Origin of the sequence: Nocardia amamiensis NBRC 102102 (genome assembly GCF_001612745.1) — a bacterium.
GTDB classification, from domain to species: domain Bacteria; phylum Actinomycetota; class Actinomycetes; order Mycobacteriales; family Mycobacteriaceae; genus Nocardia; species Nocardia amamiensis.
Map to the genome: position 1 here is coordinate 1 of NZ_BDBA01000099.1, position 50,008 is coordinate 50,008.

A 50,008-nucleotide genomic window follows, 5' to 3' on the forward strand; every position below is an offset into this window, starting at 1 on the left:
CGACGGCGCCGGCCGCCGAAGACATCGCTCCCAAGCTCGACCTGCCCGCGCTGATCTTGGCGGGCGCGACCGACATCACCTCGGTCAGCTCCAACGCCATCCCGCTGGCCATGGCATGGGACGGCCCCGCGATCCTGCGCGTCATCGACAAGGCCTCGCACAACGGCATCATCGAGGGCCGCCGCGTCCTCGCCGCGGTGGGTGCGGGCAAGCACGAACCCAAGGCGGCCCGCATCACCCGCGCTCTGCTGACCGGTTACCTGCTCGCGACGCTGGCGGGCGACAAGACCTACCGTCCCTTCGCCGAGCCCGAGGAAGCCATTCCGCATACCACGGTGATCGACCCCCGAGCGCCCCATGAAGAGGAGTCGCCGAAGCTGAAGGTGGGCCAGCTGGCGGCACTCCTGCGGCGCTGATCACCGCGGCTCAGATCAGCCAGCTCTTGCGCTGGTAGAACTTCGCCTCTTCGTCCTCCTCGTCGACCGGCGCCACTGTCTGGTTCGCTCTTCGGGCGGCCATCGATCGCGCGATGGCCTCTCGCTGCTCACGTGCCTCGGACTCCAGCCGTTCTTTCTCCTCGGCCTCGGCACGAGCTCGGTCCAGTTCGGCGGCATGCTCCGCCCGGAACTGGTCCATGTCGGCCGCCAGGTTGTCGGCGAATTCCCGGCCCCGCGCCGCGGTTTGCTCGTTGACCTCCTGGATCTCGTCGATCAGGATCGCCATCCGGCGCTGGTTCTCCTCGGCGAGTCGCCTCGCTTCCTCGGCGTAGTTCACCATGCGGCACCTCCTCGCTCATCCTGCGCCGTCGCGCCCACGGTGGCCGGGATCACAGCGGTCCGGCCTCGGCCAGTTCCGCCCCACTGTCGAACGGGGCCGCCGGTTGCGGTTCGCCCTGCTCCGGTTTCGCTTCGGCCTGCTCCGGTATCGGCTTCGGCCAACGCTCGCCGTCTTCTTCGCGGCGCGTGGTCGGCGGAGTTCCGGACGGCACGCCCGGCTGGCCGGTGCTCGGTTCAGGGGCGGGTGTCGCGTCGACCGGCTTGTCCTTGCCCTGCGTTCCAGGAGCCGGGATGTCGGCGGGCGGCGCGGGCTCTTTCGGCTCGTTCATCGAGATAACCGGTATCCCATGCTCGTTCAGCTCGAGCTCGAACTCTTGTTGCTTGCCCGCCTCATCGGACAAGACGAGTTTCAATTCGCCGTCCGAGCCCATCTCGAACGTCACATGTTTTCCGGCGATATCGAACTCGGCCTTCGGCTCGCCGTCTTTGGCGGGGTTCTTCGGATCGATGGTGTCTTTGAGCTTTTCGATCGCGTCATCGATTCCGCTCTTGATGGTTCCGCTCAGCGCGGAGATGCCTTGCTGAACCGTTTGGGCAAGACCGCTCGCTAGTGGCGACAGTCCCCCAGCCACCTGGCTGATCGCGGCCAAGCCGTCCAGTCCCGGCAGCTTGGGGGCAAGAGGGGCCGGAGTAGTCGGCATTGTCGGCGTTGCCGGTGTGGTGCTCGCGGGGACCGTGCTCGCGGGCACCGTGCTCGGTGCGGTGCTCGCCGGGACCGTGGAGGGCGACGGCGTGCCGGGGGTGCCCGGAGGCCCGGAAGGAGTGGGCTGGTTCTCGTTGCCGGGCTGGTTCTGGTTGCCGGGCGTGTCCTGGGACGGCTTCGTCGGCCCCTCCGGGCGCGGATAGGCACGGTCCGACACCGCCGCCAACGCATTGGCCAGGTTCTGGTACTGCTGCTTGAAGTGATCGTCGGTCTGATGGCAGGCGTCGATGTAGCGCGTCAGTTTGGCATCGAAGTCCCGTCTGAAGGGGTCGCGCAGCCAATCGTTGACTGTGTTGCGAACCTTTTCGCCGAGCGGACTGTCCAGCTGGAGATTGCCGAATTGCCCGGAAAGATCGAGTGCGGGGAAGATCCGGTAGAGGTCGCCTGCCTGCTTCCCGCTGATCCACTCGCGCGCATTGTGTACGTCGACAATGACTTTCACATCTTCCGGGGTCTTGCCGTCGATCTTCACGGCCCTGCTGCCTTTTCCCGAATCCTCCAGCAGCCCGAGTACCACGTCGGCTTTCGAGCCGACCGACTGGCGCAGTGAATTCGCCATCGGCTCGATCACCTTCCACGCATCCCTCGCGTGCTGCCGATCCTCATCGGCGAGGACGGACTGTTTGGTGAGCATGTCGAGCGCGGCGGTGGCCGCCGTTCCCTGCCACAGTCCGGGCAGGCGGCCGGTGTAGCCGCGTTGCGCCTCCCACTGGGTATCCACCTCTGCCAGGGCGGCTTTCAACGCTTCCCCCGCCTGCTCCACCTTCTCCACCCGCGTGCCGCGTTGCTCGTCGTACATCGCGAGCAGCTTGCCGAGATCCCCCCGGCCGCCGTTGTCGCCGAACGCCGCCTCGTACAGCGGCATGAACTCGATCCAGTACTGCAGCCCGTAACTGCCTTCGTCCAGGATGGCGTCGATCGCCTTACCCTGCCAGGAAACGGTCATGATTCCGGCTCCTCGAATGTCTGGTGTTCAGTGGAACACATGTCGTCATCCGGCAGCATCATGTCTTGGGTGTCTCCGCCGCGCGCTGCTGGTCGGTATCCGAGTACGCCACGACCGCCGCTCCCAGCGCGTCAGCGGTCGCGGTGGTGGCATCGCTCCAGTTCTTCAGCCACGCGCTGATCCGTTGCAACCCCTGATGCACCGCGATGCCCTGCGGCGCGTAGTTCCGGCCCGCATCGCCGCCCTCACCGAACATATTCTTGTCGACCCGTCCGGCCTGATCGCGGACCGAACCCGCCGATCGCCGATAGTCGTCCCCCAGTGCACCGAGTTCCCCCGTCCGAACCCCGACCATCTCCGACCCGCCCACGGTCCCCTCCGTCCTCGTAGTCTCAATTCGCCAGGCGCCGACTCTCCTTCGCGCCGACTGCTGCCATACTTCCTTCGACGCGACACACCGACATTCGGTTCCGCCGAATTCCGGTCGACTCGACGCCGAAAACCTAGTCTCCGCGCTCCCACCGCCACAACCAGTCCGGATCCGTACACGAGGCACGGACAGATGCCCGTCGCGGCTCCTGACCCGGCGCACAGCGGCCGGATCAGCGTGCCGAATCTCGTCGAACGATCAACCCGCCAACGCGATACGCACAGCTTCCCCTGGACTTTCGGCGACCTTCGACCCGACGACGGTATTGCCGTCGGCATCCGATAGCCGCCACCCGCCGAGAGAGACGACCGGAACCCCACCGCGCCGATTGGCCAGCGCCAGTTCCGACAACGTCCCCCATGAACCCCCGACAACGATCACCGCGTCGGCCGACCAGATCAGGATGGCGTTCCGGGCTTCACCCATGTTCGTGTACAGCACAGCGGAGAGGCCATCGCAAATCGCATCGTGGTCGGCATCGGGTCGCACACCGATGACCAAACCGCCTGCCTTGGCGGCGCCATCGGCGACCGCTGCCATGACGCCGGTTCCACCACCGCACAGCACGGTGGCGCCTGCCTCGGCCAGCAGCCGTCCCACCTCTCGCGCGTTCGTTTCCTCGGTATCACTGCAATGCCGAGGACCACAGACTGCGACCTGTACGGGCGGCACGGCGGCTACTCCTTACTGTGGATCTGCGCGATGTAGGTGGTGAACAGGCTAATTCGATCTTCGAGTTCGCGACCGGCTTGCGTACGCCGGTCAACGCTGAAGCGGCTCGGCGACGCTGTCTACGATCAGAATCACGCTGATCCTAGGAATTGACATCGTGTTTGGCGAATCTGTGGCAGTATCGCGTTGATCCGGACCAGGCTTGTTCGAGGTGCAGGGGTGGACAGACCGCAGCCGCTAGGACGGAAGATCGCCAGTCTCCGCAAAGCGCGAGGCTGGACGCAGGATGGTCTCGCGCTGCACCTACATCGGTCGGCATCCTGGGTCACCAAAGTCGAACGCGGTGTCCTCCACATCGACTCGATGTCGACGCTTCGCGAAATCGCCAAGGTGTTCAATGTCGCGGTGTCCGAGTTGTCCGAGGAAGTGGCTGAGGTCGCGAACCCAGTTGCTATGGATGGGAACTCCGAGCTCGTCCGGTTGCTCGACCGTCCTGCCCGCATGTTCACCCCCTGTGAACAGGCACGGTCGCAGCTGGAACTCACCAAGGCGGTGCTGTCACTGCGGCGCACGTACAACCAGTCCAGTTCGAAGTTCCTGTCGGCCGCTACAGAGCTACCACGCCTGATAATCGATGCCACGGCCTTGGCCGAGAATTGCAGATCGGCTCACGCTCGGTCGCGTGCGTATGCCACGCTGGCTAATTTGTATCGCTTGGGTGCATTGGAGTTCAGGCACCGCTACGACCACCTTCATGCTCGGCTGGCGTTGGACCGCGCCGCAGCAGCCGCCGAATATTCGGACAATCCGATCCTGATCGGTTCTGTCGCTGCGACGTTGACTACTGAATTGATGATCGGCGGCCACCCCGAAGAGGCGACTGCACTCGCTGAAGAGACTGCGAATCTGGTATCGAAAGGACCACTATCAATCGACGCGGAACACGTGATCGGCGTCTTGCGGCTCTACGGCGCACAGTCAGCGGCACGCTCGGGCTCCCGCATGAGCGCGATGCGCCTCCTGTCAGCGGCCGAGACTGTCGCGAGAACCGACACCGAACGCTATTTCCTTATCTTCGGGCCTGCCAACATAGCAGTCCAACGAGCAGGTATCAGCGTCGATCTGGAACGCCCGGCGGATGCACTCGAAGCGTGCTCCAGCCTGGACCCGGGGCTTCTGCGCAGCACCAACCGCGTTTGCTACTTCCAGCTTCACAAGGCTCGGGCTTATGGCATGGTTGGCGCGTTGGACGGTGCGGTCGTAGCGTTGACGGCCGCGTGGCAGGCAGCGCCGCACATTGTGGTGAACGACCCGCTGGGGCGCCGACAGGTTTCCGAACTGCTCGACAAGAAACGGACGTTTGACGCTCCACTGCGACGGATCGCCCACCAGATGAACTTGCTATGACGTGAGTTTGCGTGCGCGCAACGAGAAGAACAGAGGCAACTCGACCCCGCCCGGCAGAACGAATTCGCGGTCGGACATCTTCTCCAGGCACGGCCACGGCCGATCAAGCCAGGGAAACTCATGGAAGAATTCCAAACACATCCCAGCCTTGCCGATCGCCGTGATCAATTCGCCCGTGCTGTGCGTCCAGAGGTACTTGTCGGTCGATTCAACCTCGGCATCGGGGTCGGCGTAGGTACCGCGCACGTCATAGCGAATCGGCTCGCGACGGGGCCAGTACGGGCGATTCACGCGAATATCTGCCGAGGAGTCATCAAGTGCTTTGGCAATCGGGTGGATGTCGGTCAGGTAGAAAAACCCGCCTGGACGTAGGTAGTGGCTGACGATCTCGGCCCAACGGTCGAGGTCGGGCAACCATCCGAGGATCCCGCGGGAAGCGTAGACGACGTCCCAGGAACCGTGCAGATTCTCCGGCAGTCGCATGACATCCGAACATACGAACTCGGCGTCTGCGCCGACGTCCGCTGCCAGTGATCGCGCAATCTGCACGGCAACCGGAGAGAAGTCGACACCGGTCACCTTCGCACCCCGACGGGCCCAAGCGATGGAGTCGGTACCGATCTGGCACTGCAAATGCAGCATTGTCCGTCCGGTGACGTTGCCGACTTCGTCGATTTCGTAGGACCGTAGCTTTTCCGCCCCTGCCCGCACCGCGTCGACGTCGTACCAATCGCCGTCAGCGTGGATCGCTGCCCATTCGTCCCACAACGCTCGGTTCGCGTCGATTGCCGCTGAATTCGAGGTCATGTCGGCAGGATACCCAAGCGCCCGCCGCCGGGTAGGCGGCTGACAACATCCCTGCCAGTTGTCCGGCCCAGATCGAGTGACGCTCATTCAGCACCCGGCGCCGGGTTGATGCCGCGATAGCCCTGCGGCACACCGACCGCCGCGAGCGGCAGCCGGTGGCGCAAGCTCCTCGGCGTCGGGTGCTCATCATGCGACGAGCAGGGAGATGAGGGGATGGACGACACACGAATTCTGCCGATGGTGCAGGCCGATACGCCGACGACACGGTGCCGTTTCTACCGGCAGAGCTGCGGGCTACCAGCTATCGTTCAGCCCGAACTGGGCGGGCGAATCGTCGTGCTGGCAGGCAGCGTCGGCGCGATCACCATGCCTGCGCGGCTGGGTGGTGCGGTGAAGAGCCACATGCAGAGCCAGGGCGTGCGGCTCGGTCCGATCGTCTCGCATCCGCGTTCGAAACGGTGGACCTACATCGTCGTGCCGGATGTGCCCGACGAGGTGCGCTTGTTCGCCGAGTTGTTCCGGCTCGATGCGTACGTCACGCGCACTGGCGCGCAGATCGCGTTGCCGTCACCGGTCGGCCGCAGTGCCGGATTCCGAGTCTGGGTGATGCCGCCACGCAACGAGTTCCGCCCGTCGGGGATCGCGGTGGTCGAATCGATTCGCGAGTGCGCCGGACCCCCGGCTCCTGGGAAGGCGGCAATCCATGCCTGAGTCCGCATATGGTGCGTCGATTCGGTTGTCGGCCTGTCTGGGTGCGGTTTACCAGGGGACCGACACGCTCGTCTTCGTGGGGTGCCCACGCTGCGTTGGGGTGGCTCCGGTGGCCGACGGCGTGCTGGGCGAGCACACCGGGCTGGCGGGCAACGACTGCCCCAATACCGTGGTCCACGTGATCGACGACCTGTTCGATCCCCGCGAGCGGACGGGTGAGAAATCGTGAGCGTCAACCCATCCCCACGACCGGAAGAACCCGACATACACCTGAGCATCTTCCTGCACGGCCTTCGTATGGACTTCGCCGCGTGCCTGACCGCCGCATCCTTGTTCGCGCGGGACTGGCATGTCCACCACGGGCCCGACACAGTAACCGTGATTCCCGGCGACACCACAGGACTCCGGCGCCTGCCGTGCGAACGCCTCTATCTGCCCTGACCTGCGATTTGAAGGTCAAGAGACCCTCTACCAGGCAGTGGAGAACTATCAACGAAAGCCACCCGAGCGATCAACGCCGACACCGCGACGGGCTAGGACGATCCAGCCGGCGGCGAGGATAGTGAGTTCGGGCTAGCCGATCTTGCCCTTGTCCGTGCGGACCCATTCGGACGTGCCGTCGGGGTGGCGATGGAATTCCCATGCGGAGTAGTCGCCGTCTTTCTCCACGATCGTGACGTGGTCGGCGAAGCCGTCGTGGTCGTAGTCGGTCCAGACCTGCATCGCCTCGTCACCGGTCGTCGTGACGGTGTCGAGGGTGCCGTCGCCGTCGATGTCCTGAGTGGGGTGGTGCAGTTCGACCGCGCCCAATCCGTTCAGTGACGAGGACGCGTCGATCCCGGGTATGTCCAGACCCGGGAATTCCGAGGTGATCATTGCAACTCCTCAGCGCGAATCGTGCGATGGTGCGGCGCCGCACCAGCGGCATTGCTCCATCCTGACACCCGCGCGGGCTCGACGCATCCCCGAGGCTCACCGAATCAACGCAGCACGGATGCCCCGTCGCTCGATACCCGGGGAAGAAGCGTGTCTCGCGTCACGGAATGGCCAGGAAGCCGAAACAGACAGGCGCGGGCTAGGTTCCGAGGTCGAAGCGGATGCCGGAGCGCAGCAGTGTCGTGGCGGACAGTCCGAACATGTGGTGAAAGGTTTCGCTGAAGTGGGACGGGGTGGCGAAACCGGCGTCGGTGGCCGAGCGGGTGAGGTCGCGGCCGGTCGCGGCGTCCCGGAGCGCGTGGACGACGCGGGTCCACCGTTGATAGCCGCGGAATGTGGTGCCGGACCGCTGGGCGAACAGGCGGAGGAAATGGGTGGTGGACAGGCCCAGGTTCGCGGCGATCGTGTCGGCCCGGAACGTCTGATTCGGATTCCGGCGGATCGCGGCGGCGGCCCACTCGATCCGCGGATCGGCGACCGGTGCCCGACCAGCGATGGCTTGGGCGAAGATCCGATCCGGATCCACGTCATCGCCACGGCACAGCTCGACGAGCTCTTGTTCCCGCCGGTGGGCGAGACCGTAGGGCCCGGCGGTCGCCGTCATCTCTCCCGCGATTCCGGTGGCGGGCGTACCCGCGGGATCGACGAATAGCAGCAGAATCCACCTCTCGGGGGCGACGACGCGGTGCGACGCGCGGGCCGGAGCGAACGAACTGAGCGCGCGTATCTGCCCGTGTGCGGCGGTCTCCAGGACGAACGGCCCGTCCAGGCCGACGCTGAGCACCGCGACCGAGACGGAATGCAGGTCGACGCCGAGCTCCGGCCCGATGTAGCCGACATGGCCCGGCCGCAGCCACACCATCGGCGACATTGCCGGACCGCACATTTCCGAAAGCGCACCCACGGTCACAGCTGTCAGGGTATCGCTACGCCGCCGGGAACACGGCGGACGACGAAGACCATCACGAACAACCCGGAGGCACGTCATGCGAGGCAAAGTTCCACCACGAGTCCGAATTCTCACCGCACTCACACCTGAGCCGGACTGGGCTTCGATCACCGCCGAACAGGTCATCGAATTGCGTGAAGCGCAGAACCGCAAGCGCCGGTCCGCGCTCGGCAGACTGGTCACCGGCAGGCCCGATCGTGGTGCACGAATCACCGCACACGTACTCGAGCTACCGGGGCGTCGGCTGAACGTTCGCGTGTACCAGCCCGAGCGGGCTGATTCGGCGCTGCCGCTGATCGTCGCGTTCCACGGCGGCGGATTCATCCTCGGCGCACCGGACCAGGACGACTGGCTCCTCAGCCACCTGGCGGCCAAGTGTCCGGCGGTGGTCGCCTCGGTCGACTATCGGTTGGCACCCGAGCACCCGATGCCTGCACCCGTCGAAGACGCCTTCGATGCCGTACGCCGCCTTGTCGAGCTGGCCCCGGTGTGGGCAGCCGATCCCGCTCGCATCGGCCTGCTCGGTGCCAGCGCGGGAGCTACACTCGCGGCTCTCATTGCGATCAAGGCGGACGAACTCGGACTGCCGGTGCGCACCCAGGTACTGATCAATCCGCAGCTCGACTGGACCGATCGTGTCTTCGAGTACCCCTCGTTCACCGAAAACGCGGACAGCCCGACCGCGACACCGGCCAATTGCCGTGCGGTGCAGCGCATTGTGCTTCCGGAATCGTTCGACCCTCGTACGATCTCACCATTGCACAGCGACAACCTCGCGGGGCTCGCCCCGGCCCTGATCCAAGCCGTGGGTACGGACCCGCTGGAAGACCAGGCTCCGGCCTATGCCGACCGCCTGCGGCAGGCGGGAGTCGAAGTGACGCTGACTCACTACCAGGAAGCGGTGCACGCCTTCCTGAGCATGCCGGGACTGGTCCCCGCGGCCCATCCCGCACGCGCTGAGATCCTCGCTCACCTGCGCGGCCACCTGTTGGCGACGGAATCGACGAAGACGGGAGCTCGATGACCCCCCAGCGGAATCATTTCTTCGGCATCAGGAGCCACAGCACCAGGTAGATGATGAACTGCGGCCCCGGCAGCAGGCACGAAACCACGAACAGCAACCGGACGACGTTGGCGTTCCAGCCGAGGTACTCGGCGATGCCACCGCAGACGCCCGCGATCCACTTGTCCTGGGTCGAGCGGGCGAAGCGACGGGTAGGGACGGTCATTGGTCTTCCCTCTCTGGCGATGATCGCTACGACCTCCACTGTGCCCGCCTGCACATCCCCTGGCATCGGTACAGCGGCCGATACCGACCCTGATTTCTCCCGGGGCCGACCTCAGGGTGCAACCCCGAGCACGGCAGACTCGTGCAGGTGAGCACCACTCTGCATGCCCGAGACCTGTCGGCCGGTCACGGCGCGCGCACACTGTTCGCCGACCTCGACCTGACCCTCGCGCCGAGTGACGTGATCGGCCTGGTCGGGGTGAACGGCGCGGGCAAGTCGACGCTGCTGCGGATGCTCGCCGATCAGCGCACGCCGACGGGCAGCATCACGCTCAGTCCGCCGGACGCGACAGTGGGCTATCTGGCCCAAGAGGCGCAGCGGGTGCCCGGGGAGACCGTGCTCGAGTTCCTCGGCCGCCGAACGGGAGTCACGGCGGCGCAACAGGCAATGGACGCGGCGGCCGAGCACCTCGCCGAAGGCGGCCAGGACGAGTACTCCCCTGCGCTGGAACGCTGGCTCGCTCTCGGCGGCGCCGACCTGGACCAGCGTGCCCATGAGGTGGCCGCCGACCTCGGCCTCGCCGACAGCCTCCCGAACGGCCTGGACACTCCGATGACCGGCTTGTCCGGCGGCCAGGCCGCGCGCGCCGGACTGGCCTCGGTCCTGTTGTCCCGCTTCGACATCCTGCTGCTGGACGAGCCGACCAACGATCTGGACCTGGACGGCCTGGCACGCTTGGAGCAGTTCGTCGCAGGCGTCCGGGTCCCGCTGATGGTGATCAGCCATGACCGGGAGTTCTTGGCGCGCACTGTGAATCGCATCGTGGAGCTGGACCTCGCCCAGCAGCAGGTCGGGCTGTACGACGGCGGCTACGAGTCGTACTTGATGGAGCGGGAGATCGCTCGGCAGCACGCACGCGAGGCTTACGAGGAGTACGCCGACACCAAGGCGGGCCTGGAAGCACGCGCGCAGATGCAGCGCAATTGGCTCGAACACGGCGTCCGCACCGCGCGCCGGAAGGCGCGCGACCCCAGGAAGCTGGACTCGGACAAGGCGGGTCGCAAGATGCGTGCCGAATCCACCGAGAAGCAAGCGGCGAAGGCCAGGCAGACCCAGCGCCGCATCGAGCGACTCGACGTGGTGGAGGAGCCGCGCAAGGAGTGGGAGTTGCGGATGAGCATCGCCGCGGCACCGCGCAGTGGCTCGGTGGTCGCCACACTGTCCGCAGCGACCGTCACCCGTGGTGATTTCACGCTCGGCCCGATCAGTACCCAGATCGAATGGGCCGACCGCATCGTGCTCACCGGGGCCAACGGCTCCGGAAAGTCCACCCTCCTGGGCATGCTGCTGGGCAGGATCCAGCCGGACTGCGGAACCGCGAACCTGGGCTCCGGCGTCGCGATCGGCGAGGTCGACCAGGCGCGCGGACTGTTCCGCGGAACCGCGGCGCTGTCCGATACCTTCGGCGCCGAACTGCCGGACTGGCCGGAAGCGGAGGCGCGCACGCTCCTGGCCAAGTTCGGCCTGCGCGGTCCGCACGTGCTTCGTCCCTGCGACACGCTCTCCCCGGGCGAGCGCACCCGCGCCGCCCTCGCGCTGTTGCAGGCCCGCGGCGTCAACCTGCTCGTACTGGACGAGCCGACCAACCACTTGGACCTGCCCGCCATCGAACAGCTCGAGCAGGCCGTCGAATCCTTCACCGGCACATTGCTGCTCGTCACGCACGACCGCCGCATGCTCGACACCGTCCGCGCGACACGGCGCTGGCACATGGCCGCGGGCGTCCTCACCGAGACGCTCTGAGCGCGAGATCTCCGGCCGGAACCCGATGGGACGGCCGTTCAATCACTCCGCGCGATGGTTTCGCTCTGTTCGCGCAGGAACTGAACCGTTGGTTCCGTTCGGGCCAGTTCCGCGGCGCGGGAGTAGGCTTCCGCGGCCTCCGCATTCCGGCCGAGCCTGTGGAGCATGGACCCGCGTGCCGCATGCCATGGGTGGTAGCCGGCCAGGTCGCGGGCGAGTTCGTCGAGGAGCCGCAAGCCATAGTCGGCTCCGCGGGTTTCGGCCATGGCGACGGCTCGGTTGAGCGCGACGACGGGTGTCGGCATGGCGGTCATCAGTCTGTCGTAGAACCGGGTGATCGAGGGCCAGTTCGTTTCGTCGTAACTGCGTGCCGCACAGTGCAGCGCTTGGATCGCGGCTTGGAGTTGGAACGGCCCGGGGTGCCCCCGTCGCATGCAGGCGAGTACGAGCGCCTGCCCTTCGGCGATGAGGGAGTGGTCCCACAACGCCCGATCCTGGTCCTTCAGGAGCACCAGGCCACGCTCGTCTTCGCGTGCCGGCACGCGAGCGTCGTTCAGCAGCATCAGTGCCAGCAGGCCGATTGCCTCCGGCTCGTCGGGTATCAGGTCGGTCAGCAGCCTGGCGAGTCGAATGGCCTCTGCGCGTAGGTCGCTGCGCCGGATGTCGTCCGCGCCGGCGTTGTAGACCAGATACAACACCGAGAGCACCGCCTGCAGCCTGTTCGGGAGTTCGGCATCGTCCGGCACCCGATAGGGAATGTGCGCCGCTTTGATCTTGTACTTCGCCCGCAGTAAGCGCTTCGCCATGGTCTCTTCACTCACCAGGAACGCCGCGGCCACTTCAGACGGTGTCAGTCCCGCGATCAGCCGAAGGGTGAGGGCCACTCGGTGCTCGATTCCAATGGCAGGGTGGCAACACGTGAAGATGAGCCTCAGTTGGTCGTCACGCACGGGGTGGGAATGCTCAGGAGCCGACAAGGCTCGGAGCCGGTCGGACGCGATCTCCTCGGTGAGCTCGCGTCCGCGCCTGCTCCGGCGGACGACGTCGATCGCACGATTCCGCGCGGTGGTGACGATCCAACCTGCGGGGTTGTCCGGGACACCGTCCCTCGGCCACCGTTGAACGGCCGTCACGAAGGCGTCCTGCACGGCATCCTCGGCCAGCGTGATGTCGCCGAACAACCGGGTGAGCGTTGCTATGGCCTGCCCGTGCGCCGCACGAAATGCCCGCTCGACCTCGTCCATCCACCGGCCCCGTCAGTGACCGGCCGGTACCCGGCCGGTCGCTCGGAACGGCCGCACCTCGATGTCGTGGTTGGTGGCCTCGACGACCTTCTCCGCCCACGCCAGGGCCGCATCGAGATCTTCGGCGTTGATGATGTAGAAACCGCCGATGTGCTCCTTCGCCTCCACGAAGGGACCATCGGTGGTCACCTTGTCGAGGCCGGTTCCGCCCCTGACCACCGTGGCCGCGTCGGGACCGTGCAACGCGCCCCCGAACGCGAAGGCGCCGGCCCGATCCATCTCCTCCTCCAGGGCGATCAACCGCCCCATGAAGGCTTCCATCTCCTCCGGTGTGGCAGGCGCCCCCACGGCCTTTCCCTCGACCTCGTACATCGATAGCAAGTACTGGTTCATCTGATCTCCTGTACGCGGGACCATCCCGCTCCGACCTAATGACGAACGGCAAGGACAACAACAGGACAACTCGGGGAAGAATCTCTCGCCATTCTTGTCCCCGCCGCCGTTTAGCATGCGCGTATGAACCGGATCGACCGCTTCTACGCCCTCGTCGAGGAACTGCGCGCCGCAGGACCGAGGGGGCGTACGGCGCGGCAATTGGCCCGGCACTTCGAGGTCAGCGTCCGGACCATCGAGCGCGATCTCAGTGCCCTCGGGCAAGCCGGGGTGCCGCTCGCGACCAAGCAGGGGCGCTCCGGCGGCTACACGCTGGACCGGTCCATGAGCCTGCCGCCCTTGAACTTCACTCCGCGGGAGGCCGCAGCCGTCGCGGTGGCGCTCAGCCGGAGCGAGCACGTGCTCTTCAAGAAGGACGCTCGCAGCGCCCTCCAGAAGATCATGTCGGCAATGCCGGAGCAGGCGCTCGCCGAGGCACGGTCCACTGCCGAGAAGGTGCGACTGCTGGTACAGCCTGCTCCAGACCCCGACGCCGAGGTCGCCGAGACCATTTGGCGTGCCGTCCGCGACAATCACGTGCTGCGGATCCACTACATCGACGTGGGCGGAGTCGAGACCGAGCGAATGGTCGAGCCACAGCACGTCGTCGTCGGGCCCAACGGCTCCTACCTCGCCGCCTGGTGCCACCTACGAAGAGACGACCGGGTATTCCGCATGGACCGCATCATCCGTGCCGAGCGGGAACCGGCCCCGCCGCGCCATCAGCGCGTCACTCCCGAGCTGCACGTGGACGGGCACGAGATGAAGCTACCTGCGAGGGAACTGGGTCCCTGAGATCTTCTGCCAAACACCGACATAGGGCTGTCGCGAACCCGCGAGACAGTGAGTTCGGCCCGCCGCGCTGGCGGGTGATCCGAGCAGAAGGAGAGAACAGTGACCAACCCCGCTCCAGGAACGGTGGCCTGGTTCGAGATAGCCACCAGCGACGCCGGCAGCGCCGAGAAGTTCTATGGCAGCCTGTTCGACTGGTCCTTCGAGGCCGATGGCCCCTCGGCCGCCGCAGGGATCGACTACCACAACATCAAGGCCTCCGGCGCCGAAACGCCGATGGGGGGCATCATCGGTACCGGAGGGCAGCTTCCGAACCACGCCGTGTTCTACATCTTGGTGGCAGACGTCGACGCCACCTGCGCCGATGCCGAGCAACTCGGGGGATCGGTTGTCAGAAAGAACCTCGATTCAGGGCCGGGTGTGCCTGCGTTCGCCTATCTGCGTGACCCGGTAGGCAACATGTTCGCCGTGTTCACACCGCCAGCGGGCTGATGGCGAGGCATCACGTGGGAGCGTCGCCGTCGGACCGGTCCGGCGGTGACGCCCGCGACCTCTACGACGAACTCACCGATGACCTGCTCTACGACCCGGCCATCGGCCGGGCCACCATGATGGGTTACCCATGTGTGCGGCTGGCGGGCAGGTTCCTGGCATCCATCGACGACAAGTCCGGCTCCCTTGTGGTCAAGCTTCCTCGCGAGCGCGTCGCCGAGCTGGTCGACAGCGGCACCGGAGAGCCGTTCGCGCCGGCCGGGAAGGTCTTCCGCGAGTGGGTCGCGATCCCAACTGTCGATCGCGAACTCTGGCGAACACTGCTCGACGAAGCCGCCGCCTTCGCGCGGAGGTCGCTGACGGAGAAGCGATGAACTCTCGAGCGGGAGGGGACTCGCCAGCGGGAACCATCGAGGGCCCGCAAACGCAGGCGCTGCCGAAACTACACAGCGGCAACCCGTTTGGCGAGATCGTCCGCCAATTGCCGTGCCTGCGCCAAGTCGGTGGCCTCCACCATGACCCGCACCAATTCCTCGGTGCCGCTGGGACGCAATAGGACTCGGCCGGAGTCGCCGAGCATCCGCTCCGCCTCCTGCACCGCCGCCCGCACCTCGGGCGCCCGCGCGACCAGGGATTTGTCGCCCACCGGCACATTCACCAAGACCTGTGGCACGGTGTGCAGCACGCTCGCCAGATCCGCCAGGGTGCGCCCGGTCCGCGCCATCCTGGCCATCAACCGCAATCCGGTCAGGATGCCGTCGCCGGTGGTGCCGTAGCGCGGGAAGACCACGTGTCCCGACTGCTCGCCGCCCAGCGTGAATCCGCCGCGCCGCAACTCCTCCAGCACATAGCGGTCGCCGACTGCGGTGGTGCGCACGGTGATTCCGGCGGCCCGCATGGCGATGTGCAGGCCGAGGTTGCTCATCACCGTGGCGACCAGGGTGTCGTGGGCCAGTCCGCCCGCCTCGTGCATGGCCAGGGCCAGAATCGCCAGAATCGCGTCGCCGTCCACGATGGTGCCACTGGCATCGACGGCCAGGCAGCGGTCGGCGTCGCCGTCGTGCGCGAGGCCGAGATCGGCGCCATGCTCCAGCACCGCGGCCCGGACCTGGTCGAGATGGGTGGAGCCGCAGCCGTCGTTGATGTTCAGCCCGTCGGGCTCGGCGTTGATGGCGATGACGGTCGCGCCTGCCTCGCGATAGGCAGCGGGTCCCACCTCCGCGGCGGCGCCGTGTGCGCAGTCGACCACGACGGTCAGTCCGGACAAAGCCTGTCCGGTCGCTTCCACCAGGTGTTCCACGTAGCGCTCATGGGTGCCCGCGAGGCTGTATTGGTCCGGGATGACCAGCCCGTGATCGCGTGCGCCCGCCGCGTTGCGCACTCGGCCGATCCCCGCGCCGGTCGGGCGGAACGGCGTGTCCGCGGCGATGAGCGCCTCGATCCGGTCCTCGATCGCGTCATCGAGTTTGTGCCCGCCCGCGGCGAAGATCTTGATGCCGTTGTCCGGCATGGGGTTGTGCGAGGCGGAGATCATCACGCCGAGACACGCGTCGTACAAACCGGTGAGGTAGGCGACGGCGGGCGTCGGCAACACGCCCACCGACAGCACGTCCACTCCCGCCGCGGTCAGACCGGCGGTTACGGCGGCCTCCAGCATCTCGCCGCTGGCCCGTGGGTCGCGTCCGACCACCGCGAGCGCGCGATTCTTGCCGCGACTCAGGATCTGCGCGGCCGCACCGGAAACCCGCAGCGCGAACTCCGGACTCAGCGACTCGTTGGCAAGCCCGCGGACTCCGTCGGTGCCGAACAAACGTCCCATACCTCGCCTTACGTCGGTCGATCTGCGGTGTGAGCGACGCCGGAAGTGCAGTCCGAGTCACCACAAAGGCCCCGCGCTCACCACTTGTTTCACCCTGCGGTGAGCGCGGCGGCCCTGGAGGCCGCAACCATGTCGACCACCGAAAGCCGCGAACACCGCAAGTTCATACAGCACGAGAGCAGGCGACCAGCTGTTCGCTGGGAGCCTGCTCTCGTACAGCTGCCGCGTCGACCGTACCGTATGGACGCAGCGAAAGCGGGACCCTTGACGGGTTGCGCGAGCTTCGCCTCCAAAACGCATCCGACGTCGCCGGGACGCCGGATGCGATGGTCGACGCTGCCGAAATCAGCGCTTCGAGTACTGCGGCGCCTTGCGCGCCTTCTTCAGGCCGTACTTCTTGCGCTCGGTGGCGCGCGGGTCACGGGTCAGGAAGCCGGCCCGCTTCAGGGCGGGACGATCCTCCGGGGTGACCTCGATCAGCGCGCGGGCGATGGCCAGCCGCAGGGCGCCTGCCTGGCCCGACGGGCCGCCGCCGACCAGGCGGGCGTGCACGTCGAACGACTCGGTGCGCTCGACGGTCACCAGCGGCGACTTGACCAGCTGCTGGTGCACCTTGTTCGGGAAGTAATCCTCGATGGTGCGGCCGTTGAGCACGAAGTTGCCGCTACCGGGCAGCAGGCGGACGCGGACCACGGCCTCCTTGCGGCGGCCGACGGTCTGCACCGGGCGGTCGATGACGACCGGCGAGTACGCCGGCGAGCTCTCGCTCTCCTCGTAGCCCGCGCCGTCCTCGACGGCTTCGGCGTCGAACTCCTCGGCGTAGTCCTCGTTGATTTCCTCGGGAGCGGTCACTGGGCCACCTGCTTGATCTCGAACGGAATGGGCTGCTGGGCGGCGTGCGGATGCGTCGGGCCCGCGTAGACCTTCAGCTTGCCCGCGATCGCGTTGCCGAGCTTGTTCTTCGGGATCATGCCCTTCACGGCCTTCTCGACGAGCCGATCGGGCCGAGTCTCCAACACCTGACCGACGGTCCGCGACTTGAGGCCGCCCGGGTGCCCGGAGTGGTGGTGGATCAGCTTGTCCTGCCGCTTGTTGCCACTGATGGCAACCTTGTCGGCGTTGATGATGATGACGAAATCGCCACCATCGACGTGCGGAGCGTAGGTCGGCTTCGTCTTGCCACGCAGCAGATTTGCTGCCTGAACGGCGAGACGGCCGAGCACTACGTCAGTGGCGTCGATGACGTACCACTTCCGGGTCACGTCACCCGCCTTCGGGCTGTACGTAGGCACAGTGCTTCCCTGTCTGTCGTCGGTGTTGCCAGCCGAGCATGTGGTCGAGGTGTTCCCGGCGGCCGGTGGAGACCCGGGACCCGGCGGACGACCGGACGATTCACCAGGAGGTCGACCGGGCGTTCCACACGCCAACGAGCCACGATACCAGCGGGGTAGCGCCGGAAAGAAATCGCGTCAGATCTCGATCGGCGGGCCGAGGTCGATGGCACCGGGCGGCCCCGGGACCAGGTAACGCAGGGTATCGATGCCCGGCCGCCCGCAGTCCGGGTCGCCGGCCTGGTCTTCGGAGAGGCGGCCCTTGGCGGTGGCGATGCCCGGCTTCGGCTGGTTGATCGCGTAGGGCGTCAGCGGGCACGCGATCGGCTCCGCCTCGCCCCGAGCCGCCGCCTCGTCGAGGGTGATCGCACCCGCCTCGAAGCCTGCCGAGCGCGCGGTCAGCTCGGCCTGATCCGTACCGGCCGGAAGCGCGACCACGGCCAGCGCCACCGCGCCGGCAACGGTATTGGCCCCGAACAGATTGCCCTTCATCTTGTTCCAGACCTTGCCCTTGCGGCGCCGATCGTGGGCGTCATCGGACTCCGCGCCGGATTCCTGCCACGAACCGTGGCCCGGTTGCTCCTGCGCGCCGTGGTACGGCTGCTGTTCGGATGCTCCTTGATACGGCGGCCGCGCCCCGAGCGGTGGCACCGGGCCACCGGGCGGCGGACCGGCGAACTCGCCCTGCGAACGTTCTGGCGCGCTGCCGCGCTGATCGTCCGGCGCGCTCGGTGGCCGAGTGAACCGGCTGCCGAGCTCGGCGAGGTTCGGCGGGAGACCGCGCGGCACCTCGTCGCGACCCATCCTGGTCGTCGTCTCGTCGTGCTGGGTGGGGTATCCCGGGCCGTATTGGACGCCGGGCACCGGCCGGGGCGGCGCAGGCTCCGAACCGCGCTGGCCAGGGTCCGGCTGCTGCTGCGGAGTCTCCGGTCGCGGCGCGTATTCGGCCTGCTGGCGAGGGTCCACCGGACGCTGCGGGACGGGCGCCGGTTCGGTGACAGGCCTGCCCGGCGGCTCCGGTTCGGCCGCCTCGGTGTCGCTCACCAGCAGATGTACCGCGCCGAGCACGAGCGCGTGCATGGGATGGTCGGCCACGTGCAAGCGGTGCCCGAGATGGTTCTGGAAGGCCAGGCGTAACGCGTCGTTGAAGCGCACGTTGCCCGATAGCAGGACCGTCGAGGTATCCGCGCCGATCGAGCGGGCGGCGGCCATCACCTCGATCACGACGTTGTCCGCGGACCGGGCATCGCGCATGGCTTCGGCGTCGACCGGGACCTCGACCGACTCGGTGGGCTGTTCGTCGTCGCCGTGCACCGCGACCACCAGCATGCTCCGGCCGTCGGAGTACACGCCGGTCGCGCCGATGCCATTCGGCCTGGACCGGTCCGGTGGATGTACCAGCCCGAGCGCGCGGATGTAACCCGACAGCGCCACGCTTTCGGGCAGCGGCTCGACGATGACGTCGAGCTGCTCCACCATCGACGCGTAGATCTCCACCTTCTCGTCCGGCCAGCCGTCCGGGAAGGGCAGTGCCACCAGGTCCGGCTTGCCGCGCAGGTGCTTGCCGATCTCGGCGAGCGGGTTGTACATCCGCGCGCGGAACACCAGCTCGGCGGGCCACGTCGCGCCCGCCACCACGATCTGCGGATGCCCCAGGATGTCGCGCACGTCGGCGATCGCCATCCCGAGATCGGGCCGGTTGCGTTCCACACCGGCGGTGTGCAGCCGGCCCGACGCATCCGCAAGCAGATACGCCGGCGGCGTCCACACACCCTCCACCTGCACCGGGCGGATCGGAATGCCACCGCCGCCCGCCGCCACGGACACCACATCCCAGCCGAGATGCACTGCCCCTACTCGCACCGTCACAGGCATCAGTCTGCCCGGTTCGTGGCCGAGATGCTCGCCGTTGCGGCTCGGCCCCGGTCGTCGCCGTTTTCCCGCGCTGCGCCGCGCGCTCGCCGTGTGGGACGCCTCACGCCGCCGACTTCTTCAGTCGCAACCGGCGCCACGTGACGATCGCGAGCACCAAGGTGATCAACAACAGCACGCCGATGTTCAGCGCCCAGATCTCCGGTTTGTGCTGCCAGAGTGTGTCGGGCTGTGCGTTGAGGAACAACTCGCGGATGTTCACCGTCGACGCGCCAGCGGCATAGCCCCAGCGGGCCGGGAACAACCAGGACACCTGCTCGAGCACCACCCGCCCGGTGACCGGGATCAGACCGCCCGCCATCACGAACTGGCACATGACGGCCACCACCAGCAGCGGCATCACCTGTTCGTTCGACCTGGCCAGCGACGAGAGCAGCAGACCGACGACCACGCAGCAGACCGCGGTCAGCGCGATGTCGATGTACAGCTCCGCGCTGCCGGATGCCAGCACCGCGCCCTCGCCGGGACGCTTCTTGCCCGCCAGCACGATGCCGACCAGCACGGCCGACTGCAGCAGCGCGGTGAAGCTGAACACGGCGATCTTCGCCATCAGGTACGCCGAGGGCAGCAGTCCCACCGCGCGTTCGCGATGGAAGATGGTCCGCTCGCCGACCAGGTCACGCACCGTGAGCGTGGAGCCCATGAAGCAGGCGCCGAGAATCAGCACCACCAGTAGCTGCTGGGTCTCGCCGCCGCCTTCGGGCACGAACGTGCCGTCGGGTAGCGCCTTCAAGGCGCCGCGCCGGAAACCGTTCTTGCCGGGCACCACCAGGGACAGCCCGCCGAGGATGAACGGCAGGATCACCAGGAAGGTCAGGTAGCCGCGATCAGCCAGAATGAGCCGGATCTGCCTGCGCGCCAGGGTCGAGAACTGCTTGCCACGGCTGGACTGCGGCGGACTGCCCGCGGGTCCGTACGGCTGCGGCGGCGGCGGAGGCGGCGGCGCGAACGCCTGCCGGGAGCGATAGGCCGCGAACGCCTGATCCGGATTGGCCGCGACGTTGGCGAAGATCTCCGCCCAGTCGCTGGTGCCCAGCGCCGCGCCGACACCGGCGGGGTTGCCGCAGTAGGCGGTCTTGCCGCCGGGCGCGAGCAGCAGCACCTGATCGCACATGTCCAGGTGCGCCACCGAGTGGGTCACCACGATCACCACGCGACCGGCGTCGGCGAGCTCGCGCAGCATCACCATGACCTGCCGGTCCAGCGCCGGGTCCAGGCCCGAGGTCGGCTCGTCCAGGATCAGCAGCGACGGGCCGGTGAGCAATTCCAGCGCCACCGAGGCACGCTTGCGCTGACCACCGGAGAGCCGGTCGACCCTGGTATCGGCGTGCTCGGTGAGCGAAAGCTCTTGCAGCACCCCGTCGATCACCTTCTGCCGGTCTTCCTTGCTGTTGTCGCGCGGCAGCCGCAGCTCGGCCGCGAAACCGAGCGCCTGGCGCACGGTGAGCTGGCGGTGCAGCACGTCGTCCTGCGGCACCATGCCGATGCGGGAGCGCAGCGCCTCGTATTCGGCGTGCAGGTTGCGGCCCTCGAAGGTGACCACGCCGCCAGAGGGCCGGGTGGTGCCCGCGATCAGCCGCGACAGCGTCGATTTGCCCGCGCCGGAAGGGCCGATCAGCGCGGTGAGGGTCCCGCGGCTGGCCGACATGTTCACGTCGACGAGCAGTTGCTTGTTGCCCTCGACGGTGAATCCGACACCGTGCACCGCGAGGCCCTGTTCGGCGACCGGCTTCTGCCGGTGCACCAGCGCACCCTGCTGGACGACGAAGTCGACGTTGCCGATGGTGATGATGTCCCGCTCGCGCAGCACCGCCCGCTGCTGCCGGTGCCCGTTGACGAAGGTGCCGTTCGCCGAACCGAGGTCCTCGATGGTCAGTCCCTCGGCGGAGGCGACGAGGCGGGCGTGCTGGCGGGAGGCCAGCGGATCGTTGACGACGATCTGGTTGTCGGTGGTGCGGCCGATGGTCAGGCCGGTCGCGGGGATCCGGTCCGGGCGGGCGATCGGCGCCGTGGTGGCCCTGGCCCGGACCGGCGGCATGTTCGACACGTCGGCCCTGGTCGTCATGTTGACGTTCACCGCGGGCGCAGGCGCGTCCTGTGGCGGCGGATAGTGCGGGCGCTGGAACTGTTGCGCGAGCGGCCGAACCTGCGGCGGCGGCCCCGGCTGCGGCGCCAGTTGCGGCTGCTGCGCTGATTGCGGCTGCGGCGGTCGCATCGAAGGCCGTTGCGGAGGTTGCGGGTTCGCGGGCAGCAGGTGTAGCAGCGGACCGCTGATCGCGTCACCGAGTCGCACCTGGGTGGGTCGATCGATCGACACCGGCTGGGTCACCCTGCGCGCGTCGACGAACACGCCGTTGGTGCTCCTGTTGTCGGTCAACACCCAGGCACTGCCCTGCCAGGCGAGCGTTGCGTGCACGCGGGAGACGAGCGGGCTGTCGACGAACAGCGTCACTTCCGGCGCGCGGCCCATGGTGATCTGCTGGCTCGAATCGAATACTCGTTCGTTTCCATCATGGCGCACGGTGATGGTCTGCGCCCCCGGTGAAGACATGCAGCGGATACTATTCCATCACCCGGACATCGGCGGTGCCCCCGACGCGCCTCTACCCCGATCCGGCGACCGATGTGAACGCGATTCCGGCCGACTAGGGGGAGCCATGCCGACAGCCAAAGCGACCGCGCTCGTTACCGCGCTGCTCAGCGTTCTGGTGCTGGTCGGAGGCTGTACGCGATTCGTGGACGGCCACGCCGTCTCCATCTACGACGATCCGTTCAAGGTCGCCGGCCTGCCCACCACGAGCGGGCCGAGCGGACCGCGCTCCGGTGTCCCGGACAGCGCGCTCACCGCGACCAACGGCGACCGCGGCCCGGTGGACACCCTGGCGCTCAACGCCGTCGACGACATCCAGACCTACTGGCGGGCCGAGTTCGGCAAGGAATTCCAAGGCGAGTTCAAGCCGGTCGAGAAGCTGGTTTCCTGGAGCGCGAAGTCCGGGCGCTCGGAGGCGATCGAGTTCTGCAAGGAGAACACCTACCGTCTGGTGAACGCCGCCTACTGCCGGTTGGACAATTCCATCGGCTGGGATCGCTCCGTCCTGCTTCCCACCATGGAGGACACCTTCGGCAAGATGGCCGTCGTGATGGTGCTCGCGCACGAGTACGGGCACGCGGTGCAGACCATGGCCAAGATCGTCGGGCCGAAGGACCCGGTGATCGTCAAAGAGCAGCAGGCCGATTGCTTCGCGGGCGCGTTCATGCGCCACGTCGCCGAAGGCAAGGCGAAGCACTTCACCATCAACACCTCCGACGGCCTCAATTCGGTGCTCGCCGCCACCGTGGCCATCCGCGACTCCAACCCCGACGACCCGGAGAGCGTGCACGGGTCCGCCTTCGAGCGGGTCACCGCGGTCCAGATCGGGTTCACCGACGGGCCGCGCGCCTGCAAGGGCATCGATATCGACGAAATCAACCAGCGCCGTGGCAACCTGCCGACGAGCTTCGAGGGCCAGGGGGGCGAGTACGAGATCACCAAGGAAACGCTGGTCGAGCTGACCAAGGCGCTGGCCGCGATACTTCCGATTCCCGACGAACCCACCTATGCCTACAACGGCGCGAAGATCGACTGCCGGGGCGGCGTGCCGACCGAACCCGTGTCGTACTGCGCGGCGAAGAACACCATCGCCACCGACATCCCCCGACTGGCACAGCGCGGCACCGTGAACACCGATCCGGATGACCCGCTGCCGGTGAAGGTGACCGGCGACTACAACGGCTACGTGGTGTTCATCTCCCGGTACACACTGGCGGTACAGCACAACAACGATCAGCAATTGGTCGGGCCCAAAGCCGGGCTGCGCGCGGCGTGCCTGGCCGGCGTGGTGACCGGGAAGCTGGCGGAATCCGGACGCCCGGTGAGCCAGGGCGACATCAAGCTCGCCGCAGGCGATTTGGACGAGGCCGTGTCCGGCTTGCTCACCGACGGGCTGGCCGCCAGTGACGCGGAGGGCAGAACCGTGCCGAGTGGATTCGCCCGGGTCGACGCTTTCCGCGCCGGCGTCCTCGGCGGAGAGAACACCTGCACGGCCCGCTACTCCTAGCGTGCGATCAGCGGCCGAAGGGTGGCGGCGCAACGAGTTCGAAGCGCAGTACGCGGTTGCCGAGCATGATCTCGGCGCCGGGGACGAGCACCATGGACTGGTTCGGCGCAAGGCGCATCCAGTCCCGGTAGCCGGGCAGGCGGGTGCGGGTGCCGTTGGTCGAGCCCCGATCCACCACGGTGACATCCCAATTCACCAGGCGGATCTCGGCGTGCGCGCGTGACATGCCGCCGGAGGCGTCCTCGACGCGCAGCGGCACGAGGCCGCGCTCGGCCGCGGCGGAATGCTCCGGGTCGCGGCCGAGCACCGCGTCCGCGGCCAGCATGTAGGTCATGCCGTCGTCGAGGATCAGCATGCCCAGCGGCGGGCGCACCACCTCGATCAGCGGCTGCGTCTGATCGACCGGCATCCCGCACACGGTGCAGAACGCGGCGCGCGGATCGGTGGGATGCGCACGCGCGCATTTGAATCCCATCACCTTGACGGTGAGCGCGGTGGCCCGCGCGGTCGACTCCAGACGACGCTGTAACTCCGGGTCCGGACGCGGTGCGGGGTTGGTGCCGCCCAATTGCGTCGGCGCCTGGTGCGGGTCGATCGGCACCTGCTCGGACTCACCGGTGTGCATCGCGATGGACGGCGCGGACCGGTCCACCGAATGCAGTGGTTCGGGGTGCTGCCGTTCGGATTCGGCGGGCGGCTCGTGTTCGATGCGCGCGGTCGGCAGCGGTGGCGCCTCCGGGCGGCGCTGCATGCTCTCCGGGCGGGATGCCCAGCCACTCGCCGGGACCCGGCCGCGGGCTCGGTCGGACCAGACGATCGCGCCACCCGCCTGCGCGACACCCTCGACCAGCCAGCCGATGCCCGGGTCCGGCCCCAGATCCGGGACGCGGCCCTTCGCATCGTCGACGAACAAGGCCACCGCCCGCGCGGGCACGCTCGCGACCCGGTCCACGGTGAACGCGGCGTCGCTGCCGCGATACTGCTCGACCGAACCGTCATCGGCCAACACGGCGGTGATCGCGCCGTGCAGGAAGATCGCCACGCCGCCGTTCTCGGCGGTGGACAGGATGCCGAAGTCGATCGGTTCGCCGGGGCTGATCTGTTCGGCATGTTTCATGAGCCAGCGCGTGGCCTGCCGCGCCACCATGGCGCCCGGCCCGTCCGGCTCCCGATCGGTGGCCTCACGCACCAGTTCGGCCAGTGATTCGAGTGCGACGACGGCAGGCGAATCGTGGACCGGCCTGCCCGGCCTACGGTGCGCGACGACGATCACCGCGCCGGCAACCCTGGCCACGGCATGGCTGCCTGCGACGACCTCGACCTGCCGATCCATCACCGGAATCGGCCTCCACCGGGGATGCAGTGCAGGGTCGTCGCCACACCGACAAGGGTATTGCAATACGGACACCATCGGTCCCCCTCCCCGGCGTCCGTCGGGTAACTTCAGTGACAGCAAACGGGAGGAACGAGGGGCCCTGAGATGGTTCGGACGCAACGCATCGCGCTCACCGCGTCATGTCTCGCATTGGCAGGATTGCTGACCGGCTGCGCAGGCGTGCAGGGGACGCCAACCGCAGGGGAGATCGACGTGCGGATGCTGGAAGTCGGCACCTATCCCGTCGACCGGCACGAGTACAACCAGGACTCGGGCGGCAAGGGCGCGCTGCTGGAGGGCATGCGGATGTCCGACGCGGTGGTCCCGACCGTGCGCATCGATCCGTCCCTGAAGGTCGGGCGCGGCAGCACCGTCGTCGCGGACGCCGAGCAGGCGCTCGACTTCGTGGCCAAGGTGTCCAAGCCGGTCTTCGACACGCGCAAGCTGGTCGTCGGGTACGCCGTCAGCGGCGCCGACCGGCCCGATCCGGCGGGGCAGTCCAACCCGGGCGCCGACGCCACGGCGGTCACCAACGTCGTGTTCCGCTTCCCCGACGAGGCCGCCGCGAAGCTCGCCGCCCGCGAACTCGAGGACGTCGACATCGCCGTGTCACCGGACAACCGCAAACTGCCGTCCAGCAAATTTCCCGACGCATACATCCACTGGCGTCCAGGCGTTCCCACCGTCGGCACCTTCATGGCCCACAAGGAATTCGTCATCTCCTTGTTCATCCAGCGGCCGACGGCCGACGGCGACGACCTGACGAAGTGGGTCGACAAGACCCTCGCCGCCCAGGTCCCGCAGCTGGACAAGTTCACCGCGACCCCGGTCGCCCGGCTCGACACCCTGAAAGTCGACCCCGACGACCTGCTCGCTCGTGTCGCCGTCGCCGACCGCGCCAACCGCGTCCCCGACCCGGCGACCTTCGCCGTGTACGGCGGCTACCACACCGTGCACCGCGCCGACGACGAGGCGACGCACCTGCGCCTGATCGAGGAGGCGGGCGTGGACCGCACCGCTGTCGCCGACGACAGCTACGTCGCCCGCACCCATGACGCGGACGCTGCCCAGAAGCTGGTCACCGGCCTGCTGGAAAGCGAAGGCGGGCACTACGACACCCTCGGCGCGCCCAGGGACATCCCCGGCGCCAAGTGTCTTCAGCTCAACAGCAAGGGCGACACGGAAAAGGAGTACAAGTACCGCTGTTACGTCGCCTACAAACGTTACGTCGGGGTTGTCACCAGTGATAAGGAACCGGACGTCCGACAGAAGGTAGCCGCGGAGTACGCGCTGCTGGCGAACAGTTTCTGACACACGGTGGCGCCGGTCGGCACCCTCGCGATCGGCGCATCGCGAGGCGGGGTGACGTAGCATTCGGCCGCAACCACCGCAGTCAGGGGAGGGAAGTAAGTGCAGTACGGCGCGATATCGCGACCTACCCGGACCGCCTGTGCCCTGATCATGGCCGCTGTCGTGGCCACGGGTACCGGCGCGTGCGGCGACTCGGAGGCCGGTTCCGAGCCGTCGGCGCGTCCGGTCGACCTGGCCCAGCTGGACGTGGGCGGCTACGCAACCAAGCCGCGTGAGCTGGGGACGGTGAAGAATCCCGATCAGGCGCGCATGGTCGAGGCGGAACGGCTGGCGAACTTCGTTCCCGCGCCGTCGGACATCGACCCGGCGTTCGTCCACGCGAACCCGTCCATATCAAAGATCTTCATCGATCCCAAGAACGCGCTCGGGCGGATCATGGATGTCTCCCGGTTCGCCGAGGCCGCACCGGATTTCGTCGCGGGGTTCCTCAGCAACGCGGCCAGCGCGCCGGACAACCGCGGCACGGACCTGGTGAACGCCGTCCTCATCTTCCCCGACGAACAGAAGGCGGCCGCGGCGGCGGCGGCGCTCGAGCGGGTCGACTTCGAGGCCAACGGGCGGAATACACCGATGCAGATCCCGAAGTACCCTGCGGCGCACGCGCATTGGCAGCCGCAGGAGCAATCGATCGGATCCTGGTTCGCCACCGGGAAATTCGTCGTCTACACCTGGGTCTACGACTACCTGAAGATCTACCTGGAAAAGGTCGACCTCTCCGCGCTGCTCACCTTGGTCGAGAAGAGTCTCGACACCATGGTCGCGTCGATCAGCCGGTTCACCCCCACACCGGTCGACCAGCTGATGACGTTGCCGATCGACATGGACCGCATGCTCGATCGCACACTTCCACGGCCACGGGAAGACTCCTGGATCGACCCGCCCGGCGCGTACACCGGCCAGGGCGCCTTGCACTTCACCACCGATTCGGCCGAGGACCGCAGGCGGATCGAAGCGGCGGGAGTGGATCGGTTCGCGACCGACGGCACCGATTTGTTCCGAGCGCGCGACGCGGCCGCGGCCGAGCGATTGCGGGAGGAGCGTGGCGGTCTCAGCAAGAAGTTCCGCGGGTCCGAATCACCGAAAGGCCTTCCCGCCGCCCAGTGCAAGGAGTACATCGGCAACAAAGCCATCGCCATCCGGTTCTACTGCTCGGTGTCCTACGACCGCTACGCGGCCTTCGCCTGGTCCCATCAGCTGCTCGACGCGCAGCAGCGAATCTCCGCCCAGTACGCGTTGTTGGTGAATGCCGCATGAGATCCCACCGCACCGTCCCAGCCGTGCTCGTCTGCGTTGTCTTCGCCGCGATTCTCGCCGCCTGTGGTTCGACGATGCCGGGCACCGCACGGCCCGGTGAAATCGACATTCGCAAGCTGGACACCGGCAATTACCCCACCGAGCCCCCGAACGCGCACGACGACGACTATCTGCCCCAGTTCATTTATATGAACAAAGTGGCCGCGATGCGGCTGGCCGATCACGTCGTCACCGCCTACGACATCGATCCCCGGCTCAAATACGGCTGGTCGTCGTCGAGCGTCAGCAGCGGGGTGCTGCCCGATGAACTCGGGCGCCCGGAGGATATGAAGCCGATCGCGCAACGGAACCGCATGATGTTCGGGTTCCAGACCAACGGCTCCGATCAGAACATCAGCATGTTCGCGTCGGGATGGCCGACCAAACCCCGGGCCAACTCGACAACCGTGAGCACGGTCGTCATGCAATTCCCCGATCCGGATCGTGCCCGGCAAGCCGCTGTCGAGTTCCACGACGCCGATTTCGGCGCGTACCGCGACCGGAACGAGCCGGTCACGCTGCCCAAATACGCACAAGCACGGGCACATTGGCGTCCCGGATCGCCCTTCCTGCGCGCGGTGCTCGCCCACGGGCCTTACCTGGTGGCGTTCCTTGTGTCGGCCAACGCTCCCGACCGGGACGCCTTGATCGCGCTGACGGAGAAAGGGTACGACACCCAGCTCCCGCTGCTGGACCAGCTGGCGCCGCTGACCGAGGAACAGATGCTGGGGCTGCCCTGGGATCCGGACCATCTGCTGAGCCGCACACTGAACCCGAACAAGGTGCAGACCCCGAGTTTCGATGCGACGCAAGCCCTGTTCGGTCTGCGCGGGATCATGCATTACGCCGAGGACCGGAACTACGCGAAAGAACGTTTCACGGCGATGGGCGCCGAGAAATTCGCAATGTCCGATGGCGCACTGGTGATTCGCACATCGAACCCGGAGGCCGCGCGCCGAGTCGCCGCGGAACGCATGACGCCGACGTTTACCGCCGGGGTGGCCGAGCCACCTCCGCATCTGCCCGACTCGGCATGTGTGGAGAACAAGTCCGGGCTATTCGACGACAAACGATTCACCTGCATCGTGGCGTACAAAGAATATGTCGGATTCGTCGCCGGAAATCAGCTGCTCGACGCCCAGCAGCGCGCGGCCGCACAATATTCCATCTTCGCGAACAGCCGATAATGCTGCACTTTCCGCACGATCGGAATCAAGTATGCTGCTGCGTGGCGAACGCAGTGGCCCGCGTCGAGTCAGGAGATCGTGAAAGATGGCGATGAGCCCCGGGACCATCGTCGGCGGGTACCGCATCCTGCGTGTGCTCGGTGCGGGCGGCATGGGCACCGTGTATCTGGCCAAACATCCCAGCCTGCCGAGGACCGACGCGCTGAAGGTGCTCGGCGGCGAACTCAGCCGCGACTACGAGTTTCGTACCCGCTTCGAACGGGAGGCCAATCTCGCCGCCGGGCTCGACCACCCGAATATCGTCTCGGTGTACAACCGCGGTGAAGAACACGGCCAGTTGTGGATCGCCATGCAATACGTGGACGGCACCGACGCCGCCGCCGAACTCGCCCGCGACCCGCATGCGATGAATCCGCTTCGCGCGCTGCGCATCACGACCGAGGTCGGAAAGGGTCTCGATTACGCGCACCGCAAGGGCCTGCTGCACCGCGACGTCAAACCGGCCAATTTCCTGCTCTCCTCCCCCGCGGACGGCGAAGAAGAACGCGTCCTGCTCACCGATTTCGGGGTCGCCAAATCCAACGACGACACCACCGAACTCACCCAGACCGGCAGCTTCGTCGCCACCATCGCCTACGCCCCGCCCGAGCAGCTCACCGGCAGCCCACTCGACCACCGCGCCGACGTCTACAGCCTCGCGTGCTCGTTCTTCAAACTGCTCACCGGCCGCAACCCCTACCCGGGGACGCAACCCGCGCTGGTGATGATGGGTCACCTGCACGAGCCGCCGCCGTTGGCCACCACGGTCAACCCGGGCCTGCCCCCGGCCGTCGACCATGTTTTCGCGCGCGCCATGGCCAAGAACCCGGCCGAACGCTTCAACAGCTGCCGTGAATTCACCGACGCGGCCGCGAGCGCCCTCACCCCCGGCTACAACCCGACCGCCACCAATACCTCTCCGACCTACCCGATTCAGGTTTTCGACCCACGGCCCGCGACCGAATCACGCGCCGCCGCCCCGCGGGGCCAGGCCGCGGCAGCCGCGCCATCGCCCAGCCGCAAGCCCCTGCTCATGGCGGCCATCGGCGTCGTCATCGTGGCCCTCGCCGCGGGAATCGGCATCTGGGCGCTGAATCAGGGCGAGTCCACCCCTGCGGTCACCGCACCGAGCAGCACGGCCGCGCCGAGCTCGCTGTCGCCCATGGAACAGGCGCGCGCGAACAACCCGGTGTTCCGGGGCAAGACCATCACGATGGTGGACGTCCCGCGCGGCACCCAGGTCTCGATCTTCCTGGGCGGCACCCCGCAGACCAAGTTCCTGGAAGATCTCGGATTCGTCTACAACTTCAACTACCCGAAGCAGGGCGACGAAGCCTCGCCTCGTGAGCTGACATCTACCGCGAAGCTGGAGGTCGCGCCGGACGGCTACGTGCTGGCCGTGCGCAGCGACGAGAAAGCGGGCGGTGGTGGTCTGCTCGGCCTTCCCTATCAGGTCGCCGGCACCCGCGCCACGGTGATCCCGCTGGACGATCCCGCTGCCGTCGCCGCGGTCCGGAATTGGAATCAGTCCTCCGAACAGACATTGCTCGACCGGCTGCTTCCGGTGCTGCGCAACCGAGTGAAGTAGGCGGAAGCCTCTTCTCTTCCGGTTTAACGGCTTTCGTCACGGTCGAACTGCAATCTGCTGGTAGCGGCGGACATAGGCGTTCGGTAAGGTGTACCCAGCCAGCCCACTCGCCGATCATTACAGCAGCGAGCAGGGGGAAGGAGGGGAGCCGAGCGCTGGCGTTACCAAGTCATGCAGACCCGGTCCGCACCATGGTCTTTCGAGCAGGCCCGCATGTGGCCACGAAACCATGGACGAGCCGGGCGACGACGCAGGGCACTGATCTCGTGGGGAGACGCCGAACTTTTTCCGAGTCGGATGGAACCGATCAGACCCGCACCGCGTCCAACCAGATGTACAGGCCAACTGAGGCTTCCGCCGTTGGCCGAGACGGGAACCGAAAGGAGCCGAAATGGCAGGACAGCTCGAAGCGAGCGAAGAGGCGATCACGAAGTTTGTAGACAACTGCCGCCAGCGGCACCAGGATCTGCAGACCGCGATCACCGCACTGAACAACAAGTCGGACCAGACCACCGCCACCTGGAGCGGTGCGGCGCGTCAGGCGTTCGACACGTTCATGGACAGCTACTTCGCTCAGGCTCGGAAGCTGAGCGACCAGCTGGATCAGACCTCGGACAAGCTCGCCCACGCTGGACGCAAGTTCGCGGATCAGGACCAGCAGTTCGCCCAGCAGGTGGCCGCGCAGGCCTCCAGCCTGGACCTTCCCTGATCCCACCGCTGAACCACAGACAACAAGGAGCTCCTTATGGTAGCGAACGATCCCGGACGGATTGCCTCTAACTTCGGCGAGGTCGACGCGGGCGCCCAGGCCATCGTGTCCGAGGCCCGCAATGTCATGTCCATGCTCGAAGACTTCCACAAGCAGGTCACCGACTTCGTGACCAACTACTGGAAGGGTGATGCGAACGACGCGTTCGCGTCGCTGCAGGCCCAGTGGAACACCAACATCACCCAGCTGAACACCACGCTGGAAAGCGCGGGCCGGCTGGTCAGCAGCGGCAACTCTGACCTGCAGGCCACCGACACCAGCCTGGCGGGCCTCTTCTGAGATCCCGTCTCGGCCGATTCGAGCCCCCGGTACGCCTACCGGGGGCTCGAATCATCTGAACGCATCAGTGGCGTTCGCGCAGAGGTAGCGTGATCCGCGCCGTGAGACAGCGTGGACGTTATTGGCGCGGTGGTTCATATCTGCGGGTGCGAGGCATCGCCACCCGTCGATCACGGAATGACGCGCACCGAGTCGCCGAACTTCGCGCACTGGGTCTCCAACTGACCCCAACCATCGCCGGCGTATTGGCAACCGATGCTGACCTGGATCCCGTACTCCAACAAGACATACCAGCGAACAGTCGATCCGTCACCGGGACGTTCCGAGTATGCCAGGCCGGAACGACCACCGAACACGACATCGCGTTTCACGTCGGTAAGCACGCCGGACGGACGTTGCGCGATCTGCGCCTCCAGCTTCGCGGCGACCTGTTCGTAACCGGAACCCGCGGCGAGCGGCGTCTGCATTACCGTAATGCGTTGCCGGGCCCCGCCCTCCGGCATCACATCAATGCGTGTCCGTCCACTCTCCGGCGTCGAGGCGACACGCCAACCGGCGGGAACCCGAAAACTGATGCGGCCGAATGTTTCCGGCTCCGTAGTCGGCGTGCTACTGGCGGGCGGGACCGCAGCGCTCGTCGGCGCTGCACCCGTGCCAGGTGCGGCCGCAGTAGTACCGTCCTCGCGGTTCACAAGAATCAGTGCGGCGGCCACCAGGAGCGCGACGACCACTAGGGCGGCGATCCCCGCAAGCGCGACGCCGGTCCTGCCATATCCCGGCTGTTGGGCCGCGGCACGCTCCCGGAGCGGTTGCATCCACTCGGCCTGCGAGGGCGCCGCCGGTACCGCTTCTCGCGGGCTTGTCTCGGCGTGGCGGCCACGGATGAGATCTGCGCCCGCGACCGGACGCAACTCGACGGCGGTTCCTACGCTCTGCTCGATAGCCGCACCGAGGAGGTCGGGTTTCGCGGTATCGGCGACGCCGACCACCTGGGCGAGATCGACCGGCCGCCCATCGAGCAGCCGGTCGATGAGGGCGCGGAGCGCACCGAACCCTGGTGCGTCCGCGGTGATCTCCGCGAGCGCGAGGGTGGGTTCGTGCTCGCAGGACTCGATGTGGACACCGTGATGACTTCGAATGACGGTGGACGCAGTGGTGGTGAGCAGGCCGAATTCCAGCACCAGCGTGCGCTGGCTGTGACTGGTGCCCTCGTCCGCCGCGACCGCACGCACCGCGATGTCCTCGAACACGACATCCGCCGTGCAGCGGCGCGCCGCCTGCTCGAGTACGCTCCGGCGGCCGGCGCCCCACTCGGTCGGGCAGATGAGAGTCATCCGTGCGCACGGCGTGGCGATGCGCAAGTTGTCCAGCACGCTGGCGAAGACAGCGCCCATCGCGTCCACCACCGACGGCGTGCGGGGAGGCAAGGCGATGACGTCGGCGGGGATGAACTGGACCGCCGAGCCGACCTGGGTGGGCGGAGTCAGCGGCTGCCCAACAACGAGATCGAAACCATTGCTGCCCAGCACGATCGAGGGCGGCAGCTCCCAGTGCGTGGTAGCGCCACGCGCCCAGAGGCGCGCTTCGGTGATGACCAGCTCGACTTCCGACATCAGGGCGACGGCATCCACGCCGTCTGGACCAGTCCCTCGGTATTCCGGGTGACATAGGTGCCGCGTCCCGCCGGCATCGGGCTCGGACGCTTGGTGCCCATCAGCACACCCTCGTCCTTGGGGCAGCTCAGGATCAGTCCGGCCGAACCCAGATCGCGCATCCTGGCCAGCGTCGCCTCGAACATCGCCCGGCTGGCGCCACCCGAGCGGCGCGCGATGATCACGTGGAAACCGAGGTCACGGGCGTGTGGCAGGTGTTCCAGCAGCGCTTGGACCGGGTTGCCCGCGGAGGTGGCGACCAAGTCGTAGTCGTCGATGATGACGAACAGTTCCGGCCCACTCCACCAGGAGCGGTCGCGAAGCTGCTGCGGCGTGACATCCGGGCCGGGGGTGCGCTGGTTGACGTAGGCGGCGAGATCGGCCATGTTCTGGGTGAACTGCGGCGCCGTCGAGCCGTAACCGGCGAGATAGCCCTCCGGCACCAGGCCGAGCATGGAACGCCGGTAGTCGCCGAGAATGAAGCGGGCCTGGTCGGGAGTGTTGGACGCGGCGATGCCCTCGATCAGCGAGCGCAGCAGCGTCGTCTTCCCCGATTCGGTATCGCCGATGATGATGAAATGCGGGCTTTCGACGAAGTCGATGTAGACCGGGGCCAGCTCGGACTCGTTGATGCCGAAGGGGATTCGCAGGCACTTGGCGTTCGGAGCGATCTGCGAAGGCCAGTCGCCTGCCAGGTACAGCAGCTGCTCGCGCGACAGCTGCTCGGGCAGCATGCGGACCTGCGGGGCCGGGCGGCCCGGCGTGAGCCTGGCGATGGTGGCAACCGCGTCGCCGACCGCCTGGCCCAGGTTGTTCGGGTCGGCGCTGCCGTCGATGCGCGGTAGGCCGGTCAGCATGTGCAGGCATTCCGGGGTCATACCGCGGCCCGGCCTGCCCTGCGGGACCAGCGAGGCGAACTTGCGGCCGAGGTCGGAGTCCATCGGATCACCCAGGCGCAGCTCGATCCTGGTGCCGATCTGGTCCTTGAGCGCCGGACGCGCCTCCGCCCAGCGGTTCAGCGCGATGACCACGTGCACGCCGTAGGACAGGCCCTGCACCGCGAGGTTCATGATGGTCTGCTCGAGCATCTCGAAGTCCTGGCGGATCGAGCCGAAGCCGTCGATCACCAGGAACACGTCGCCGAACGGGTCCTCGTGCGCGCCGGCGGCCGCCGGGCTGCTGGACGGGTCCACCGCGCGGAGCCTGCGGAACTCCACCATCGACTCGATGCCGAGCTGGCGGAAGCGCAGCTCGCGCTGGCGGACGATGGTGGTCATCTCGGCGATCGTGCGCCGGACCTGGTCCTCGTCCAAGCGGCTGGCGACCGAGCCGACGTGCGGCAGCCCCTGCAGGCTCGCCAAGGTGCCACCACCGAAGTCGAGGCAGTAGAACTGCACCTGCTCGGCGGTGTGGGTCAACGACATCGCCATGATCATGGTGCGCAGCGCGGTGGACTTGCCGGACTGCGGGCCGCCGACGACGGCGACGTTGCCGCGAGAACCGGACAGGTCGACGATCATCGGGTCGCGGCGCTGATCGTAGGGGCGGTCCACGATGCCGATCGGGGCGCGCAGCGTGGCCACCGGGGAGTATTCGCCGGTGAGAATCGAGCGTGGGATGAGCTGGTCGAGCGTGGGCGCCTCGTCCAGCGGCGGCAGCCAGATCTCGTGCGCCGGGCGGCCGTGGCCGCGGATCCGGGAGACCAGCATGTTCACATTGGACAGCTGCTCTCCGTCCTCGTCCTGATGCTCGGTCTCCAGGCTGGGCTCGGGCGGCAGCGGGACCCGGTCCGCGGCACGGAATCCGACGTGCGTCGCGGTGAACGGCCGTGCGTGGACGTCGATCTCACCGGACTGGGTGGCGATGGTCATATCGCGCTGCGAGCCGCCGCCGACGTAAGGACCGGAGACGTAGGACGCCTGGAACCGCTGGATCTCACCGGAATCGGCCTTGAGGTAGCCGCCGCCGGGGTTGTTCGGCAGGTTGTAGGCGTCCGGCACGCCGAGCACCTGACGGGATTCGTTGGCGGAGAACGTCTTCAAGCCGATCCGGTAGGAGAGGTGGCTCTCCAGGCCTTTGAGCTTGCCCTCCTCCAAGCGCTGCGAGGCGAGCAGCAGATGGACGTGCAGCGATCGGCCGAGGCGGCCGATCATGACGAACAGCTCGGCGAAATCCGGGTGCTGGGTGAGCAGTTCGGAGAACTCGTCCAGCACGACGAACAGGGCGGGCAGCGGGTCCAGGTCGGCGCCGGCGGCCCTGGCCTTCTCGTACTCGGAGACGTTGGCGAAGTTGCCCGCCGCACGCAGCACTTCCTGACGACGGTTCATCTCACCGGCCAGGGCGTCCTTCATGCGGTCGACGAGATCGGCCTCTTCCTCCAGGTTGGTGATGACGGCGGCGACGTGCGGCACACCGTCGAGGCCGAGAAACGTCGCGCCACCTTTGAAGTCGACCAGCACCAGGTTCAGCTGGTCCGGCGAGTGCGTGGCGAGCAGGCTGAGCACCAGGGTGCGCAGGAACTCCGACTTTCCGGAACCGGTTGCGCCGATGCACAGGCCGTGCGGGCCCATGCCGTTCTCGGCGGCTTCCTTGATGTCCAGTTCCACCGGAAGGCCGTCGGCGCCGACACCGAACGCAACACGCAGGCGTTCCCGGCCATAGCGCGGCCGCCAGGCGTGCTCGGGGTTGAACATGCCGATGTCGCCGAGACCCATCAGCTGCGCCCAGGTCGAGATCACCTCGGAGTCGTCGGTTTCCACGTCACTGCTGCGCTGGGTCGCGGCGCGGTAGGGCGCGAGCCTGCGTGCCACCTGCTGGGCCTGCTGCGGGCTGATCCGGTCGATCAGCGCGAAGCGCTCCTGGTTGCCGGTCGCGCCGCGGCCGACGCATTCGCCGTTCTCCACGATCATCTTGATGCCGCGGGACACCGCCAGGCGCGGCGCGTAGCCGCACAGGTCGATGATGGTGACACCCTCGTAGCCGGATTCCCGCAGCTGATCGTCCTCGGCCTCGAGCAGGCCACCGTCGACCACGATGACGATGTGCACCATGTTCGCGTTGGCGGGCTGGTTGCGCGAGTAGCGAACCCGGTTGCCCAGCAACGGTTGCAGACCGGCCATGGCCTCCCGGATAGAGCCGTAGAACATACGCTGGGTGCCGATACCGTCCTGCGCATCCGGATGCTGGGTGTGCGGAAGCCATTTGGTCCACGCCCACTCCCGCGCGGTGTCCGGCCCGCAGACCACCGCGACGAGCACTTGGTCGGGCGCCTGGAACATGCACAGCTGCACCAACATCGCGCGAGTCATGTCCCGCGCCTCGGTGCGATCGCCGTCCAGCGCGATGGTGGCGAAGCCCTTGACCGCGATGGCGGTCGGCAGGTCGGGCACGGTGGAGTGGGCGCGCACGAAGCGGCGCAGCGAGACGGCCGCGATCGGCTCGAGCTCCTCGACCGGGCCGGTCTCTGGTGCGACCAGCCGGGTGGCCAGGCGCTGACCGCCGACGCCGATGCGGGCGTGGCAGAAGTCCTTGTCCCCCGCGCGGCGTTCCCACATGCGGCTGGTGCCTGCGAGCATCCAGATCAACCCGGGCTCAGGATGACTCCACTCGACCGAAGCCCGCTGCTGGCGCGCGGTTTCGTCGACGTCCTTGCGGACCTGGTCGAGGTAGCGCAGGTAGTCTTTGCGGTCCTCGTTGGCCTCCGCGGCCTTCTGCCCCTTGCCGCCGCCCTGACCGGCGAACATGCCGACCATGGAGAACATCATCATGAGCGGGAACATCATGCTCATCGGATTCGACGCGATGCCGCCGCCCTGAGTGAACAGCAGGGCCATCATGCCGACCATGCCGATCACCATCACGACCGGCATCAACTTCATCAGCAGGTTTCCCGGTGTGACCCGGGGGATTTCGGGCGGCGGCTGCAAGGTGACCTCGCCACCGGGCGACCGAGGCATCTCGCGGCGCGCACGGCGCTGGAAGCGGACAGTGCTCATCGACGAGAATCCCCCTTCGGAACGCTGTGATTCGGCCTCAGTGTAGAGGTCACAGCCGACATGTCGTACAGTTCGACCAGCATTCTGCTGCCCGGACCGTGGGTTCGCAAGCTCGCCCCCGGCCCCGGCGTCGCGGAATCACGAGGTAGCAGACCGAGTTGGGGGAAGCTTGACGCACGCGCGACTTGACCACATCGACGAAGAATCCTCGCGCGGGATCGTCCGCGCTCCCGACCTCGCCCGGGTGACGATTCTGGCCAAGCACACTCAGGTCGACATGGCCATCCCGGTCGACGTGCCGGTCGCGCTGGTGATTCCGAGCGTCGTCGACATGGTCGCCCAGCACAGCCGCACCAACGAGTTCGACAACGAGGGCGAGCGTTTCGAGCCCGCGGAGTGGGTGCTCGCCCGCATCGGCCACCCGCCGTTCTCCAACTCGCTCAGCCTCGGCGAGCACGGCGTCCGCGACGGCGAGCTGCTGATGCTGGAGAGCGCCTCGCACACCGCGCCGACGCCACTGTTCGACGACATCATGTACAACGTCGCGATCGCCGACACCGACCACTACCGCAGCTGGACGCCGCGGGTCGCACGGATCACCGGCTCGGTGCTCGCCGCGATCACCATGATCGTCGGCTGCCTCGGCCTGCTGCTGTCCCCCGGCTCGCTGCCGATCGGGGTGGGCGGCTCGGTCGCGCTGGTCGTCGCGATCCTGCTCGTGGTGGCGGCGATGGTGCTCAGCAGGATGTACGGCGACACCGCCACCGCGCTGGTACTCGGTGGCTGCGCGCTGCCCGCCGCGTTCACCGCGGGCATGCTCTACGTGCCGGATCACTATGGCTGGGCACACATTCTGCTCGGCTCGGTATTGACGGGCGCGACGGCGATTCTGGCCTGGCGGGTCACCGGTGTCGGTCTGGCGCTGTTCATCGGCGCGGCCACCCTCGCGTCGTACGCGGTGCCGGCGGCGCTGGTCGGCCTGCTCACCGACCAGCCGGAGCGCGCGATCGGGGCGGGCGCGGCGGCACTCGGCCTCGCCGGCCTCTCGCTGGCGCCGCGGGTGTCCATGCTGCTCGCGAAACTGCCGCTGCCGCCGGTCCCTTCGCCCGGTACGCCGATCGATCCGACCGAGGACGACCCGGACGATCACCGCGCCCTGCCGACCATGGACGTGCTGCGGGTGAAGTCGGAACGAGCCCGTATGTATCTCGCCGGCCTGGTCGCGGCGACCACGCTCGTCACCGCTGCAGGCGCGCTGGCGGCCACCGATCCGACCGCCGACGACCCGTACTGGCAAGGCATCGCGCTCGCGCTGGTCTGCGCGGCGGTCCTGATGCTCCGCAGCCGCACCTACGCGGGCGCGGAGCAGGCCGTCGTACTGATCGCGGGCGGCTCGGCGATCGCGCTGATCATGCTGGTCGGCGCCGGATTCGCGATGGACCAGCCGCTGGCGGTGTTCGGCGCGGCGATGCTCGCGCTGGTCGCGGCGCTGATCCTGGGCATCATCATCCCGAACCAGTCGGCCACGCCGCCGATGCGCCGCGGCGTGGAACTGCTCGAGTACGCGTTCGTGGCGGCGGTGCTGCCCCTGGTGTTCTGGGTCACCGACCTCTACTCCCTCGTCCGCGGGCTGTGAACCGCGTACTTCGCACCGGCGCGGCCGCGGCGGTGCTGTCGCTGAGCGTGTCGTTCGGAGTGGGCGCGAGCCAAGGCATCGCCTACGCCGATCGCCCGCCGCCGGTCGATCCCGGCCAACTGCCGTCAGGTGATCCAGCGCGGCCGTTGGACAAAACCGAGCGCCCGGCCAACGCGGCGTGCTACTCGACCCAGCAGGGCGGCGACGGCCCTGCTGCTCCTACTCCCCAGCGATCGCTCAATCTGCCGCACGCGTGGGAGTTCTCCCGTGGCGAAGGTCAGCTCATCGCGGTGATCGACACGGGGGTCGCCGCGCACCCGCGCCTGCCCGATCTGGAAGCGGGCGGCGACTACGTCGCGGACGGTGGCGATGGGATAAGCGAGGACTGCGACGCCCACGGCACGGTGGTCGCGGGCATCATCGCCGCGAAACCCGCAGCGGGACAGGGGTTCTCCGGCGTAGCGCCGGAGGCGCGGATTCTCTCCATTCGCCAGACCAGCGCCTTGTACGAAGTCCCTGGCCAACAGGACAAGAGACCGGAAGACCCACCGAAGGGGTACGGCAGGATCGAAGCGCTCGCCTCCGCGATCCGGCGGGCCGCCGACCGGCGCGCTTCGGTCATCAACATCTCACTGGTCTCCTGCGTGCCCAGCGGCCAGAACTTCAGCGACGGTCCGGTCGGCGCGGCCGTGCGTTACGCGACATTGGAAATGGACGCCGTCGTCGTGGTCGCGGCGGGCAACACCGATGGAAAGTGCAAGCCGAGCAACCCCGGCATCGACCCGCTGAAGCCGGACGGCGATCCGTGGAACAACGTGACCACCAACGTCACGCCCGCACGCTACGACGATTACGTCTTGACGGTCGGTTCAATCGACCAGAACGGCGCACCGTCGAGTTTCACCGTGCCGGGGCCATGGCTCGGCGTGGCCGCACCCGGCGAGGACATCGTCTCGCTCGATCCGCGCGGAACCGGCACCATCACCGGAAAATACGAGAACCAGAGCCTGGCACCGCTCAAGGGCACCAGCTTCGCGGCGCCTTATGTGTCCGGGGTCGTGGCGCTGGTCCGCGCTCGCTTTCCCGAGCTCAGCGCCCTCGATGTCATCAAGCGCATCCAGGCCACCGCTCATGCCCCGGCCGAAGGCTGGAACCCGTACGTGGGCTATGGCGCGGTCGACCCGATCGCCGCGCTGACGGCAGAAGTGCCGAAGACACTTCCGCCCAAGCGCCCGGCGGCAGCGCTGAGTGTGCAACTGCCGATTCCCGCGCCACCTCCCCTGCCGGACCACCGCGCGCGCAACGTGGCGTTGATCGGCAGCGGCAGCGTCGCGGCACTGCTCATCCTGGGCATGCTCGCATCGTTCCCGATCCGCCGCCGATTCGGTGTGAACGAGGACGAGTGAGAATTCCGGAGAACACGGCCGGACGCGGCTCGGGACATCTCGAGCGCAGGTGGGAGAAATCCGTCCCGGCGCAGGTACGGGGATGATGCTCGGCAGTGTCGCCGTTCCCGATCCGTCGCCGAGCTGTGTGACAGCGACCGGGCACCGTACTCGGGACAGCAGTACACGGACGACAGGTAGCGTGCACGTGTTGCACACGCGGTAACTGACTACCGCATCAGATCGACCAGGTAGCTGCCATGTCCCCCGTAACGTCCGAATCCAATCCCATTGCCCAGGGCAACGACGTGGAAACGTCCGCAGGCCCGCCCATGATCACCCGCAGGCAGGCATGGGAACGCGCAACGAACGCGCCGATGATCGTGCTGGCGCTGTGCTTCGTCGGCGTCTACGCCTGGCACGTGCTCGACACCGGCGCGTCACCGGAACTGGACGTCTGGCTCACCCGCGCGGACGTGGGGATCTGGATGGTGTTCGCGGCTGACTTCGCGATCCGTTTGTGGTTGTCCACGAATCGGTGGCGCTTCGTGCGCACCCATCCGCTGGAGTTGCTGATCGTGCTGCTGCCGCCCTTCCGCCCGGTACGACTGCTCCGGGCGGCGCTGCTGCTGGTCGACACGGTGAATCGGAGATCGGCGACCCGCGCCCGCATGGCGGTGTTCGTCGGCACCAGCTCGGTGCTCGTGATCCTGCTGTGCAGCCTGGCATTCTTCGATGCCGAATACGGTGTCCAAGACAGCAAGATCGACAGCTTCGGTGACGCGCTGTGGTGGTCGATGGTATCGGTGACGACTGTCGGCTACGGGGACGTCTATCCGGTGACGGCCGAGGGCCGCTTCGTCTCGCTGATCCTGATGACCTTCGGCATCGGACTCATCAGCTTCGCCATCGGCACCACCACCAGCTGGGTGATGGACCAGCTGAGATCCATCGAGACGTCCACAGAGCGTACCGATATCGAGATCAGCCTCCTCGCCGAGGAGGTCCGCGCCTTGCGCGCCGAGATCGCCGCGCTTGCCAGTTCGGCGGCCGGCACCCCCACGGCCCCGATGGCACCACCTGATACACATCGTCCGTAGCCGTTCGCGGCACGCGCTCCCAGACTCGCTCGGGCATCGGTTCCCAGATCTGGAAGGCCGCAAATGCGCGGTCGCCGACTGCTGCCCTAGGTTCGGTGTGGCAGCCCAAATGGTGGCCGAGTTTAGGTCCCGAGCGTGCGGGGTAAGAATTCGAACGCTCGATGTCATGGAAAAGCGGAAAGGTTCTACTTTGATCAACGCCAAAAAGTCGATCGCCGTGTGCGCGGCCGCAATCGGGATCACTGCAGGGGTGGCCGTATTCCTCCCCGCTACCGCATCTGCGGCGACATATGGCGGCCAGTGCGGTGATGGCTTCAAGGTGATCGACTCACACGACTTGAAGGGCGGCACGGTCTTTCTGACCTACAACGGTAGGACGAACTGCGTGGTCACCGTGCGGGACAACCCGGGCGAGCCGATATCGATGGGCGCCGCTGTGCGGCAGTCGAAGGACCACTCCCAGGTAGTCATCAACGACGACCGCGTCTTCACCCACTTCGCTTACGCGAAGGTCGAAGCGGAAGGTAAGTGCATCGACTGGGGCGGCCGCATCAAGGACGACATCTTCGAGGAATTCGGAACGCACTGCGGTGCCTGAGCCTCGATCCACCGGGGGTCTTGCGGCCGTTGTTGAATAGGTCACAAACCTTTATCTGTGGATCGAAGCTGAATAACAGGAAAGTCTTTGGTTGTAACTGTAGTTGGGGTCATACGGCGGGCTACGGACTCCGCGTGGATGAGCGACATGTGCACGCGCCCACCGGAACTCGAGCCCGCCGTCGCCTCCGGGGTCAGCAACACGGCGTGCCGGTAGCGCACGGCGGCGTACACACGGATCCGATGCCGTGGGTCGCCGCCGTGCAGCAGGTCCGCCGTGCGCGGATGAGCGAGTAGAACCCATCGGCACCGCTGGCGGATAGCCGATCTCGGCCAGACCGTGGGCGGCAAACTCGCCTACATACCGTCCAACGGATTCCGGCAGGCCAGAGTCGACTTGTCGCCGATCCGACTACTTCGCCGAGGCGACCGGCTGCTTGGCTGGCGCGGAGTCCGGGGCGACGCCGTCGTGCGCCACCATGGCGGCGTCACGGCCCATGGTCGGGCCGCTGGCGAGCAGTCCGACGATCGGCCACGGTGCCGGTTCCGGTGTGACGCCGGACTCCTTGTCCATGCCGAGCGCCTTCGCGGCCTCATTGTCCTTGATGCCGAAGCGGACACCGGTGTCGGCGACGTAGAACATGCTGTCTTTGCGCCTGCTGTCCGGTTCGATGCCGGTGGTCTGGACGAAGGCGCCCGAACCCGGCGGGAAGTACACGGAGTCGACGTTGTCGCCCTTGCCGTCGGCCTGCGCGAGCGGAACCAGCTTGGCGCCGCTGGACATCGGCAGATCGCTCCCGTCGATGAACGACAGTTCCGCCCGCACGGCGACGTCGGTATTGCCCGCGACTCCCGGAATCGGCTTCCACGACAGGCAGCTCACCGGGCGCGCCTTGGGCTCGATGATCGTCGGCGCGGTCTCGGGGTAGGTGCCGACGTTCAGTGCCCGCGACTCCGGCGCGTTCGTCTTGTCGAAAGATTCGATGGCGGTGCCGTGGTCGGAGTTGCGCTGCGAGCCACGGATCACTTCGGCGGTGAACGGACTGACGGCCTGCAGACCGTCGTGCAGCAGGACGTAATTCTGATTGGTTTTGCCGTCGAGCTGGACGACGGTGCCGGTCTTCAAGCCGTTGATCGAATACCCGGACGGTTGCCCGCCTGGATCGGTGATCTTGGGCGGAATAATCGGATCGACCTCGGGAATCGCGTTGAGCAGGCCCTCGCTGATCGGCCGCGGGGTCATCCCGCGAATGTTCAGCGGTCCGGTAACGAACGGGTCGTTCATGTCGACACGGGCGCGCGTCTTGTTCCAGACCAGGTAGACCGCGTCCTTGCCCTTCACCAGCAGCGCCTTGTCCTTGCCCATCGGCGCGGCCTTGTCGCCCAGTTCCAGATCGCCGATCAACACCGAGCTGGTGCGGTCGTCGCTGCCGTCGGTCCGCAACGAGTCGCACACCGTCCAGACCCGTCCCTTGCCCTCCTTGTCGTAGTGCAGCGAACCGGGAGCGCCTGGGATGCCGATCAATTGGCCGCGCGGCTTCTTGCCGAGCTCCGATTCCTTCACGATCGCGGGCTTGGCCGCCTCGCCTGCGGCCAGGCGTGCGGAGGCCAGGTTGAGCGCCGGGTGCACCACGTCGTCGAGCACCACGTAGACCGCGCCGGAATCCTTGCCGATCAGGATCTTGTTGTCGCCGATCTTGTCCTGCGGACGCAGCAACGCCAGCACACCGCAGCCTGCCAGCACGACGCACGCCAGGATCAGGCCGGCCGCGTACGCGCGGGACTGGGAACGCATGGGGTCGTGCAGCATTCGCACGTCCCGGCGCACCAAGGCGTGCTCCATCCGCCGCACCAGGAAGCGGTAGCCGCTCACCTGCCAGCGTGTAGTGGGTTTTGAAGGCATTATTCCTCCCCCGAACAGTGCTCGCGTTCGCCGAACACAGTACAGTTCCCGAGGACTCTTGTTCAGCTCGGCCACGACAAACCGGCCGACACCGGGTACATGGGGGACGATGATGGCGGAACCGGCCGGCGCGGGACCACGACCGTTGCTCGGGCGAATCTCGATGCAGAACCTGCTGATCGCGCAGATCGCCGGGTTGATCGCCGGAGTGATCGCGCTGCTCGCCGGTCTGCCCGGACTGCCCGCGCTCGGCGTTGCGGTCGTCGTGATGCTGATCCCGCTCATCCCCATCGCCAAACGTACTCTGCTGGACTGGATCACCACCTGGTGGCGCTATCTCACCCACCGCGAGTACGAAATCGGCGACACGATCGACTACCGCGGCACGGACGGACGTTCGCTCGGCCTGTTCTGGGACGGCAGCCGGGTGGTCACGGTGGTCGAGGTGCTGCCCCCGCCGGGCGGGCTGACCAGGATCGGCCGCACCACGGTGCACGCTTCGCACCTGCTTCCGCTGCCGGAACTGGCGAAATGCCTGAACCAGCACGACATCCTGCTCAGCGGCATCGACATCATCAGCCACGGGCACCGCAGCCGCTCCGGCACGCCCGCCGGCCCGATCTACGAATCGCTGCTGGGTCCGCTGCCCGCCACCGCGCACCGCACGGTGTGGCTGGCGATCAGTTTCGACGCGGTGGCCTGCCCGGAGGCCACGGCCCGGCGCGGCGGCGGGGCCGAGGGCGCCTCGCGTGCAGTCACCATCGCCACCCAGCGGATCATGCGCACGCTCGAAGACGCCGACTGCAACGCCCGCATCCTGACCGCGCCGGAGATCCGCAAGGCGGTGCTGCAGATAACCGGCGACTACGACCCGCGGACCCTCGAACACCGCTGGCGCTACGCCGAAATCGGCAACAACGTGAACATCGGCAGCGGCGTCGACCCCAAGCGCCTCAGCTCCGACCTGCTCGCCCAGCTGTGGGTGGCGCCGTCGCGCGGAACCACGGTGGCGGTGCGGCTGCGCCCAGGCAGTTCGGCCGAGTCGGTGAGCATCGGCGCCGCATGGCGCCTGACTGCGCGGGAGCTGCCGGAGCGGACCGAGTTGCCGGGCATGGTCTCGATGAACGGACGTCACCGCGACGGACTGCTCGCCCATCTGCCGATCGCCGTCCCCGGTCTGGACGACACCGTTCCGATGATCGAGTACCCGATCGATGTGCTCGACGTGCTGCATCTGCCTTCCTCCGGTTGCGGCCAGTTGATCGGCTCGGACGACGAAGGAAACGGCGTCGCCATCCGCATCGTCGGCGCGGGCATCTCGACGGTGTATGTGGCGGGCGAGCTGTATTTGGCGCAGCAGCTGGTCTTCCGGGCGCTCGCGGTCGGCGAGCGCATCCTGATCCGCACCGACCGGGCGCAGGCCTGGGAGAACCTGGTCACGACGATCGGCAATCCGGAGCGGCTGACCATCGCGGTCGAAACCCACCAGTCCGATGCGGGGTTCACCGCCACGGTGGTGGACGGGGTGCTCGCTCCCGCGCCGCACGCCGGCGTCACCACCATCTACGTGACAGGCGATCCGATGGGCTGGCCGGTCACCCGCCCCGACCTGGCCATCCACCAGCCCGGCGCGATCGGCAACCACGTGAATCTTCGTACCGGCACCGCGCAGGTCGACCTGACGTTGGTGTCGATCCCGCGCGAGGCCACCTACATCGGTCAGCCGCGCGGCCGCCGTGCCGTGCCGGCCAGGTAGCGGGCTAGCCGGGATACGGGTCGGTGGCCCGCGCGGCCCGCAAAGTGCGTGCCCACCAGGCCAATTGGCGCAGCATCCGTTCGGCGGCGTCGATCGCGGCGCCGTCGCTGGTCTCCCCGGCATCGTCGAATCGCTTCTTGGCCTGATGGAAACTGACCGTCTCGCGAACGGAGACCATGTGGATCTCGGCGACGACCTGACGCAGCTGCTCCACCGCACGCAACCCACCGGAAAGGCCGCCGTAGGAGACGAAAGCGATCGGTTTGGCGCGCCATTCGTGTTTGGCGGTGTCGAAAGCGGTCTTCAGCGAGGCCGGGTAGCCGTGGTTGTATTCGGAGGTGACCACGACGAAGGCATCAGCCGCGCGCAGCCGAGCACGGTAGGCCACGGCCTGCTCGGTCTCGGTGAGGTCGAGCGGCAGCGGAGTGTGCGCGAGATCGATGACGCCCGTGTCGAATTCGGCATGGGCACGTAGCGTGCGCAGAAACCAGTCGGCGACCACCGGAGCGAACCGCTCCGGACGCACGCTGGCCACGATGACCTCGAGCCGCAACGGGGTGTCCACCGCGCGAGCCTAACCCCGCAGCGTCCGCCCGTGGTCACCGGCGCGATCGGTTTTCCGCCACATTTCACTGGCCATCCTCCTGGCCGTGGCAGTAGGGTTCGATTGGGGTGAGGGGGAAATCATGATCATCGGACGCTGGCTGCTGATCGAAACACTCGGCCCGGTCGGCACCTGGTCGCTGCTGGCGACCGGGTCAGCGCCGCGGGCCTGGAAGTCATATCGGCGTGCGGTTCCCGCGCGCCTGCAACGGTTCGTCGCCGCGGCTCACCACTCCGGCGCCGCGGTGGACCACCAGCTGCCGCCATCGCGCCATGCCTGGTCGAGACGGCGCCTCCGGGCGCAGCCGCTGCTCGGTCCGGATTCGCGGGTGCACGCGGTCCGGTTGTGGGTGGGCAGCGACGCCCCACCGCCGCCGGCCGGCGTGACCGCCTTCACCATCGACGGGCGTGCCAGGCGGGTCGATGCGGTCCGGGACGAATCCGGGCCGCATTGCGAGCACGATCCGGCGGTGTGGTTCGGTGCGGAAGTCTTCGAGACGATGGAGCGCTTCGACGGCGCACTCGAATTCGTCGCCACCATGGCGCGCGCCGAACCCGGCGTCCGCTGGCTGGACACCGCCACCATGCGTTCCGCGGCCGGTCCGCGCACCCTCATGCTGGCCGCCTGCAATCCGGACCCGGACCGGCACCACTGGGTGGGTGTGGCCGTCGACGTCACCGAAAACGTTGCCCCGCAACCGAAATCGCTGGAATCAGTGGCATTGGACCTGGTGCGCGGCACGCTATCGGATCGGTACCTGGCCGTCGTCGACCTGGCGCAGGTCCGGCTGATCCGCTGGGTCACCGAACCCGTGCCCGGCGTACGCTGGGGCGGCGCGACAGACAGCCGTACCGTGCCGCACCCGCAGGACCGTCCGCGCATTCTGGCCGCGCGCGCCGATCTCCGCGCGGGGGCGCGGCGGGTCCGGCTGGACGGGGTCCGGTTGGCGACACCGGAGGGCGATTGGATCATCGCCGATCTGGAGGCTGTGCCACTGCCCGCAGAGCATGCTCCGGAATTCGTCTTGGTCCAGGTGACGATGCACCGGCCTGGATGACGATTGGTCAGCCGAAACAGCCACGAATGTCAGGGCAGTTCGAAGGGCAGCGACACGCCCGCGTGGACGCGGCACCGCTCACAGGTGTCGACGCTGTCCACCGCGGCCACCGCACGGCGGATGAGCTCTTTGAACGGCGTGAGGTTGCGCTTGAACTCGGCGAAGACGTCGACGGCGTGCACGCCCTCGCCCTCTTCCAGGCCCGCGTCCAGATCGGTCACCAGCGCGACGGCGGCGTAGCACATTTCCAGTTCGCGGGCGAGCACGGCTTCCGGGTGACCGGTCATGTTCACCAGCTCCCAGCCCTGCGCGGCGAACCACCGGCTCTCCGCGCGCGTGGAGAACCGCGGTCCCTCCACCACCACCATGGTGGCCGCATGCATCATGTGCAGCGCGTCGGACTCGGCCTTGATCGCGGCGGCACGCAGTTCCTCGCAGTACGGATCGGCGAAGGACACATGGATGCCGCCGCCCTCGAAGTACGTCTGCGGACGACCGGAGGTCCGGTCCACCAACTGGTCCGGCACCACCACAGTGCCGGGACCCCAGTCCGCGCGCAGGCTGCCGACCGCGCACGGCGCGAAGATCCGGCGCACGCCGAGCGAGCGCAGCGCCCACAGATTGGCCCGGTACGGCAGCGTATGCGGGCCGAATTCGTGATTCTTGCCGTGCCGCGGGAGGAAGGCCAGCGGCCTGCCCTCCACCTCCCCGACCGCGATCGGCGCGCTCGGCACACCGTAAGGCGTCTCGACCTCGACGGTGGTGGCCTCGGTGTCGAAGAAATCGTAGAAGCCGCTGCCGCCGATGACGGCGAGCGCGGGCCGGGGGTGCGAACTCATACCGCAATTGTCCCGTCCCGCCGCTTCGGTCGCTCGGCGGGATCGGCCTCGGCTCGCGACCGTGGCGATATCGGACCGGTGACCGAATTCCGCACCTGGCGATCAGGCCGTCCCGCCAGGCGTGGCGGACACGCCGCCAACCTGACAACGCAGGCACGAATCTGTACCCTAGGGGGGTATAATCCGGTTCCCGGACCGGCAGGCAGCGAGGAGACACCGGTGGCAGCTACCCCCCACGACCACGCGGCGCCCGAGCACGCGCCGCACGGCTACATCACCGCCAAGGACGATTACCTCAAGCGGCTGCGCCGCATCGAGGGTCAGGCACGCGGCCTGCAGCGGATGGTCGAGGAGGAGAAGTACTGCATCGACATCCTCACCCAGGTGTCGGCCATGACCAAGGCCCTCCAGGCGGTGGCGATGGGCCTGCTCGAGGACCACATCAGCCACTGCGTGGTGGACGCCGCGGCCTCGGGCGGCCCGGAGGCGGACGCCAAGATCAAGGAAGCCACCGACGCCATCGCCCGCCTCGTCCGCTCCTGACGACGTTCACCCGTGCCAGCGGCGATAGACGGCAGCTGCACCGGGGTGCAGCTGGATCGAGCCGGTACTGATCAGCGACCGGCCGTCGAGGAACTGGGTGCCCGCCGCCACGGTGGGCACCAGCGCGTCCGCATGCCAGACCAGCAGTTCCACGATGGCGGCGGCGACCTCGTCGGGCATGGTGGTGGCGGCGAGCAGCAGGTTCGCCACGCCGATGGTGTGCACCGCCGCGCCGCCGGGATACGCGTCGGCGGGGATCACGACCCGGTCGTAGACGGGACCGAACCGCTCCCGCATCGGCGCGGCCAGCTCGCCCATGTCCACCAGCCGCATCCGGCTCGGCACCGCGAGCAAGGTGGTCGGCACCCCGCCCGCCCACAGCAGAGCGTCCGCCTCGCCGCCCGTCAGCGCGGCCACCGCCTCGACCAGCGGACGATGCGAAATCGCGACGTCGGCAGCGGGTTCGAGGCCCGCGACACGCAGAATCCGTGCACCGGTCAGTGCCGCGCCTGATCCTTCCGCACCCAAACTCACCCGGGACCCACGCAGATCCGCGACCGAACCGATCGGGCTGTCGGAGCGCACGACCAGCTGCAGGTAGTTCTCGTACACCCGGCCCAAGGCGGCCAGCGTCGCGTAGCGACTCGATGGGGGGTGGTCGTCTGGCGACGGGTGAGCCAGCGACGCGTCGCGACTCGTTGAGGGCTGGGGGTCGGGCGACGGGTTGGCCAGCGACGCGTCGCGACTCGTCGAGGGGCGGTCGGGCGACTCGTTGGCCAGCCGGTCGGTGATGTCTCGGACCGAGTCCGCGAGTGCGAGCGCGGCGTCCACCTCGCCTCGGGCGAGCAGTGCCAGATTGTCTTGCGAACCGGACGTGGTGACCCGCTCGATGCGCACGTCCCCGTTCTCCGCCGCGGCCGCGCCGAGCAATCCCGCGAATGCGTGGTAGAAACCGCCGACCTCACCGGACGCGAGCCGGACAGCGGCGCCGCCACCACTCCGGCCGCAGCCCGCGATGCCCGCCGCCACGGCCAGCGCGAGAAAACCACGCCTGCCGATGCCCCGCCGCGCACCGGATTCTCGACTCGTCATCGCACCTCCGCCGCTGGCAACCGGATACCGACCGCGAGACCGTGCGGATGCACCGCCTCCACCGTGAGCGTGCCGCCGCGCGCCTGTGCCAGCGCAGCGGCGATCGGCAAACCGAGCCCGGAGCCACCGGCGCACGCGTTCGAGCCGCGGAAGAAACGGGCGGTGAGTTTGTCGATCTCGTCTGGCCGCACGCCAGCGCCGTTGTCGCGAACGCTCACCGCGACCCAGTCCGGCTCCGCGACGACGATCAGCTCGGTCTGCGTGCCCGGTCCCGCATAGCGCGTCGCATTGCTCAGCGGTACGTCCAAGATCTGGGCGAGCACGTCGGCGGGGATCGCGACCTCCGCACGCACGGGCGCGGGCGCGACGCGCAGGTGCTG

The 50,008-nt window shown here is 67.6% G+C and carries 46 protein-coding genes and 1 pseudogene; 24 read left to right on the top strand and 23 right to left on the bottom strand.

The features are described 5' to 3' along the window. Positions 1–416, top strand: a pseudogene (locus NA4_RS41435) (hypothetical protein); the annotation flags it as partial. 10 nt (positions 417–426) lie between these two features. Here NA4_RS41435 and NA4_RS19120 read toward each other — a convergent pair. From NA4_RS19120 to NA4_RS19135, 4 genes are all read right to left on the bottom strand, one after another. Then, entirely contained in the window at positions 427–777 is a 351-nt protein-coding gene (locus tag NA4_RS19120) for a hypothetical protein (protein ID WP_067471412.1), read from the bottom strand. A gap of 49 nt (positions 778–826) precedes the next feature. Continuing rightward, positions 827–2,485, bottom strand: coding sequence for a hypothetical protein (locus NA4_RS19125; protein ID WP_067471415.1), 1,659 nt, complete (start codon positions 2,483–2,485; stop codon positions 827–829). Positions 2,486–2,543: 58 nt separating this feature from the next. Further along, the gene (locus tag NA4_RS19130; protein WP_157129127.1) at positions 2,544–2,855 is read right to left on the bottom strand and encodes a hypothetical protein; all 312 of its coding nucleotides are present in this window, start codon (positions 2,853–2,855) and stop codon (positions 2,544–2,546) included. A gap of 258 nt (positions 2,856–3,113) precedes the next feature. Beyond that, the gene (locus NA4_RS19135) at positions 3,114–3,587 is read right to left on the bottom strand and encodes an SLOG cluster 4 domain-containing protein (RefSeq protein ID WP_084497230.1); all 474 of its coding nucleotides are present in this window, start codon (positions 3,585–3,587) and stop codon (positions 3,114–3,116) included. 219 nt (positions 3,588–3,806) lie between these two features. Between NA4_RS19135 and NA4_RS19140 the strand changes: the two genes are divergently transcribed. Then, complete coding sequence (locus tag NA4_RS19140) at positions 3,807–4,994, top strand: helix-turn-helix domain-containing protein (RefSeq protein ID WP_067471421.1); 1,188 nt, start codon at positions 3,807–3,809, stop codon at positions 4,992–4,994. Here the strand turns inward: NA4_RS19140 and NA4_RS19145 are convergent. After that, entirely contained in the window at positions 4,989–5,762 is a 774-nt protein-coding gene (locus NA4_RS19145) for a class I SAM-dependent methyltransferase (protein ID WP_245671483.1), read from the bottom strand. The genes NA4_RS19140 and NA4_RS19145 overlap by 6 nt on opposite strands. A 252-nt stretch (positions 5,763–6,014) precedes the next feature. On the opposite strand from NA4_RS19145, the gene NA4_RS19150 reads away from it, so the two are divergent. From NA4_RS19150 to NA4_RS19155, 3 genes are read left to right on the top strand one after another with little or no spacing between them, the layout of a single operon-like run. Beyond that, positions 6,015–6,512: a DNA-directed RNA polymerase subunit beta gene (locus NA4_RS19150; RefSeq protein WP_067471428.1), complete on the top strand. Its 498-nt coding sequence runs from the start codon at positions 6,015–6,017 to the stop codon at positions 6,510–6,512. After that, positions 6,505–6,741 (top strand): hypothetical protein, encoded by a 237-nt coding sequence (locus tag NA4_RS40515; RefSeq protein ID WP_157129128.1) that lies wholly within the window; start codon positions 6,505–6,507, stop codon positions 6,739–6,741. The genes NA4_RS19150 and NA4_RS40515 overlap by 8 nt, the downstream gene beginning before the upstream one ends. Beyond that, positions 6,738–6,953 (top strand): hypothetical protein, encoded by a 216-nt coding sequence (locus tag NA4_RS19155; protein ID WP_067471431.1) that lies wholly within the window; start codon positions 6,738–6,740, stop codon positions 6,951–6,953. Before NA4_RS40515 ends, NA4_RS19155 begins: the two co-directional genes overlap by 4 nt. A gap of 132 nt (positions 6,954–7,085) precedes the next feature. Here the strand turns inward: NA4_RS19155 and NA4_RS19160 are convergent, their stop codons facing one another. Both NA4_RS19160 and NA4_RS19165 read right to left on the bottom strand, forming a co-directional pair. Further along, positions 7,086–7,388 carry a DUF6802 family protein gene (locus tag NA4_RS19160; protein WP_067471434.1) on the bottom strand — a complete coding sequence of 101 codons (303 nt, stop codon included), beginning with the start codon at positions 7,386–7,388 and terminating at the stop codon, positions 7,086–7,088. Between the two features lie 199 nt (positions 7,389–7,587). Continuing rightward, entirely contained in the window at positions 7,588–8,358 is a 771-nt protein-coding gene (locus NA4_RS19165; protein WP_067471437.1) for an AraC family transcriptional regulator, read from the bottom strand. Positions 8,359–8,434: 76 nt separating this feature from the next. Here NA4_RS19165 and NA4_RS19170 point away from each other — a divergent pair, with 76 nt between their 5' ends. Beyond that, a complete protein-coding gene (locus tag NA4_RS19170; protein ID WP_067471440.1) occupies positions 8,435–9,421 on the top strand; it encodes an alpha/beta hydrolase in 987 nt (328 codons plus the stop codon). Between the two features lie 13 nt (positions 9,422–9,434). Here NA4_RS19170 and NA4_RS19175 read toward each other — a convergent pair whose 3' ends face one another. Next, positions 9,435–9,626, bottom strand: a complete 192-nt coding sequence (locus NA4_RS19175; RefSeq protein WP_067471443.1) for a PspC domain-containing protein — start codon at positions 9,624–9,626, stop codon at positions 9,435–9,437. A gap of 147 nt (positions 9,627–9,773) precedes the next feature. Here NA4_RS19175 and NA4_RS19180 point away from each other — a divergent pair, with 147 nt between their 5' ends. Continuing rightward, positions 9,774–11,429, top strand: coding sequence for an ABC-F family ATP-binding cassette domain-containing protein (locus NA4_RS19180; protein WP_067471521.1), 1,656 nt, complete (start codon positions 9,774–9,776; stop codon positions 11,427–11,429). Positions 11,430–11,467: 38 nt separating this feature from the next. Here NA4_RS19180 and NA4_RS19185 read toward each other — a convergent pair whose 3' ends face one another. Together NA4_RS19185 and NA4_RS19190 are read right to left on the bottom strand one after the other, a co-directional pair. After that, the gene (locus NA4_RS19185) at positions 11,468–12,673 is read right to left on the bottom strand and encodes an RNA polymerase sigma factor (protein ID WP_067471446.1); all 1,206 of its coding nucleotides are present in this window, start codon (positions 12,671–12,673) and stop codon (positions 11,468–11,470) included. 12 nt (positions 12,674–12,685) lie between these two features. Continuing rightward, positions 12,686–13,066: a YciI family protein gene (locus NA4_RS19190; protein ID WP_067471449.1), complete on the bottom strand. Its 381-nt coding sequence runs from the start codon at positions 13,064–13,066 to the stop codon at positions 12,686–12,688. 123 nt (positions 13,067–13,189) lie between these two features. Between NA4_RS19190 and NA4_RS19195 the strand changes: the two genes are divergently transcribed. The 3 genes from NA4_RS19195 to NA4_RS19205 all read left to right on the top strand — a co-directional run bounded on the left by NA4_RS19195 (position 13,190) and on the right by NA4_RS19205 (position 14,763). Then, on the top strand, positions 13,190–13,900 hold the full coding sequence (locus NA4_RS19195; protein WP_067471451.1) for a helix-turn-helix transcriptional regulator: 711 nt from the start codon (positions 13,190–13,192) through the stop codon (positions 13,898–13,900). Between the two features lie 123 nt (positions 13,901–14,023). Next, entirely contained in the window at positions 14,024–14,389 is a 366-nt protein-coding gene (locus tag NA4_RS19200) for a VOC family protein (protein ID WP_169811068.1), read from the top strand. Between the two features lie 14 nt (positions 14,390–14,403). Next, positions 14,404–14,763, top strand: coding sequence for a hypothetical protein (locus NA4_RS19205; protein ID WP_157129129.1), 360 nt, complete (start codon positions 14,404–14,406; stop codon positions 14,761–14,763). A 68-nt stretch (positions 14,764–14,831) separates the two neighbouring features. Here the strand turns inward: NA4_RS19205 and glmM are convergent, their stop codons facing one another. The 5 genes from glmM to NA4_RS19230 form a co-directional block, all read right to left on the bottom strand. Further along, positions 14,832–16,208 carry a phosphoglucosamine mutase gene (glmM, locus tag NA4_RS19210; RefSeq protein ID WP_067471459.1) on the bottom strand — a complete coding sequence of 459 codons (1,377 nt, stop codon included), beginning with the start codon at positions 16,206–16,208 and terminating at the stop codon, positions 14,832–14,834. A 345-nt stretch (positions 16,209–16,553) separates the two neighbouring features. Further along, on the bottom strand, positions 16,554–17,060 hold the full coding sequence (gene rpsI / locus NA4_RS19215; protein WP_084497232.1) for a 30S ribosomal protein S9: 507 nt from the start codon (positions 17,058–17,060) through the stop codon (positions 16,554–16,556). Further along, positions 17,057–17,500 (bottom strand): 50S ribosomal protein L13, encoded by a 444-nt coding sequence (gene rplM, locus NA4_RS19220; protein WP_040864934.1) that lies wholly within the window; start codon positions 17,498–17,500, stop codon positions 17,057–17,059. The genes rpsI and rplM overlap by 4 nt, the downstream gene beginning before the upstream one ends. 177 nt (positions 17,501–17,677) lie before the next feature. Continuing rightward, positions 17,678–19,414 carry a hypothetical protein gene (locus NA4_RS42660; RefSeq protein WP_245671484.1) on the bottom strand — a complete coding sequence of 579 codons (1,737 nt, stop codon included), beginning with the start codon at positions 19,412–19,414 and terminating at the stop codon, positions 17,678–17,680. 100 nt (positions 19,415–19,514) lie between these two features. Then, positions 19,515–22,022, bottom strand: a complete 2,508-nt coding sequence (locus NA4_RS19230) for an FHA domain-containing protein (protein WP_067471462.1) — start codon at positions 22,020–22,022, stop codon at positions 19,515–19,517. A gap of 106 nt (positions 22,023–22,128) precedes the next feature. On the opposite strand from NA4_RS19230, the gene NA4_RS19235 reads away from it, so the two are divergent. Further along, complete coding sequence (locus NA4_RS19235) at positions 22,129–23,568, top strand: neutral zinc metallopeptidase (protein WP_067471470.1); 1,440 nt, start codon at positions 22,129–22,131, stop codon at positions 23,566–23,568. 7 nt (positions 23,569–23,575) lie between these two features. Here NA4_RS19235 and NA4_RS19240 read toward each other — a convergent pair whose 3' ends face one another. Beyond that, the gene (locus NA4_RS19240; RefSeq protein ID WP_067471473.1) at positions 23,576–24,901 is read right to left on the bottom strand and encodes an FHA domain-containing protein; all 1,326 of its coding nucleotides are present in this window, start codon (positions 24,899–24,901) and stop codon (positions 23,576–23,578) included. 147 nt (positions 24,902–25,048) lie between these two features. Here NA4_RS19240 and NA4_RS19245 point away from each other — a divergent pair, with 147 nt between their 5' ends. From NA4_RS19245 to NA4_RS19270, 6 genes are all read left to right on the top strand, one after another. Next, entirely contained in the window at positions 25,049–26,254 is a 1,206-nt protein-coding gene (locus NA4_RS19245; RefSeq protein ID WP_067471476.1) for a DUF7373 family lipoprotein, read from the top strand. 150 nt (positions 26,255–26,404) lie between these two features. Next, on the top strand, positions 26,405–27,568 hold the full coding sequence (locus NA4_RS19250) for a DUF7373 family lipoprotein (protein ID WP_245671485.1): 1,164 nt from the start codon (positions 26,405–26,407) through the stop codon (positions 27,566–27,568). After that, positions 27,565–28,794, top strand: coding sequence for a DUF7373 family lipoprotein (locus tag NA4_RS19255; protein WP_067471482.1), 1,230 nt, complete (start codon positions 27,565–27,567; stop codon positions 28,792–28,794). Before NA4_RS19250 ends, NA4_RS19255 begins: the two co-directional genes overlap by 4 nt. A gap of 85 nt (positions 28,795–28,879) precedes the next feature. Further along, a complete protein-coding gene (locus NA4_RS19260) occupies positions 28,880–30,421 on the top strand; it encodes a serine/threonine-protein kinase (protein ID WP_067471485.1) in 1,542 nt (513 codons plus the stop codon). Positions 30,422–30,812: 391 nt separating this feature from the next. Continuing rightward, a complete protein-coding gene (locus NA4_RS19265; protein ID WP_040774529.1) occupies positions 30,813–31,130 on the top strand; it encodes a WXG100 family type VII secretion target in 318 nt (105 codons plus the stop codon). A 36-nt stretch (positions 31,131–31,166) separates the two neighbouring features. After that, entirely contained in the window at positions 31,167–31,469 is a 303-nt protein-coding gene (locus tag NA4_RS19270; protein WP_067471488.1) for a WXG100 family type VII secretion target, read from the top strand. A gap of 170 nt (positions 31,470–31,639) precedes the next feature. Here the strand turns inward: NA4_RS19270 and NA4_RS19275 are convergent, their stop codons facing one another. After that, positions 31,640–33,082 (bottom strand): type VII secretion-associated protein, encoded by a 1,443-nt coding sequence (locus NA4_RS19275; RefSeq protein WP_157129130.1) that lies wholly within the window; start codon positions 33,080–33,082, stop codon positions 31,640–31,642. Beyond that, on the bottom strand, positions 33,082–37,116 hold the full coding sequence (gene eccCa, locus NA4_RS19280) for a type VII secretion protein EccCa (RefSeq protein WP_067471494.1): 4,035 nt from the start codon (positions 37,114–37,116) through the stop codon (positions 33,082–33,084). Before eccCa ends, NA4_RS19275 begins: the two co-directional genes overlap by 1 nt. A gap of 169 nt (positions 37,117–37,285) precedes the next feature. Here eccCa and eccD point away from each other — a divergent pair, with 169 nt between their 5' ends. From eccD to NA4_RS19300, 4 genes are all read left to right on the top strand, one after another. Beyond that, entirely contained in the window at positions 37,286–38,752 is a 1,467-nt protein-coding gene (gene eccD / locus NA4_RS19285; protein WP_067471497.1) for a type VII secretion integral membrane protein EccD, read from the top strand. Next, positions 38,749–40,158, top strand: a complete 1,410-nt coding sequence (gene mycP, locus NA4_RS19290; protein ID WP_245671486.1) for a type VII secretion-associated serine protease mycosin — start codon at positions 38,749–38,751, stop codon at positions 40,156–40,158. Before eccD ends, mycP begins: the two co-directional genes overlap by 4 nt. Before the next feature lie 239 nt (positions 40,159–40,397). Next, entirely contained in the window at positions 40,398–41,237 is an 840-nt protein-coding gene (locus tag NA4_RS19295; RefSeq protein WP_084497233.1) for a potassium channel family protein, read from the top strand. Between the two features lie 97 nt (positions 41,238–41,334). Beyond that, positions 41,335–41,835, top strand: a complete 501-nt coding sequence (locus NA4_RS19300; protein WP_157129131.1) for a spore-associated protein A — start codon at positions 41,335–41,337, stop codon at positions 41,833–41,835. Between the two features lie 411 nt (positions 41,836–42,246). Here the strand turns inward: NA4_RS19300 and eccB are convergent, their stop codons facing one another. After that, positions 42,247–43,737 (bottom strand): type VII secretion protein EccB, encoded by a 1,491-nt coding sequence (eccB, locus tag NA4_RS19305; RefSeq protein WP_084497234.1) that lies wholly within the window; start codon positions 43,735–43,737, stop codon positions 42,247–42,249. 112 nt (positions 43,738–43,849) lie between these two features. On the opposite strand from eccB, the gene eccE reads away from it, so the two are divergent. Further along, positions 43,850–45,493, top strand: coding sequence for a type VII secretion protein EccE (eccE, locus tag NA4_RS19310; protein ID WP_067471527.1), 1,644 nt, complete (start codon positions 43,850–43,852; stop codon positions 45,491–45,493). Positions 45,494–45,497: 4 nt separating this feature from the next. Here the strand turns inward: eccE and NA4_RS19315 are convergent, their stop codons facing one another. Continuing rightward, entirely contained in the window at positions 45,498–46,058 is a 561-nt protein-coding gene (locus NA4_RS19315) for an NADPH-dependent FMN reductase (RefSeq protein ID WP_067471505.1), read from the bottom strand. 85 nt (positions 46,059–46,143) lie between these two features. On the opposite strand from NA4_RS19315, the gene NA4_RS19320 reads away from it, so the two are divergent. Continuing rightward, entirely contained in the window at positions 46,144–47,154 is a 1,011-nt protein-coding gene (locus NA4_RS19320) for a GAF domain-containing protein (RefSeq protein ID WP_245671487.1), read from the top strand. A gap of 29 nt (positions 47,155–47,183) precedes the next feature. Here the strand turns inward: NA4_RS19320 and NA4_RS19325 are convergent, their stop codons facing one another. Continuing rightward, a complete protein-coding gene (locus NA4_RS19325) occupies positions 47,184–47,993 on the bottom strand; it encodes an S-methyl-5'-thioadenosine phosphorylase (RefSeq protein WP_067471510.1) in 810 nt (269 codons plus the stop codon). A gap of 219 nt (positions 47,994–48,212) precedes the next feature. Here NA4_RS19325 and NA4_RS19330 point away from each other — a divergent pair, with 219 nt between their 5' ends. Then, positions 48,213–48,536, top strand: coding sequence for a metal-sensitive transcriptional regulator (locus NA4_RS19330; RefSeq protein WP_067471512.1), 324 nt, complete (start codon positions 48,213–48,215; stop codon positions 48,534–48,536). Between the two features lie 6 nt (positions 48,537–48,542). Here NA4_RS19330 and NA4_RS42665 read toward each other — a convergent pair whose 3' ends face one another. Beyond that, positions 48,543–49,628 (bottom strand): TAXI family TRAP transporter solute-binding subunit, encoded by a 1,086-nt coding sequence (locus NA4_RS42665; protein ID WP_245671488.1) that lies wholly within the window; start codon positions 49,626–49,628, stop codon positions 48,543–48,545. Continuing rightward, positions 49,625–50,008, bottom strand: a 384-nt coding sequence (locus NA4_RS19340; protein ID WP_169811069.1) for a sensor histidine kinase, incomplete at its 5' end; no start/stop codon positions are given. The genes NA4_RS19340 and NA4_RS42665, both read right to left, overlap by 4 nt.

Bases quoted from the DNA above. Each gene is read 5' to 3' on its own strand.
- NA4_RS19190 (WP_067471449.1), bottom strand. From the start codon at position 13,066: ATGAACCAGTACTTGCTATCGATGTACGAGGTCGAGGGAAAGGCCGTG.
- NA4_RS42660 (WP_245671484.1), bottom strand. From the start codon at position 19,414: ATGCCTGTGACGGTGCGAGTAGGGGCAGTGCATCTCGGCTGGGATGTG.
- NA4_RS19275 (WP_157129130.1), bottom strand. From the start codon at position 33,082: ATGTCGGAAGTCGAGCTGGTCATCACCGAAGCGCGCCTCTGGGCGCGT.
- eccB (WP_084497234.1), bottom strand. From the start codon at position 43,737: ATGCCTTCAAAACCCACTACACGCTGGCAGGTGAGCGGCTACCGCTTC.
- NA4_RS19185 (WP_067471446.1), bottom strand. From the start codon at position 12,673: ATGGACGAGGTCGAGCGGGCATTTCGTGCGGCGCACGGGCAGGCCATA.
- NA4_RS19195 (WP_067471451.1), top strand. From the start codon at position 13,190: ATGAACCGGATCGACCGCTTCTACGCCCTCGTCGAGGAACTGCGCGCC.
- NA4_RS19120 (WP_067471412.1), bottom strand. From the start codon at position 777: ATGGTGAACTACGCCGAGGAAGCGAGGCGACTCGCCGAGGAGAACCAG.
- NA4_RS19260 (WP_067471485.1), top strand. From the start codon at position 28,880: ATGGCGATGAGCCCCGGGACCATCGTCGGCGGGTACCGCATCCTGCGT.
- NA4_RS19270 (WP_067471488.1), top strand. From the start codon at position 31,167: ATGGTAGCGAACGATCCCGGACGGATTGCCTCTAACTTCGGCGAGGTC.
- NA4_RS19230 (WP_067471462.1), bottom strand. From the start codon at position 22,022: ATGTCTTCACCGGGGGCGCAGACCATCACCGTGCGCCATGATGGAAAC.
- NA4_RS40515 (WP_157129128.1), top strand. From the start codon at position 6,505: ATGCCTGAGTCCGCATATGGTGCGTCGATTCGGTTGTCGGCCTGTCTG.
- NA4_RS19125 (WP_067471415.1), bottom strand. From the start codon at position 2,485: ATGACCGTTTCCTGGCAGGGTAAGGCGATCGACGCCATCCTGGACGAA.
- NA4_RS42665 (WP_245671488.1), bottom strand. From the start codon at position 49,628: ATGACGAGTCGAGAATCCGGTGCGCGGCGGGGCATCGGCAGGCGTGGT.
- NA4_RS19235 (WP_067471470.1), top strand. From the start codon at position 22,129: ATGCCGACAGCCAAAGCGACCGCGCTCGTTACCGCGCTGCTCAGCGTT.
- NA4_RS19295 (WP_084497233.1), top strand. From the start codon at position 40,398: ATGTCCCCCGTAACGTCCGAATCCAATCCCATTGCCCAGGGCAACGAC.
- NA4_RS19265 (WP_040774529.1), top strand. From the start codon at position 30,813: ATGGCAGGACAGCTCGAAGCGAGCGAAGAGGCGATCACGAAGTTTGTA.
- NA4_RS19325 (WP_067471510.1), bottom strand. From the start codon at position 47,993: ATGAGTTCGCACCCCCGGCCCGCGCTCGCCGTCATCGGCGGCAGCGGC.
- NA4_RS19150 (WP_067471428.1), top strand. From the start codon at position 6,015: ATGGACGACACACGAATTCTGCCGATGGTGCAGGCCGATACGCCGACG.
- NA4_RS19240 (WP_067471473.1), bottom strand. From the start codon at position 24,901: ATGGATCGGCAGGTCGAGGTCGTCGCAGGCAGCCATGCCGTGGCCAGG.
- eccE (WP_067471527.1), top strand. From the start codon at position 43,850: ATGGCGGAACCGGCCGGCGCGGGACCACGACCGTTGCTCGGGCGAATC.
- NA4_RS19160 (WP_067471434.1), bottom strand. From the start codon at position 7,388: ATGATCACCTCGGAATTCCCGGGTCTGGACATACCCGGGATCGACGCG.
- eccCa (WP_067471494.1), bottom strand. From the start codon at position 37,116: ATGAGCACTGTCCGCTTCCAGCGCCGTGCGCGCCGCGAGATGCCTCGG.
- NA4_RS19250 (WP_245671485.1), top strand. From the start codon at position 26,405: ATGGCCGCTGTCGTGGCCACGGGTACCGGCGCGTGCGGCGACTCGGAG.
- glmM (WP_067471459.1), bottom strand. From the start codon at position 16,208: ATGGGACGTTTGTTCGGCACCGACGGAGTCCGCGGGCTTGCCAACGAG.
- NA4_RS19255 (WP_067471482.1), top strand. From the start codon at position 27,565: ATGAGATCCCACCGCACCGTCCCAGCCGTGCTCGTCTGCGTTGTCTTC.
- NA4_RS19175 (WP_067471443.1), bottom strand. From the start codon at position 9,626: ATGACCGTCCCTACCCGTCGCTTCGCCCGCTCGACCCAGGACAAGTGG.
- NA4_RS19245 (WP_067471476.1), top strand. From the start codon at position 25,049: ATGGTTCGGACGCAACGCATCGCGCTCACCGCGTCATGTCTCGCATTG.
- NA4_RS19170 (WP_067471440.1), top strand. From the start codon at position 8,435: ATGCGAGGCAAAGTTCCACCACGAGTCCGAATTCTCACCGCACTCACA.